Raw genomic sequence first — 50161 nt, 5'->3', positions numbered from 1 at the left:
TGGTGCGCGGGGTGCGGGGGGTGGGGCGCCGGGGGGGGGGGCGGGGGAGGGGGCTGGGTTAGTTGCGGTTGACGTAGGCGGCGAGGCCGCCTAGTTCCTCGCTGGCCAGGAAGACGGAACGGACGGTGAGCAGGGCCTCTTCGACGTGCTCGGTGCAACTCCAGGCGGAGTCGCCCCAGGAGTCGGCGAGCTTCAACTCGGCCGGCCGGGAACAGGGGTTCATGGCACCGCCGAGCTGGCAGTGGTCGGGGTGCGGCGCCTGGCGGTGGGCCGAGGCGGCGTCGCGTACGCGGGTGGAAAGGTCGGCGCGGGCCGCGTTCGCCCGTGCGTCGGCCGCGGCGGCACGTTCCCGCTCCGCGCGTACGGCGAGGATCGCGGCCAGGCGCAGGTCCAACTGCTTCGCGACCAGGGCGGCGAGCTTCGTCAGCACCGCGATCTGGTTCCCGGTGACCTGCCGGCGTTTGCGGTCGATCACGTTCACCGTGCCCAGCCGGAAACCGTCGGCGGTGATGATCGGTGCCGCCGCGTAGAACCGCAGCGACAGCTCGCCCTTCACCAACGGGTGGTCGGCCGTACGCGGATCCAGCGCGGCGTCGTTGACGACGTACGGGCCGTCGGCGAGGAAGGCCGAGGCGCACAGGCCGGATTCGATGCCGACCTCGGTGACCCCGTCGAAACCCCTGGCGGCGGCGAGCCAGACCCGGTCGGCGTCGACGATGGTGACGCTGGCGATCGGGGTGCCGCAGACCATCGCGGCCAGCTCCGCGATCTCGTCGAACGCGCCGTCAGGGGGCGCGTCGAGGATCTCGTAACGACGTACGGCCGCCAGTCGGGCGGTTTCGTCGTCCGGCGATCGCACGGAAGGTTCGAGGGGCAATGGTGTACCGCTTTCTGGCTCGGGGGCACGGACGGAAAGCCTGTCGACGGCTTTCCCTGATTCCTGCACGTTCCGCACCGGCCAGGGATGGGAACGACGAATGACCAGATAGATGACGATCTGTCACTGCCGACCCCGAGGTTATACCCTCCGGAACGGGTCAGCACGCCGGGCGGCGGCACTAATCCGGAGGGTCACCGGCCGCTCACCCCGACCCCGTCGGCCGCCCGCCGGTCGGGGTCGTACCCCGGTTGACGTGCATCCGGCTGCGCCGCCCCGGACGTACGCCCCACGCCGCGTCCGCCGTCAACGCCAGCCCGAGCAGCACCCACCACCCGCTGACCTCGCCGCGCAGCCAACCGGCCACCACGAGCACGAGAATCGGTACGAACACCAGCAGTCGTAACCCGCTGAGCAGGCGCCGCCACCGCGGTCGGGGATGGTAGAGATCCTCGCGCGGCGGCTTGGACGAATACTCCCGTACGGAGTGGACGACGGCGGCGGCGAAGCCCAGGCGCTCGGTGCGTACCGCACCGGGCACGGTGGTGGCCCAGTCCGCCAACTCCTCGGCGGTGCGGCCGATGACGTCGACCGGCAAGCCGAGCAGGTCCCCCAGTTCGGTGAGCGCCGCCATCGGCGCCAAGTCCGTACGTCGCAGCATTCCGGTTACGGTCAGTGCCTGCTCCGGTACGCCGAACTCCTCGGCGAGCTGCCGGGCGGCGCGCGCGGTCCCCTCCGGTGTCACCGGTGCCGTAGCGCCCCACTCGTGCGCACCGGCCACCCGGTTGGCACGGGTCAGCACGAATCCCGCGGTCCGCTCCGACCACCAGTACGCCAGCGTCGCCCAACGCCGGTCGCCGAGCACCTCCGCCGCCAACGCCAGGTTGGCCCGTTCGCCCCGACCGTCCCAGAGGTGCAGGCTCCGCTTCCCGTCGATCGGCACCGTCCACGCCGACTGGGTGGTCAGCGGGGCGTCGGCCGCGGCGACCACCGCGGACGCGTACACCAGGACCACGCCGACCTCCGGCTGTGCCGGCGCCGCCCCGGTCACGGTGACCGGGGCGGACCCGGCGGGGGTCAGCAGTTCCAGCGGCAGCCCGACGGCGCGGCAGGCGTCGGCGAGCCGGTCCCCCGGCTGGTACCCGGTCGACGGGCTGGTCAGCGCCCGATGCAGTACGGCGGCGCCGTCGGGCAGCCCGAACAGGGTGACAACCGACAGCGCGTCCGGCTCGGTGCAGGTGGTGTCGAGCGGCCCCACCGAACCCCCGTCCGGCCCGTACGCGAACAGCCTCAGCCCACCGCTGTCGTCGAGCCGCAGCAGGCAGGCCGGTGTACGGGCGGCGACGCTGAGCGCACCGAGGTCCACCCCGCCCGTGCCGTCGGTCACGTCGAGCCGGGTCCAGCCGTCCGCCTCGCCCAGCACCGGCACCGGCACCGAGCCGGCGAACGCAGCCAGCCGGTACGCGGTCGCCCGGACCGCGCCGATCGTCTCGCCGGTTTCCGCTGCCGTCCCGGTCATCTCAGGACCGGGCCAGCAGCCGGCCGAGCAGGCCCCGTTGTGTCGCGTCGACCCGTTCGGCCTCGTAGAGCCCGGGTTCGTCGCCGACGAGCAGGGACCGCCCGACCGCCACGTCCGGCAGGTCGAACACCCGGCAGACCTGCCGCAGCAGGTCCGCGACCAGCGGTCGCGGGCGGCCCGGCACCGGGTCGTTGCGGATCAGCGCCAGCTCGCTCCCCTGTTCCGGGCGGCCGTACGCGGTGGCGATCTCACCACAGTAGACATCCCACGCCTTGCGGTCGGAGAGGTACTCGGCCGGATCCTCCGGCGGCTGCCAGTCCGCCGCCCACTGCAGGCTCTGCTGCCCGGCATCCGGGGACAGCATCGTCGCCTCCGCCAGTGACTCGTTCGCCAGCAGCATCCACGCCGGCACACCCGTACGCCGGACGAGGTCGGCGGCGGGTCTGGCGAGCCGGCGACTGCTGGACCTGGACCCGCGCGGGGAGTCGAACAAAACGATGGTGCCGAGCGGATCGGGTGCGACGAAACCACCGACCTGGCCCGCGTGTACCGCGTCGCGTACCTGGGCCAGGGGTGCCTTCGTCACGACCGCGTACGTTCCCACTGCCGGTCTCCCGTCATCGGTCTTGGCTGCGGAAGCTACCCCAGCGCGGTCGATCGGTCTATGCCCCGGCGAGTGTCGTGTCGGACTCCCGGAGTTGCGGGACTAATCCGTCGCCGTTCTCGACTCGATTGAGTACAGTGCCAGCCCGAATGAGGGTGAGGAGAACCGTGGAGCCGATCGGGAAGAACAGTGGGCGACGCACCGGACAGGTGCTGATCTTCGACGCCGACGACACGCTCTGGGAAAACAACATCCTTTTCGAGCGGGTGATCGACGACTTTCTCGAATGGGTGGCGCACCCGACCCTGGACCGGGTCGAGATCCGCGCGATCCTCGACGACATCGAGCGGGCGAACGTGGTGACCCACGGGTACGGCAGCGCGATCTTCCTGCACAGTCTCGGCGAGTGCCTGAGCCGTCTGCGCGAGCGACCCGCCACCGAGGCGGAACGGCGACAGATCGAGGAACTGGCGGTGGCGCTGGTGGAGCGCCGGGTCGAACTCGTACCCGGGGTGGCCGACACGCTGACCGAACTGGGCCGGCGGCACGACCTGCTGCTGCTGACCAAGGGCGACACCGACGAGCAGCAGCGCAAGATCGACGCTTCCGGGTTGGGTCACCACTTCCGGCGTACGCACATCGTGGCGGAGAAGAACGTCGAGGTGTACCGCCAGGTCACGGCCGAACACGGGCTGCTGCCGGCGAGCACGTGGATGATCGGCAACTCCCCGAAGTCGGACATCCTGCCGGCGCGGGCGGCGGGCATGAACGCCGTCTACATCCCGAACGCGTACCCGTGGGCGCTGGACCAGGCCGACCTCGATCCCGACGACGACCTGGTGCTCACCCTGTCGACCTTCCCCGACCTGCTCGACCACTTCTGACTAGCGAGTACGTCGGCGTGGACGATTGCGATTTTCGCAACAGGCCACCTATCCTTGGGCCCATGGGTCTGACCCGGGAGACGTTGGCCGCGCGGGTGCGTGCCGCGGTGGCGGCGAGCGGGCGCCACCAGCGGGAGATCGCCGCGGCAATAGACCTCGATCCCACCGCTCTCAGCAAAGCGATCTCAGGACGTCGCGACTTCAAATCATTGGAGATCGCGCTACTCGCGGAGGAACTGGGGCTCCGCACCGATGATCTCCTGGCGGACGAGGACGTACAGCCACGGCCACCCGCTGCCGTTGCCGCCCGCATGCAGGTCGGCGCGAACCCGGCGGTCGAGCAGGCCCTTCGGTACACGGAGGAACTGCTCGACCTCGACGCACTCCTCACCGAACTTGGCCAACCGACGAAACCGTCGACGGTCGCCTGGCCGACCGCGAACGCCTCACTGAGTCCCGCCGTACAGGGGAAGACCCTCGCTGGGGCACTCCGCAAGCGGCTCGGTCTGGACCATCAGGATCTGCCCTACGATCTCGACGACCTGGCAGCGCTCCTGGAACACTCGTTGGCCGTCGACATCGCCTTCCGGCCCCTGCCGGACGGGCTCGACGGCCTGGCGGTCAGTTCGGGGGACTTCCGACTCGCGGTCGTCTCCAGCGGGATCTTCGCGACCCGCCAGCGTTTCACGCTAGCCCACGAAATCGGCCATCTGCTCGCCGGGGACGCCGACGAACTCACAGTCGACGAGGACGTACTCGGCGGGAACACGGACCAGGAAAGGCGCGCGAACGCGTTCGCCGCCGCGTTCCTGCTACCGGAGCGTGCCCTCAAGGCCGCAGTACCGAGCGGGAAGCTGACAGAGCCGGAAGTCGCCGAACTCCTCGGCCGTTTCGGAGTGAGCCGGGACGCGCTAGCGATCGAGCTGCACCGGTTACGTCTCGTGTCCACCGAGGAACACGACCGGATTCGTACGATGGCGTCGGCCCGGCTGACCTCGCGGCCCGGCCGCACAACCGACCTCCAGGCACGAGACCGTACCCGTGTTCCCGGCACTCTCCTGGAACGTGCCACAACGGCTTATGCCTCGGGAGAACTGGGTGTTCGGCCGCTGGCCCAGCTCCTAGGCAAGCATCCCGACCGCCTACTCGACGAACTGACCCCACCGCGCGAGTCCGCCGACGGCGAGGCGGCCGTTCACCTGTGAATCCGCCGGCCGCAGTTTTCTTCGACACCTGCACCCTGCGCAACTTCGCCGTGGTCGGCCGGTTGGATCTCCTGGAGAAACTGTTTGCAGGGCGGGCCGCCTGGACGGACGGTACGCAACACGAGGTCCGTCGGTCGGTTCGGGAAGCCCCGACGATGGCGCCCCTGCTCGGTGCCGCATGGCTTGGCACCCCCGTGGTGGTCGGCGACCTGCCACCGGCCGCACAGCAGGTCGACCGGCTCCGGCGCGCGATCGGCGGTAGCGGCATCCGAGGTGTCGAACACCTGGGCGAGGCACAGATCATCCATCACCTGCTGACGACCGGGGGCGGGACCATCGCCACCGATGACCGCTCCGCGGCCGACTACGCGGCCCGTAAGGGCCTCATCTCCCTCGACTCGAACGATATTCTTGCCGACTGCTTCGAGGCCGGTCTCGTCGGCTGTCCGGAGGCGTATGAAATCCTGGTAGCGATGGCGGCGGCCGGACGAGGCGTCCGGCTACCGAGCAGCCACCAACACGTCTGTCCGGGCTGAACGCCAAGCTGCGGCCGCCTCCTGCCCACGCCGACGCTATCCCCTGGGCGGCAGGCTGTGTGCGCCCGGCAGGGGGCCGTTGAGCCGGATCTCGAAGCCGACCACCACCGCGAGTACGGCCGCGGCCAGTCCGGTGGAGGCCAGCGGCGCGAGTCCGACCATGGCCGGGGCGGCGACGACCAGCACCACCAGTCCGACCAGGCGGGGTGTGGCCGCGCGGGTGAACACCTGCCGCCCCAGCAGCGCGTGCCCGGCGAGGAAGAGCGCCGGCCCACCCAGGATGGCCGCGACCCAGGAGGCCGGGGCCGAGCCGGTCGGATGCATGATCACCAGCTCGTCGGCGACGGTGATGCCCACCACCCCCATGACCATGATCAGGTGGGCCAGGGCCGCTTCCTTGCTTCGCGGGCGCGGCTCGTTCGGGTCGGCGGGCTCGTTCGCGCCGGGGAACGCCGGGCCGAGCTTCTCCCTGGTCCGGTGGAAGTAGATCCAGTACAGCGACACGGTGATGCAGAAGGACAGCGTGAACGCCGTACCCCGGTGCAGGCTGAAGTCGCTGTCGTGGAAGGTACGACCGGTGATGGCGACGGTCTCGCCGAGCGCGATGATCACGAAGAGCCGGTAGCGCTCGGCCATGTGCTCGTCGGCCAGGTTCCATTCCGCCGAGTTCGTACGCCCCAACCCCGGCACCGGCCAGCCGGCGAGCGCGGCCGCGTAGTCGATCGCCAGCGCCAGGCTCCACAGCGCCAACCGGCCGGAGTCCTCCACCATCGCCCCGGCGAACCAGGGCACCGCCGACGCCGCGAACCAGACCGCTCCCCGCAGCGGTCTGCGGCCCAGGTGATGATGCCGCAGCGCGAAGGCGAGGATCGAACTACGGCCGAGGTTGATCGCCACGTACGCGATCGCGAACAGCAGCCCGCGCTGCTCGAACGCCTCCGGTACGGCGGTCGAGCTGACCAGGACGCCGAACATGGTGGCGGTGATCAGGAACTGCAGCCGGATCAGCCGCGAGTCGAGGGTGTCGGTCAGCAGGTTGGTGTACGACCAGACCCACCAGACGGCCATCAGCAGGATCAGGGTCTGGAAGGCGCCCACCCAGTCCAGGCTGTCTATCAGCGTCTGGGAAAGCCGGAACAGGGTGAAGACGAACACCAGGTCGAAGAAGAGCTCGATGTAGGTGACGCCCTTCGGCTGACCCAGGTCACGGAGCAGGTCGGACCGCTGATCCGTGTCCATCCGCCCTCGTCCCGCCCCGCCCGCCCGGACCGCCCGGCTGTCGGTCCAGTCGTACCACGGGGTGGATGGGTCTACCGGCGGTTGCCGGGAACCTCCACCGGCCCGCCGCCCGGTCCAGTGGTCGGGCCACCGAGCGGCCGGGCAGGGCTCCGTGTCGACCCAGAAGCGGGCGACAACCAGGGGCCCTGCCCGGAGAAGCTCAGCGCAGGGCGGCGCGGGCGGCCACGGCGGTGTCGGGGTGGTCGCTGAAGACACCGTCGAGGCCGAGGCTGAAGAACAGCTCGTACTCGGACGTGATGTCGCCGCGGGCGTTGGGGTCGGCGCCGAGGCGGAAGTCGGTCGGGAGGAACTGGTTCTCCGCGCGGAAGGTCCAGGCGTGCACGTCCAGGCCGACCCGGTGCGCGTCACGTACGACGTTGGTGGGGGCGAGCAGCTTGCCGCTGGCGTCGCGGGGCACGAGCAGGTTCTTGGTCGCGCCGATCCCGTCCGCGTACGTGCTGATCCACTTCAGGTTCTCCGGCTTGACCAGGTCCAGGTACGTACGCGGGTCACCGGCCACGGTGAAGTCGTACGGGCGCCCGGTGGCGTCGAGCAGCTGGGCCAGCCGTACGTCGGTCAGCTTGCTCAGCTTGCGCAGGTTCGCGGTCTCGAAGGACTGGATGAACACCGCGTCCTTGCGGCTGGTCAGCCCGTTGCGCTTGAGCACCCGGACCAGCGGCTCCTCCAGCGCCAGCCCGATCGACTGGAAGTAGGTCGGGTGCTTGGTTTCCGGGTAGATGCCGATGGTGCGGCCGACCCGCCGGCTCTCCGACTTGGCGAGGTCGATGACCTCCTGCAGGGTCGGGATCTCCAGGGTGCCGTCGAAGGCGGTGTTGGTCGGCCGGACCTGCGGCAGCCGCTCCTTGGCCCGCAGCGTCTTCAGCTCGGCCAGGGTGAAGTCCTCGGTGAACCAGCCGGTGACCGCGATCCCGTCGATGGTCTTGGTGGCCTTGCGGCCGGCGAACTCCGGGTGGTCGGCCACGTTCGTGGTGCCGGAGATCTCGTTCTCGTGCCGAGCGACCAGCACTCCGTCGCGGGTGGAGACCAGGTCGGGCTCGATGAAGTCGGCGCCGAGCCGGATCGCCAACCGGTACGACTCCAGAGTGTGCTCGGGCCGGTAACCGCTGGCCCCGCGGTGGGCGATCACCAGCGGCTTCGCGTCGCGGGACTTGTCCGCGTGCCGCGCGTCCGACTCGTCGCTGTCGCGGGCGGCGAACGACGAGGTGGGGATCGCCACCACCGTCGCCAGCATGACGCCGGCCAGGCCGAGGATGGAAAGGGTACGTCGCACCGCAGGTCTCCTGACGTGGGTTCGGGTGGAACCCGATCCAACAGTCGACGGACGACGGTCAGGAGGTCAGTGGCTGACCGAAAGATGAACAACTATGCCGTCGCGGCAGATGACCTGCGGCACCGGTCAGGCGGTGGCGAGGAGTTGGTCCACCGGGGCGTACTCGTCGGTGAGCACGATGGCGTCGTCGATGAAATCGTCCAGGTTGGCGCCGTCGAGCACGGTGACCGGTTCCTCGGTCTCGCCCAGCCGGTTGCGCATCGCCTCGATCGGCAGCGGGGTGTCGGCGGCGACGATCAGGAAGTTGGCGCCCCGGGCGCCGGTGATCGCGGTCGGCGGCGCGACCAGTGCCACGTGGGTGAACTCGGCCTTGACCGTGGCCAGTTCGGCGCGGATGAAACGCAGCGGCGGGTAGTCGATGACGTTCTGCACGTACAGGCCGCCGGGGCGGACCACACGCCGGATGTCGGCCGCCATCTCCCGGGTGGCCAGGTGCCAGGGCACCACCAGGTGGCCGAAGGCGTCACCGACGACCAGGTCGGCGCTGTCGTCGGGCAGTTCACCGACCAGCATCCGGGCGTCGCCGACCACCGCCCGCAGTTCCGGGCCCGGCCGTACGCCCAACTCGCGGCGGCCCAGCTCGACCAGTTCACCGTCGATTTCGAACACCGTGTTGACGGTTCCCGGTCGGGTCGCGGTCAGGTACGTCGGGATGGTGAACCCGCCGCCGCCGAGGTGCACCGCGTCCAGCCGCTGCCCGGCCGGCGCGAACACGTCCGCCACCGCACCGATCCACTGGGTGTACGCGAACTCCAGGTGCTTCGGGTCGGACAGGTCGACGTACGAGTGCCAGGCCGAGTTGAGCACCAGCAGCCGGCCGTCGGGGTTCTCGGCATCGGCTTCGACGCTGGCGCAGTGGTACGCGGTCTCCACGTCGCACGGGTTCGGCGACACCGTGGCCAGTCCCGCCCCGACCAGTCCGAGCAACGCCACCGCCGCCTTCACCCGGGGCCGTCCCGGCACCGAGGTCCGGTCCTGCCGCCACAGGTACCACCCGAGCCAGAGGCCGGTCAGTCCGAGCAGGAGCGCGAGCCCGACCATGATGACGGTGCTCGGCAGGGCCGCGACCAGCACGAATCCGGTGCCGAGGGTGGCCGTGATGCCGCCCAGGGTGCCGATGCTGGACAGCCGCCCGACCACCTGTCCGGTCCGGCGCAGATCGCTGAGCTGCAATTTCACCACCAGCGGCGTGACCGCGGCGAGCAGTGCGGCGGGCAGGAAGACCGCCAGCGCGGTCAGCAGCAGGATGCCGGCGGTGGCACCGCCGCGCAGCACCTCACCGGCGTACCGGACCACGGGCAGGGTGATCGCGGTGGTGATGCCGGCGAGGACCAGGGCCGGGGCGAGCAGCGTACGCGGGTCGCGCCGGTCGGCCAGCCAGCCGCCGAGCCACGCCCCGTACGCGATGGCGCCGAGCGCCACCCCGATCACCGAGCTGGTGACCTGGAGCGTGACTCCGAGGTACGGGCCGACCAGGCGCAGGGACACGGTTTCCAGTACGAGCACCGCGCCGCTGGCGAGGAAGACGAGGGTCGCGGCGAGCCCGTTCGGCAGCGCACGCGGCCCGGCCGCTTCGGTCACGGGTGGGCTCGTCGGCGTCACGGGCATGTTCACGCTCGCCTGAGCCGGTACGTTCGCAGGTGTTGTCTCCATCGGAGCGATCGTACGCAGGCCAGCGGCGCTTCGATGTCAAACCATCGAGAGATGAACATGGTTCGTGTGGTCGCCGGCCGGGCTGCCGCCGCCGCTGTAGGACCTCCAGCCGGTGCCGGGCATCCAGATCTGCCGGTACCAGATCACGTAGAGCACGCCGAGGGAGCTTGCGTTCTTGACGTAGTACGCGGCCAGGTTGTTGCCGTACGTGCGGTCGCCACCGGTCGCGTCGGCGTCCTTGAAGCCGCTGGTCGCGGAGGCGAAGTCGCAGGCGCGTCCCTTGGGGTGTTCACCGCCGCCGCTGGGGCGGTGGCAGGAGACGTAGCGCTTGTAGCCGGCAGCCTGCGCCTGGTTCATGGCGTGCAGGGTGCGCGGGGTGATGCAACCGGTGGTGGTCGGGTCGTTGATGGTGCACGACTCCTTCGGCCAGGAGCCGTCGGAGTTCTTCGGCGCCGGCTTGGCCGCGGGCGAGTTGGCGGCGACAAAACCGGTGCTGGACTTGCCGCCGACCGCGGCAAGCGCCCGTTCGGCGTCGGTCTTGCGCTTGGCGATGACGGCGAGCTGCTTCTGCTGCTCGCGTACCTCGTTGTCGATCGCGGCCTTGGCCCGGGTCGCCTCCTCGCGCGCCTCGGTGAGCGCCCGGAGCTGCTTGTCGTCGCGCTGGGCCATCACCTCCAGGCCGGCGGCCCGCTCCAGGAACGCCTCCGGCGAGGCGCTGTTGAGCAGGGTGGCGACGGCACTGAGCCGGCCGAGCCGGTAGGACTCCACGGCCACCTCGGCGACCACCGCGTTCAGCTCGGTCAGCCGGACCTCGACCTTGGCCAGTTCTGCGGTGAGCGCCGCCTGACGCTTGACCGAATTGTCGAGTTTGGCCTTGGCCTCGATGTGTCCCTTGGAGACGGCTTCCAGCGTGTCGCGCAGGTTCTTGCTGCCGCCCTCGTCACCGGGGCTGCTGGGCGCGAGCGCGAGCGGTCCGTAACCGAGGGACTGGGCGGCGGGCGCCGCGGCGGCGGGGGTTCCCGTAGCGACCACCACGGCGGCGAGCAGTGCCGCGAGCGTTCCCGACGCACGGCGCCGGATTCTGGCCGTCCTGCGAGGCACGAAAGCCGTTCCTTCCGTCGGCCGCCTACCCCCGGTTACCTGGTAGCTCTTTCGGCGGCGGCCACCGCCGGCACCGGATGCGGCGCCTCCGGGCGGGAGACCGGAGGTCACACTACCGGACCACGGCCGCGCTGTCGGCCCTGCGCGTCTACCACATTGCATCGTCGTCGGTGAGTGAAACACGTCATTCACTCTGTGTATCAGTGGTCACACCGAAGCGTTCCGATCAGACGACGGGAACGAGCGTTTCCCGTACCGTCTGCCAGATCCGTTCGTCGGCGGCGACAAGCAAACCGAACCGGTCGTCGGCCGGGTCGTACGGCGTCCCGTCGAGGCGTCGCGCCACCCCGCCCGCCTCCCGAAGCAGCATCACCCCGGGCGCGTGGTCCCAGGGCAGGGTGCGCCAGAAGAGTGCGAACTGCTGGACCCCGGTCACGATGTCCGCGTACTCTCGGCCGGCGCAGTGCTGGCCGGGCAGGACCGTACCGAGCCGGTGTGCGCCGGCCTCGACCGAGGCCCGCCAGGCCGGGGGCAGGAACCGGGTCATCACCGCGCCGCGCAGCGCCGTCGCCGGCTGGTCGACCGCCGGCCGCACCGCCACCCCGTCGAGGTACGTCCCCCGCCCCGCCTCGGCGGTCAGCAGCCGGTCCGAGATCGGGTCGAGGATCCAACTCGCCCGGATCACGCCCGCCTCCAGCAGCGCCACCATCACCGCGAACGGCTCCCGGCCGGCGGCGTAGTTGGCCGTACCGTCGATCGGGTCGACCAGCCAGACCGGGGTCGTACCGTGCAGGTGGTCCAGCAGCGCCGGCTCGGCGGCGACGCCCTCCTCGCCGACCACGACGGAGCCGGGCAGCAGCTTGAGCAGTTCCCCGGCGAGGATCAGCTCGGCCCGCCGGTCGGCGACCGTGACCAGCTCACCGGGGGCCTTCTCGGACACGTCGTCCCGCCCCAGGTGGCCGAAGAGCGGCAGCACGACGTCAGCCGCGACGGCCCTGAGCAACGCCCCCACTTCTTCGATCATGGTGTCAGCCCCGCGGCGGGAGCTTCACCACGCTGACGAAGAACTCGTCGATCTGCCGGACCACCGTGATGAACCGCTCGAAGTCGACCGGCTTGGTCACGTACGCGTTCGCGTGCAGCTGGTAGCTGCGCAGGATGTCCTCGTCAGCCTGGGAGGTGGTCAGCACCACCACCGGGATCCGGCAGAGCTGCTCGTCGTTCTTGATCTCGCGCAGTACCTCGCGGCCGTCGCGGCGGGGCAGGTTGAGGTCGAGCAGGATCAGGTCCGGCAGCGTGACGTCCGCGTACTGGCCCTCGCGCCGCAGGTAGGCGAGCGCCTCAGCGCCGTCCGAGACCACGGTCAGCCGGTTGCGCAGCTTGTGCTCCTCGAACGCCTCCTGCGTCATGAGCACGTCGCCGGGGTCGTCCTCGACCAGGAGGACCTCTATCGGACTCTTGCCGTCCGGCGGTGCCGTCATGCCACGATCTCCTTCATCTCACCGGTCTTCGGTTCGTCCGATCCACCGGCCGCCGGGTCGTCCGGCCCACTCGAATTCTTGCTGTTCTCGTCGGAGCCCCGCCGTCCGGCCGGGTCCGCGGCGGCGTCCGGCCGCTCGTCCGGGCCACCCGACTGCTCCGGTACGGCCGGCGCGGCGGCCAACTCCGTCGGCTCGGCCTGCACGGTCACCGGCAGGGTGAACCGGATCACGGTCCCCTCGGTGACGTCGAGATCCACCCAGATCCGCCCGCCGTGGTATTCGACGATCTTCTTCACGATCGCCAGCCCGATCCCGGTGCCCGGGTACGCGTCCTTCGAGTGCAACCGCTGGAAGATCACGAAGATCTTGTCGACGAACTCGGCCTCGATCCCGATGCCGTTGTCCTCGCAGCTGATCTCCCACTCGTCGTCGACCCGGCGGGCCGAGATCCGTACCTTCGGCGGGACGTCCGGGCGGCGGAACTTGAACGAGTTGCTGACCAGGTTGGCCAGCAGGTTCGTCAGCAGCGGTTCCTCGCCCAGCACCACCGGCAGCTCGGACCAGGTCAGCTCGCCACCGGCGTACTGGCGGGCTGCCTCGGTCTGCCCGGCGACGTCGCCCATCACCTGGTTCAGGTCCACCTCGACGAAACCCGTGGTGAGCCGGCCGATCCGGGAGAAGGCGAGCAGGTCGTTGATCAGCCGCTGCATCCGCTGGGCACCGTCGACCGCGAACGCGATGTACTGGTCGGCGCGCTCGTCGAGCTGGCCGGCGTACCGGCGCTGCAAGAGCTGGCAGAAGCTCGCCACCTTGCGCAGCGGCTCCTGCAGGTCGTGCGAGGCGACGTACGCGAACTGCTCCAGGTCACGGTTGGACCGGACCAGTTCCTCCGCCTGCTTCTGCAACTGGCTGTTGACCCACTCGATCCGGGTACGCGCCTCGCGTACCTCGTCCAGGTCTGCGGCGATCTTGCGGCGCATCGCGTCCACGTCGGCGGCGAGCAGGGCCAACTCGGGTGGGCCGGTCTGCTCGATGTCGCGCTGGTAGTCGCCCTGGGCGACCGCGCGCACCTGCTCGGCCAGGCGGGTCACCGGACCGATGACCGTACGGTTCAGCGACACCAGCAGCGCCACCCCGGCGATGATCACCACCACCGCGGCCAGGATCAGCAGCAGGACCAGGGTGTTACCGGTCTTGCGCGCCTTGACGGCGACCTCGTTGCGCAGGTCGAGGACCAGGTCCTGCAACCGCTCGGTCGAGGCCCGCAGGGTGTCGAACTGCTGCCGTCCCTGCTCGTTGACCAGTGCCTGCCCGGCGGTCGGGCCGCCGCTGGCGGTCGCGTTCACGATCGGCAGGGCCACGTCCGTCCGCCACTGCGCCGCCTGGTCCCGGACCACGTGCAACTGCCGGCGGATCTCCGGCTGGTCGTCGAGCAGCGCGTCCATCCGGGCGATCAGGACGCCCTCCTGCTGCAGCCCGTTCTCGTACGGCCCCAGGTCCGCCCGGTCACCGCTGACCGCGTAGCCGCGTACGGCGGTTTCCTGGTTGACCAGCGCGGTCGGCAGCGACTCAGCGTCCGTACGCAGCGGGCCGGTCTTGGTCAGCAGGGTGTCCAGGTGACCACGGTTCGCGTTGGCCACCAGTGCCTCGCCGACGGCGAGCAGGGCCAGCACCGAACCCACCACCACGCAGAGCGCGGTGACCCGGCGGCGCAGGCTCCAGCCGAACGGGCGAGCCCCTGACCGTGTGGTTGTCATCCCCATCTCCATCACCGACCACCGCCCCGGCTGACCAGCAGCATCGCCACGTCGTCGGCGAACGGACCACCGTTGAGCCCCTCGGCCCGGCTGACCAGCCAACTGGGCAGATCGGCCAGCGGCACATCCCGCGCGGCCGGGTCGGCGACCAGTTCGCGGAGCCCAGGTACGTCGAGCCGGTCCGGCCCCTCGCCGACCCGCCCCTCGATCAATCCGTCGGTGTAGAGCAGCAAGGACCAGTCCTCGGTGTCGAAAGCCAGATCGAAAGCGATCGGCGGGCGGGGGCGTACCCCGAGCAGCAAGCTGCCGGGCACCTGGACCGGTGCGACGCGCCCACCGGAGAGCAACAGCGGGGGCGGATGCCCGGCGAGCCGGAAGGTGGCCCGGTTCGCGGCCAGGTCGAGCCGTACGGTGGCCACCGTCGCGAAGATCTCCCGGAGCCGGCGCTCACTCATCAGCACCTGTTCCAGCGCGGGCAGCACCTCGTCGTCCGGCACCCGGGCGAGCACCAGGGCCCGCCAGGCGACCCGGAGTTCGACGCCGAGCGCCGCCTCGTCCACCCCGTGCCCGCAGACGTCGCCGACGATCAGGTCGACCCGGTCCGGGGTGGTCTGCACCACGTCGTAGAAGTCGCCGCCGATCAGCGCGGCGTGCCGGCCGGGCCGGTAGAAGGTGTGCACCTCGACCTGGTCGGTGTCCATCAACGGCTGCGGCAGCAGGCCGCGCTCCAGCCGGGCCGACTCCGCCTGACGCAGCTCCACCTCGCGCAGCCGCCGGGCGTTCTCGTCGGCCCGCTTGCGCTCGACCGCGTAGCGCAGTGCCCGGGACAGCAGCACCCCGTCGACCTGACCCTTGACCAGGTAGTCCTGGGCGCCCTCGGCCACCGCGTCGACGCCGAGCCGCTCGTCCTGCCGGCCGGTGAGTACGCAGACCGCCGCGCCGGTGGACATGGCGAGCACCTGGCGGAGCCCGTCCAGGCCCTCCGCGTCCGGCAGGCCGAGATCGAGCAGTACGCAGTCGACGCCGGAGATCTGCTGCTTGGCCTGGTTGAGGCTCGTCGCCACCAGCAGGTCGATCGCCGACTGGGTCTCGGCGAGCAGTTCACCGACCAGGAAGGCGTCGCCCTCGTCGTCCTCGACCAGCAGCACCCGCAGCCGCTCGCCAGCGGGCAGGTTGGGGTGCCGGCTGAACCCGCCGTGCGGGTAGGTCCGTTGGGGCACCACGGAGGAACCGGTCATGCTGGTACTCCGTACCGCCGCGGACCGGCCCCGGATCGGGGGTCCTCGATACTGATCTCCGGCTCCTTCGCGGTCAACCTGCTGATCCTGTACCACCCAACGCTGCCACACAACACGGGGAACGCGGTCACCCGCGCCGGCTGCCCGATCATCGGACCGGCCCGTCGGTCGCGCTCCCACCGGATGACAGCCGCGCCGCACGGGCGGCGATCACCTCGCCGAGCACCCCGTGCAGCCGACCGCAGTCGACACAGTGCAGGTTGTCGTCCAGCCGCCGACCGCCACACTGCCCGCAGCGGCCCCGGTCACCCGGATCACGGTAGCCGGCCAGGGCGGCGCCGAGCGCCCGGACCAGGTGCGGGGTGAGCGGGAAACGCTCGACGGCGTGGCGGTGCCGCAGCTCGATCGAAGCCACCGGGACGCCCGACGGGTCGGGGTCGTACGGCGACACCCGCTCGACGAACTGCCGCAGCAGGTCGATCGGATCAGGCTCATGCACCGCAGTCATACCTCCACGCTATGCGACAACCGGTCCCCGCCGGCAGTCGCCCACCAGGGCCCGGGAGCGGGCAGGATGAGGCCACCCCTACGCACCGGTAACAATATTCACCGAGGCCCAGGAAGACCCCCCTTCCCCCAGGAGAAACACGTGGCCACATCCGTTGAGTCACCACTCGAACACGCACCGCCCCCAGCTGTGCGGCGTACCCGGCGCGGGCTGACCGCAGCCGCCGCGCTGGCCGTACTGGTCGCCATCGGCGCCGCCGCACTGCTCGACCTGCGTACCCCCGCGCCGGTCGACACCGACGCCCCGGCCGGGCAGTTCAGCGCCGGCCGGGCCGCCGAACACGTGGAGGTCGTCGCCGCGCGTACGCATGTCGCCGGCAGCCCCGCGAACGAGCAGGTCCGGGCCTACCTCGAAGGCACCCTGCGCGACCTCGGCCTGTCCACCGAGGTGCAGGACACGGTGGCCGAGGAGGCCGGTCAGCTCAGCGGCGCGGCCGGCGGCGCCACCCTGGCCCGGGTGCGCAACGTGGTGGCCCGCATCCCCGGCACCGACCCGACCGGGCGGGTCTTCCTGGTCGCCCACTACGACTCGGTCCAGTCCGGGCCGGGCGGCAACGACGACGCGGTCGGCACCTCGGCCATCCTGGAGGTGGCCCGCGCCCTGAGCACCGGTCCCCGCCCGCGCAACGACATCGTGTTCGTACTCACCGACGCCGAGGAGGCGTGCCTCTGCGGCGCGTCCGCGTTCGCCTCCAGCCACCCGCTCGCCGCCGACGGCGGGGTGGTGCTCAACCTGGAGGCGCGCGGCAGCACCGGTCCGGTGATCATGTTCGAGACCTCGCCGGACAACGCCGGCCTGGTCGGCGTCTTCGGTCGGGCCGCACCGCACGCGGTGGGCACCTCGTTCGCCGTCGAGGTCTACCGGCTGCTGCCCAACGACACCGACTTCACCGCCTTCCTCGACCACGGCTTCACCGGGCTGAACTCGGCCTACCTGGACGGCGGGGCGATCTACCACACCCCGCTGGACACCCCGGCCCACGTCGACCGGGGCAGCCTGCAACAACACGGGGACAACGCGCTCGCGCTGGCCCGCGAGTTCGGAGCCACCGACCTGGCCGACCTGCGCGCCGGCAACGACGCCACCTACTTCCCGGTGCCCGGCACCCTGGTCCGCTACCCCGGCTGGTTGACCTGGCCGCTGGCCCTGCTCGCGGTCGTCGCGGTGGGACTGCTCGGCTGGTCCACCCGGCGCCGGGGACACGCCTCCTGGTCCCGGATCAGCGCCGGCTTCGGGCTGGCCCTGCTGCCGATCGTGATCGCACCCGTGCTGGCGCAACTGCTCTGGCTGGCCATCACCACCATCCGCCCCGGCTACGCCGAACTGCTCGACCCGTACCGGCCGCTGTGGTACCGGCTGGCGGTGCTGGCGCTGGCCGCCGCCGTACTGCTCGGCTGGTACGCGCTGCTGCGTCGCCGGATCGGGGCGGCGGCACTGGCCGTCGGCGGGCTCGGCTGGCTGGCCGTACTCGGGGTGCTGCTCGCCGTGCTCACTCCGGGTGGGGCGTACCTGGCGACCCTGCCCGCGCTGGCCGGCGCGGCCGGTGGGCTGGTGGCGCTCGCCGTACGGCCGAGCAGCCGGTGGGCGGTGGTCGCGGTGACGGCCGGCGCGGCCGTCGGGGTGCTGATCCTGCTGCCGACGGTGATGCTGCTCTTCCCCGCGCTGGGCATGGGGATGGGCGGGGTCGCGGCGCTGTTCGCCGTGCTGCTCGGCCTCGGCGCCCTCCCGGTCCTCGACCTGATCCACCCCGCCCTCCCCGCCCAGCCGCCCGGCGCAGCCCCGCCCGGCGCAGCCCCGCCCGGAACAGCCCCGCCCGGAACAGCCCCGCCCGGAACAGCCCCGCCCGGAACATCCCCGTCCGGAGCAGAGCCGACCGGAACAGAGCCGGCGGTTCCCGGGGGCACGCCCTCGGTGCGTCGGGGTGCTGCGGTGCCCGCGCTCGCGGCGGCGCTGGCCGCGCTGGTGCTCGCCGGCATCGGTCTGGCGGTCGACCGGTTCGACGCCGAGCATCCGGTACCGACCCACCTGATGTACGCCCTCGACACCAACACCGGTACGGCCCGATGGCTCAGCCACGAGACCGACCCGCAGCCCTGGACCGCCCGGTACGTCGACGCCCCCGAGTCGACCGGGTCGGACTTCCCGGGGCTCGGCGACGACGACATGCTCGCCGGTCCGGCGCAGGCGGCACCCCTGCCCGCCCCGGCCCTGACCGTGCTCGCCGACCAGACCGACGGTGACCGGCGCACCCTGCGGCTGCGGCTGACCCCGCAACGGCAGGTACGCCTGGCCACCCTGCACGTGGCCGCGTCCACCGCGACGGTGGTACGGGCGACGGTGGCGGGACGGGACGTACCCGTGGCCGCGGTGACCGACGGTGAACCGTGGTCGTTCGGGCTGGTCTTCCACGCCCCGCCGACCGACGGGATCGAGATCGAACTGGTGCTCTCGCCACGCGGCGGGCCGGTGTCACTGCGGGCGATGGACGCCAGCGACGACCTGTCCGGGCTGCCCGGCTTCCAGCCCCGCCCGGCAGACGTGGGTGTGGTCGGCTCGCACACCTCGGAGATGCTCGCCGTCGCGCACACCTACTCCTACTGAGCGGTGGGCAAGCTCCTACTGAGCGGTGGGCAAGGGGCCCTTGTCGTCCGGAAAGCGGTGACAAGGGCCCCTTGCCCTGGGCAGGGTCAGTCGCCGCTGTCCTGGTCGGCGACGAAGGCCGCGATCCAGGCCAGCGGGGCGTTCCAGTTGATGGTCAGCTCGTTCGTCGACCAGGATTCGATGTCGTCGATATAGCAGAACTGCGGCGCGCAGCCGCGCAGTTTCTGCTGCGCCACCGGGTCCTGGATGGCCGAGTTCGGCCCACCGGAGAGCGTGCCGCGAGGCGGGTTCGGCAGGTCCGGGTTGAGCTGGTTGGCGTACCAGCGGCTGTGCTGGTTGTGCGCGGCCACCTCGCCGTAGCCGGTGACGTACGACTGGTTCAGCGCGTTGCGGCCGAACAGGTAGTCCATCGTCTCCAGCACCCCGTCGCGGTAGCGGTCCCGACCGGTCAGGTCGAAGGCGGTCGCCAGCACGATCGCGTTGTTGATGATCAGGTTGTTTGAGCCCCAGTCCCACAGGTTGTCGGCCGGCGCGTACGGCACCCCGTACGGATGGGCCTCGATCGTGGCCAGGTAGCGGTCGGCGCCCTGGACCACCGAGGCGCGTACCCGGTTGCGGTCCGGCAGCGCGCTGGGCAGCGTGGCCAGGTCGAGCCGGCCGAGCTGGGCGGTGTTGCCCCAGTCGAAGCCCCGCTCCCGCCAGATGTCACCGGTGTGGTGCGGCGAGGCGAGCACCGCGTCGCGGTATTCGCGCGCCCCGGTGGTGAGGAACAGTTCGGCGGCGGCCCAGTAGAACTCGTCGCTGACGTCGTTGTCGTTGTAGGCGCCGCCACCGTTGCCGTCGGCCGGGTCGGCGTAGATCGCCGGGTTCGCCCGGGCCGCGGCCCACGCGGTTTTTGCCGCGCGCAGGTTGCGGTCGGCGAACCCCCGGTCGTACGGGCGGAAGACGCGCGCCGCCTGTGCCGAGGTGGCGGCCAGGTTGAGCGTGGCGGCGGTGGTGGGCGGGTGCAGTTCGCGGCGCTTGTCGTCGAGGTGGGGCAGCAGCGGCAGCCCGGTCCACGAATCGTCGTGGATCTTGTGGTGGGCCATGCCGGCCTTCGGCTTGCCGGCCGGCACCTGCATGCTGAGCAGGAACTCCTGTTCCCAGCGGGCCTCGTCGAGGATGTCCGGCACCCGGTTGCCGCTCTCCGGCAGGTCGAGGGTCCGGTCGCCGAGCTGCCACGGCTGCGCGGTGTCGGCTCGGCGGGAGCGTTCGTACTCGCTCATCAGCTGGTGCACGGAGATGCCGCCGTTGACCACGTACTTGCCGTGGTCGCCGGCGTCGTACCAGCCGCCGGAGACGTCCAGTGTGTAGTCACAGACGCCCGGTTGGCACGGTACGGCGGTGTCGCCCTGGTTCGGCGCGATGCCGACGTGTCCGGCCGGGCGGCCGTAGCCGGGGCGGAGCCGGTCGAGGATCTCCACTCCGCTGCGCTGGGTGTAGTAGAACTTCAGCGCGTCGGTACGCAGCCGCTCGTAGAAGTCGGTGCCGAGGTCGAACGGCCGGCTGGTCTCACCGTCGACGACCAACGTGTAGCCGGTGCCGCTGGCGGTGTAGCGACTGAAGTCGATCGAGTGCACCCGTTGCCCGGAGGAGGCGTCCAGCCCGCGCGGCGTGGTGCGGCCGCTGGCCACCACCCGGCCGGTGCGGTTGCGCAGCGACCAGGGCAGCGCGGCGGTGGCCTCGGTGACCACGGTCGCGTTCTTCGGTCCCTTGGGCAGGTAGCCCACCTGGTTGACCCGTACCCGCGGGCCGGTTTCCGGTACGTAGACGTCGGGGACGGCGCCACCGCGCAGCGAGACGTCGTCCAGGCAGACCGTCCACGGCTCGACGCTGCCGCCGAGTTGGAAGGCGACCTGCGCGTTGGGCAGGTCGAGCGGGGAGGTGAAGGTGTAGCGGTAGTCGTTGCCGGAGACGCTCAGCTCGGGATTGGCGGAAAGGTACTGGGTGTACGGGTCGACCGGCAGTTGCACCAGCGCCTTGCCGACCTTGCCCGGTGTGGCGCTGCCGAAGAACCGGAACTCGTACGTCTCGCCCGCGACGAGCGGGACGTTGTCCTGGCCGATGATGACGTCCCAGGGGTTCACCGTGCCACCGGGTACGGCGGCGCAGAGCCGTCCGGTGCTGCTGTCCAGGGTGAGGTTGCCGGTCCCCCACCAGGGGGCGTGGCCGCCGTCGAAGCTGCCGTTGACGATTTGCTCCGGACCGGGCTCGGCAACTTCCGCGTACGCGGCGGGGCCGTTCAGTGCGGTGCTGGCCAGCGCGGCCACGGTGAGGATCGCGAGCGGTGCGGCGCGACGGGTGGGTGGTCGGTTTCGCACGGGGGTCCTTTCGGTGGAGGACGCGGTCCCGCCGGGCGCGGCTTCACCGCCGTGTACGGGTCACGGCACTCAATGTCATGGAAGCGCTCCCAGGGCTACGGCGATATTGACAGTGCGTTTCAAGCATGTCAATGTCTCGACGTCCGGGGCAAGCAAAAGCGGCCAACTCGTACGAGTTGGCCGCTTTTCCGCAACAGTCCTATTTCCACCTGAAGTGCACGAAAACCCGGCCGAAGTTGTTCGAGTCCTTCTCCACCCGGTGGTAGATCTGCTTGATCTCCTTCTGGTCGAGAAAGCGCAGCACCCGCTTCTTGAGCTGACCCGACCCCTTACCGGGGATGATCTCGACGAGGGTGGCCTTCTTGGCCACCGCCTCGTCGATGATCCCGCGCAGCGCGCGGTCGATGTCGTGGCCGCGGTTGAAGATGTCGTGCAGATCGAGCTTGAGCTTCATCGCACGCCCGCCTTCATCGCCCGCCCGCCTTCGTCGTCGCCCATCCGACCGATCGGCCGGATGGGCACCCATCGTAGGCAGGCCAGCTCAGCGGGCACCGCCGACCTTGGTCTCCACCCGGCGCAACGCGGTCTGGTAGTCGTCGTTCTCCGAGTGCATCGCCGCCGCGATCCGCAGGTGCCGCAGCGCCTCCGGTGCCCGCCCGACCCGCTCCAGGGTCCGGCCGAGCACGTGGTGCGCGTAGTGGTCACTCGGGTCGCGGTCGACCAGCACCCGCAACTGCTCCTCGGCCCGGCCCAACTGCGCCGACTGGAAGTACGCACGAGCGAGCAGCTGACGTACGGATGCGTTCGTGGGCTCGGCCTCGACGATCGGCTCCAGCAGGCGGGCCGCCCCGCTCGGATCCCCGGTCTCGAAGAACATGGTCGCCCGCCGGTACTCAGCCAGAAGATCCACTAGACCAACCCCCTCGTCCCGTACCAACCAGTCCCCACTGACGCTGACACAACACCGGACGAATCGCGACTGTTCCCGCTGCCGCTGTTCCCCGAGCCCCGCCCGCCCCGGATCAGCCGGCCGAGATCGACCAGGCCCGGACACCGCCGAGGATGCCGGCCGTATTCGGTACGACCACCACGTCATCGCCCATCCGGGCGAGTTGCTCCGGGCGGATCAGGCGCGAGTTGCCGCCGCCGAGATAGAGCCGGTCCCAGTGGAAGACCGGGCGCAGACCCTCGACGACCCCGCGTACCCGGCGGGACCAGAACCCGTCGCCCAGCCGGCGGCGTTCGTGCTCGCCGATGTAGGTGTCGTAGCTCATCCCCCAGCGCACCGGCGCCTGGGACAGCTCCAGGTGCGGGGCGAGCGCCCCGCCGTCGAACAGCGCGCAGCCCAGCCCGGTGCCGAGGGTGAGGACAAGCTCCGAGCCGGTCCCGGCGACCACCCCGGCGCCGTGCACCTCCGCGTCGTTGAGCACCAGCACGGGCAGGCCGAACGCGTCGGTGAGCGCGGTACGGGCGTCGAAGCCGGACCACTCGGCGATCAGTTCCGGGTCCGGTTTGGTACGGGGGCCGGCGCGGGTGACGTAGTGCGGGGTCGCCACCACCACGCCGTGGCGCAGCATGCCCGGCATGCCGACGGTGACCCGGTCCGCGCCCGGCAGTTGGCCGCCGAGATCCACCAGGGTCTTGACAAAAAGCGAGGGCGGCAACGGGTACGGGGTCGGCACCCGGATCGGCCGGGCCCGCATCGTCCCCGCCTCGTCCAGCACCGACGCCTTCAGCCCGCCGCCACCGCAGTCGATCGCGAGAGTGGTCGCCACCGGCCCAGTCTGCCCCGCCACCACCCCGGGCCGCCTCCCGGCCGGCCGGATGGCCCGGCCCGACCCGCCGACAGAGGGTTCCCCGGCCGGATATCCCCGGCGTTCATGGCGGGCGGCCGGATAACATCGGCGGTCTCATGAGTGCCACGCTGATCGCCAAGGACCTGACCGCCGGACACGGGGACCGTGTCCTGTTCACCGGGCTGGACCTGGTCGTCGCCCCCGGGGACGTGATCGGGCTGGTCGGGGTGAACGGCGCCGGCAAGTCGACGCTGCTGCGTACCCTCGCCGGGCTCCAGCCGCCGGAACAGGGCACGGTGCAGCTCAACCCGCCCGGCGCCAACGTCGGGCACCTGCCGCAGGAGCCGGAACGTCGACCGGGCGAGGCCGTCCGGGACTTCCTGGCCCGGCGTACCGGGGTCACCGCGGCGCAGGCCGCCCTGGACGAGGCCACCGAGGCGCTCACCGTCGGAGCGCCGGGTGCCGACGACGCGTACGGGACCGCGCTGGAACGCTGGCTCGCGCTCGGCGGCGCGGACCTCGACGAGCGCGCCGAGCAGGTGGCCGCCGAACTCGGGCTCACCGTCGACCTGGACGCCCCGATGACCACCCTCTCCGGTGGCCAGGCGGCCCGCGCCGGCATGGCCTCGCTGCTGCTCAGCCGCTACGACATCTTCCTGCTCGACGAGCCGACCAACGATCTCGACCTGGCCGGTCTGGACCGGCTGGAACGGTTCGTCACCGGGCTGCGGGCCGGCACCGTGCTGGTCAGTCACGACCGGGAGTTCCTCACCCGGACCGTCACCGCCGTACTGGAGCTGGACCTGGTCCAGCAGCAGGTGCGGCTCTTCGGCGGCGGTTACGCCGCGTACCTGGAGGAGCGGGAGGTGGCCCGCCGGCACGCCCGCGCCGACTACGAGGAGTACGCCGACACCCGTGCCGGTCTGGAGGCGCGGGCGCGTACCCAGCGGGCGTGGATGGAGAAGGGCGTACGCAACGCCCGCCGCAAGGCCCCGGACAACGACAAGATCGCCAAGCACATGCGGGGCGAGACGAGCGAGAAGCAGGCGGCGAAGGCTCGGCAGACCGAGAAGCTGATCGAACGCCTGGAGGTGGTCGAGGAGCCCCGCAAGGAGTGGGAGCTGCGGATGGAGATCGCCGCCGCACCCCGCGCCGGTACGGTCGTCGCCGCCTTGCGCAGCGCGGTGGTCGACCGGGGCGGCTTCACCCTCGGGCCGGTCGACCTCCAGATCGGCTGGGCGGAGAAGGTGGCGATCACCGGGGCGAACGGTGCCGGCAAGTCCACCCTGCTCGGCGCCCTGCTGGGGCGACTGCCGCTGACCACCGGACACGCCTCCCTCGGCCCGGGGGTGGTGGTCGGCGAGGTCGACCAGGCCCGTGGACTCTTCCTCGGCGACCAGCCGCTGGTGGACGCGTTCGGCGCCGCCGTACCCGAGTTGGCGCCGGCCGACGTACGGACCCTGCTGGCGAAGTTCGGGCTGCGTGCCGCGCACGTACTGCGCCCGGCGGCGACGCTGTCCCCCGGTGAGCGGACCCGGGCGGCACTCGCCCTGCTCCAGGCGCGCGGGGTGAACCTGCTGGTGCTGGACGAGCCGACCAACCACCTCGACCTCACCGCGATCGAGCAGCTCGAATCGGCGCTGGACGCGTACCCGGGCACGTTGTTGCTGGTCACGCACGACCGCCGGATGTTGGAGGCGGTCCGGACCACCCGGCACATCGAGGTCGACGCCGGCCGGGTCACCGAGCGCTGACCGCCCCGGCGGGTCGCCGCCGCCTTCCCCTTGCCGACCGGCCGAGATAGACGACAATGAGCCCATGGTCCAGTTCGAGTACGCCTTGCTCGTACGGCGCCGGCAGGCCCGGCTAGAGGACACCGGTTGGGAACTGATCTACACCTGGTACGGCCCGGACGGCTCGATGCTGGACGTCTCCGCGTACGGGGAGACCGCGCTGGAGCATCTGAACCGGGCCGGCCTGCAGGGCTGGGACCTGGTCGCGGTCACCGACGACAGCTCGATGGAGGGGACCGCCGAGCTGCACCGGTACCACCTGAAACGGGTGCTGCCGGCGGCACCTCCCCGGCAGCGGATCCGGGCCACCCGACTCGGCCGCCGCCCCTCGCCCCGCTGACGCCGACATGGCGGAGCCGCGCCGGGAACTGCTCCGGCGCGGCGCGCATGGGTGTGCCGTTCCTGGGTAGGCCGGGCCGGGAGGTGGGCCCATGGTCTCGTTGGCGCGTACGGCGTCCTCCGGCGAGCGGCTCCGCGAGATCGACGGATTCCTCGCCGAGGCCTGCGCCGATCTGGCCGAGCACGATGCCCGGCTGCGCGGGGTGGCGGTCGACGTCCGCTTCGACCGGGGCGTGGCACACCTGACCGGCGAAGTCGCCGACCTGGCGCAGCTCCGCCTGGTCCGGCAGTTGATCGGGCGGTTCGACGGGGTGCTCGCGGTCTGGTCCCGGATCCGGGTCGCCGGCCGGGAGCCGGTCGTGATGGACCTGGGCTGCGGCGCGGCGAAGCAGTACCCGGAGAACCTCGGCCTTGACCTGCGCCGGGCGGACGGGGTGGACGCCCAGGCGGACCTGTCCGGTGCGCTGCCGCTCGCCGACAACTCGGTCGACGTGATCTTCACGGTGCACATCCTGGAGCACCTGATCGACTTCCTGTCCCTGGTCGACGAGTGCCACCGGGTGCTCCGGCCGGGCGGCACGCTGCACATCATGAGCCCCTGGTGGGGGCATGTGAACGCGGTCGCCGACCCGACCCACGTACGGCTGTTGGACGTACAGACGATCAAGGGGATCTGCTCCCGCCCGCCGGGCACCCCGCGCTGGTACCCGCTGCACGCCGGCTGCGACGGCGCGTCGATCTTCGCCGACATGACCCCGCTGGAGCCGGGCGACCCGGAGCCGACGAGCAGCCACCTGGCCCGCTTCTTCGACTGACCGACTCCCCCGGTCCCGGCTCGTGCCGGCCGTGAGACGCTGGTCGGACCAGGTAGTCCGTACCGCATCGCAAGAGGGGACGTACGCGGCCATGCCGAAGCTGCACGTCATCATCGCCAGCACCCGCCCCGGCCGGATCGGCCTGCCGGTCGGCGAGTGGTTCTTCGACCGCGCGGTCAAGCACGGCGCCTTCGACGTGGAACTGATCGACCTGGCCGAGTGGAACCTGCCGATGATGGACGAGCCGAACCATCCCCGGATGCGCCAGTACGAGGGCCAGCACGCGCTGGACTGGAGCGCGAAGATCGACGCCGGGGACGCGTACGTCCTGGTGATGCCGGAGTACAACTACGGCTACACCGCGCCGCTGAAGAACGCCATCGACTACCTGCACAACGAGTGGCAGTACAAGCCGATCGGCCTGGTCAGCTACGGCGGGGTCGCGGCCGGCACCCGGGCACAGCAGCAGCTCAAGCCGGTGCTGCTGTCGCTGAAGATGGTGCCGCTGAACGAGTCGGTGATGATCCCGTACGTCGGCGCGCTGCGCAGCGAGGACGGGACCGCAATCGAGCCGACCGAGCAGATGGAGAACCAGGCGACCGCGCTGCTCGACGAGCTGGCCCGCTGGGCGCTGGCGCTCAAGCCGATGCGCGAGACGCCCTCGGCCTGAGCCGAACCCTCACCCGTAGTGCTCCCCGTAGGCGCGACGGAGCAGGTCGAAGGCGTGGTCGGCGGCGGCCACGGCGTCGCCGTACTGCTGGTCGGCGGAGCGACCGTCGACCAGCTGGCGCCAGTTCTCCCGGGCCAGCACCCGTTGTACGGCGATGAGCTGCCCGGCGGCGAGCCGGGCGGTGATCCCACTCGGCTCCACCGCGCCGCGGTGTTCGTCGAGCGCCTCGGCCAACGCCTGCTCGTCGCGCTCGGTGTACTGCAGCCGTGCCGCCCGCAGACTCGGCGTCGCGAAGATCATCCGGTGGTACGCGAGCACCTGGGGATGGTCGTTGAGCCCGGTGACCGGGTCGCGGTCCCGTAGCCCGTCGAGGAAGTGTTGGTGTAGCGCGGCCAGCGGGCCCTGTCCCGTCGCGCGTTGCCTGACCACGGTCGCCGCCTCGTCGCGGTGGTCCGCGATCCGGTGCAGGGCCAACTCTTCCTTGCTGGCGAAGTACTTGAACAGGGTCGGCTTGGAGACCTCGGCCGCCGCCGCGATGTCCGCCACCGAAACCTGGTCGAAGCCACGGTCGAGGAAGAGCGTGATCGCCGCCGCCGAGATGGCCTGGTGCGTCCGTTCCCGTTTGCGCTCGCGCAGTCCACCCGGCTCGTTCACGGGTCCAGGATAGCGCCCCCTAACCGAGTCAAGAACTTAACCAAGTTGTATTCTTTACCAAGTTAAGTTTTGCTCGGAGCGAGGAGGCATCATGGTTGCCGGTCTACCGGGGCAGAAGATCGAAACGGTTGCCGGCCTGCCGGAGCGCACGGTCGAGACGGTTGCCGACCTGTCGGACCGGGCGGTCGGAACCGGGCAGTCGCTCGACGTCGAGCTGGCACGGGAGCAGGCCTACCTGGCCGAGTCCCGGGCGGCGCTGAGCCGGATGCTCGACACCGCCCGCCACCGGGTGGCCACGGGTGCGGCGATCGCCGGTGACCGCTACACCGCCGAAACCCTGGGACGAATGCTGCGCAGCCACGCCAAGGCGCTGGCCGAGGAACCCGACAGCCCGCTCTACTTCGGCCGGCTCGACTTCGACGACACCCCGGCGGCCGGCGACCACCGGGACGAGCGCTACTACATCGGCCGCCGCCACATCACCGACCCGGCCGGCCTGCCCCGGGTCCTCGACTGGCGGGCGCCGGTGTCCCGCGCGTTCTACCGCGCCAGCCGCCGGGAACCCGAGGGAGTCGCGGTACGCCGCCGCTTCGGCTGGACCCGGCTGCCGAACGGCCCCGCCCAGCTCACCGGCTTCGAGGACGAACCACTCACGACAAGCGCGGTCGAGCAGCCGGTGAACGGGCTGAGTCGACTGGTCACCGCCGAGATCGAACGTCCACGGATCGGGCCGATGCGCGACATCGTCGCCACCATCCAGCCCGAGCAGGACACCCTGGTCCGCGCCGAACTGCACGAATCGGTCTGCGTACAGGGTGCGCCGGGGACCGGGAAGACGGCGGTCGGGCTGCACCGGGCGGCGTACCTGCTCTACACCTATCCCCGGCAGCTCAAACGCACGGGCGTACTCGTCCTCGGGCCCAACCGGGCCTTCCTGCACTACATCTCCGAGGTCCTGCCGGCCCTCGGCGAGGTCGACATCGCCCAGTACACCGTGGACCAACTCGTCGACCGCCACCCGGTCCAGGCCGTCGACACACCCGAGGCCGCGGCGGTGAAACACGACGTACGGATGGCAGAGGTGCTGCGCCGCGCCCTGTACTCCCGGATCCGTACGCCGGACGAGGCGCTGGTCGTACCGGACGGTTCGTACCGTTGGCGGGTGCCGGTCGAGGCGCTACGCCGGCTCCTGCACGAGGTGCGACAGGCGGACCTGCCGTACGGGCTGGGTCGGGAACGGCTGCGTGCCCGGATCGTCGGCCGGCTGCAACGGCACGCCGAAACCCGGGAAGCGCCCGGCCCCGCCTGGGTACGCCGGATGAGCCGCTGCCGCCAGGTCAACGAACTGCTCGCCGAAATCTGGCCGGCCGTACGCCCGGAGGAACTCGTGGCCGAACTGCTCGGCGATCCGGACGCGCTCGCGCTCGCGGCGGACGGCGTACTCGACGCGCGGGAGCGGACGGCGATCGGCTGGACCGTGCCGCGTACGGCAAAACGGGCCCGCTGGTCCGCCGCCGACCTCCTCCTCGTCGATGAGGTCGCCGGCCTGATCGAACGCCCACCCGGCTACGGGCACATCGTCGTCGACGAGGCACAGGACCTCTCCCCGATGCAGTGCCGCGCGGTCGCCCGGCGCAGCTCGAACGGCAGCCTCACCGTGCTCGGTGACCTGGCCCAGGCCACCAGCGACTGGGCCACCCGGTCCTGGGACGAACAAATGGCCCACCTCGGCAAACCGGACGCGTCGATCGTGCCGTTGACCATCGGATTCCGGGTGCCGGCGAGCGTGGTCGAGCTGAGCAACCGGCTGCTGGCGACGCTGGCGGTCGACGTACCGCCGACCCGGTCGCTGCGCCTCGACGGCGAGTTGCGCGTGAGCCCGGTGGTCGACGTACGTCCGGCCACGGTCGCGGCGGTGACCGCCGCCCTGCGCCAGCCGGGCTCGATCGCCGTCGTCTGCGCCGACCAGCAGGCACCGGCCCTGACCACCGCGCTGCACGACGCGGGCATCGCAAGCGCGACCATCGACCGGCCCGACGTCGGCGCGGCACGGGTCACCGTGCTGCCCGCGACACTGGCCAAGGGACTGGAGTACGACCACGTCATCGTGGTCGAGCCGGCCGAGATCGTGGACGCCGAAGTACGCGGTGCACACCGCCTCTACGTCGTCCTCACCCGCGCGGTGTCCCGTTTGGACATCCTGCACACCCGCCCGCTTCCGGCCGCGCTGGTCGGCTGAACCGCCCGCCCTACCGGCGACCGTGCAGTCGACTCTCCACCATCAGGGCGGTCGCACAGAGCAGGTCTTCGCCGAACGCGGGGCCGATCAGTTGCAGGCTGGGCGGTACGACCTCTCCCGGGACCAGCGCCGGAACGGGCATCGTGAGCGCGGGCAAGCCGGCGAGGTTGACGGGTGCGGTCAGCGCGGTGAGCGGGAAGCCGGCGAACTCGGTCGACAACGGTGGCGGCGCGACCAGCGTCGGCAACACCAGCAGCTCGACCTCGGTCAGGGCGGCAGCCAGCTCCGCCTGCCAGGCCCGCTGAACGGATCTCGCCTCGGCCAACCGCTCGCCGCTCGTCGCCCGACCCGCGCGCAGGCCGCCGTTGGCGAACTCGCTCACCCCGTCGACATCGAGCAGCGCCCGGTGGACCTGCCAGAATTCGCCGACGACGATGGTGTCGAAGGCCTCGTGGCTGGCATTCCACCCGTCCAGTCGTAGGTCCAGGACGGTGAACCCGGCGGCGGCGAGCGCGATGTCGACGGCCTCCTCCACGCCGGGGTCCACGCCGTCGATCCTCAGCCGCCCGACGGTCCGGGCGGACTTGGCGGCAACGGTCCAGGTCGGTTCGAGCAGTCGCATCCCGGTGACCACACCGGCCACGTCCCGGGCGAGCGGGCCGATGGTGTCGAGGCTGGGTGCGAGTGGCCACACCCCGTCGGTCGGTATCCGCCCCCAGGTCGTCTTGAGCCCGACGATCCCGCAGCAGGCGGCCGGGATGCGTACCGATCCGCCGGTGTCCGTACCCAGGGCGACGTCGGCCTCGGCGGACGCGACCGCCACCGCGCTGCCGCTGGACGAACCACCCGGGATCCGATCCGACGCGAGCGGGTTCACCGGGGTGCCGAACGTGGCGTTGTCGCCGACCGGGCTGAGGCAGAGTTCGGTCAGGTTGGTCTTCCCCACGATCTGCGCGTCGGCGGCCCGTACACCGGTCAGGCAGGCGGCATCGGTGACGGCCGGGGTGGCCCGGTCCCGTACGGCCGCGCAACCCGCGGTGGTGACCGTGCCGGCCACGTCGATGGCATCCTTGACCGCCACGCGTACGGCTCCGGCAGACGGCTCGAAACGCTCGATCCAGGTCGTCACCGGTGGAACGTACGGCGTGCCACCGCCGCCGAGCCAACCGTTTTGCGCCCGGCGGCACCCGGTGAGCGTGCCCAGTCGGCCTCCGGACAGGTACCCGGTCAGAACGAGCAGTTGACGAGGTCGCACTCCGGGTTGAGGCGGACGTCGTACCTGGCCGCGACACCGTCGCGGATGTGCGCGGCGAACTTCATCACGTCGGCCGTCGTGGCACCGCCCCGGTTGGTCAGCGCGAGCGCGTGGCGGCTGGACAGGGCGACGGTCCCGTTGCCCCAGTCCTGGCCGTAACCGGGCGGGAAACCGGCGTGCTGGATCAGCCAGGCCGCGGAGAGCTTCGTGCCCTTGATGTCCGGATGGCTCGGGCACTCGGCGGCACGCTTGGGCACCTCGGTCAGCACCGGGTTGATGAAGAAGGAACCGACGCTCCAGGTGTCGTGGTCGTCGGGGTTCAGCACCATTCCCCGGTCGCGGCGCTGGGCGATCACGGCCTCGCGTACGTCGGCCGGGGCCGCCGTACCGCCGACCTCGATGCCGAGCCGCTCGGCGACCTGGGGGAAGGTGACCGGGTTCGACTGGCTGTCGCGCCGCAGGCGCAGCGTCACGTCGAGCACCACCCAGCGGTCGCTGTGCTTGAAGACAGACTGCCGGTGGCTGCCGAACCCGCACTGCTCGGGCAGCCAACGCTCGACCAGGTCCGTCTCCCGGTCGTAGACGGTGAGTGATTCGAGTACGTCCGAGGTGAGGGTGCCGTACGCTCCCACGTTCTGGACCGGCGTACCGCCGACCGAGCCCGGAATCCCGGACAGCGCCTCGATGCCCGCGAGCCCCTCCGCGACCACCGTCCTGACGAGCTGGTCCCATTCAACCCCGGCGGCGGCGGTGACCCGATCCCCGTCGATGTCGAGTTCGGTCGACGCCATCTTGATCACGGTGTCGGGCCATCCCACGTCGCCGACGACGAGGTTGGACCCGCCGCCCATCACCAGCAGCGGATCTCCCGCGTTGTCCTCGGCGCGCAGCAGCTCGATGGCGTGCGGGATGCTCGTGGCGACGTGCAGCCGCCCTACCGGGCCGCCGATCCGCATCGTGGTCAGGTCAGCAAACGTGGTGGTCACGACTGCATAGCTTACCGAGCGCCCGAGTACGGGTACCGGCCATCGGCCGCCTGCGTCCCCGGCCGGCCGACGCTCTCGATCATGCTTCGGGCAAGGTTCGTCCGGGTGGATTCGGGAACCCGGCAAACTCGGACAGTGCGGCACTATCGGTAGCGATGGCTCCGAAACTGCGCCCCTGGTCGTACTGCCTGGTTGACCGCAGCCGGTTCGTCCCGGCCCGCTCGCCCGTGCCGGACGGGCACTGGCGGGTGGTGGGGGACGGATCGGTGCACGGGTGGGGGATGCTGGGACCGTGCAGATCACAACCCTCGGCCCGCTAGCCGTCGACGGCCAGCCGGTTCGGGGCGAGCGGCTCGCGGCGGTGGTCCGCGAGCTCGTCGGCGCACGCGGGCGGGCGGTGTCCGTCGCGGCGCTGGTCAACGCCGTCTGGGACGGCCTGCCACCGGACGACACCACCGGGGCCGTACAGGCGCTCGTGTCCCGGGTACGCCGCCTCGGGCTGCCCGTGGTCGCCGTACCGGGGGGATACCGGGTTCCGTCCGAGCAGGTCGACGTCGACGCCGTCGAAGCCCGTGCACTGGTCGAGCGGGCGCGGGCCGTACTGCGCACGGGTGACGCGGGCGCCGCACGTAGCTGCGCCGACCAGGCCAGGGCGCTGTTTCCCGAGGTCCCGGAGCTGGTCACCGCCGAGAGCACCAGGCTGTTCGCCGATGTGGCGACGCTGCGCGCCCAGGCGGCACTAGCCGGTGCCGGGCCGTTCGACGAGGCCGACCTGCGCCGGCTCGTCGCGCACACCCCACCGGACGAGCCGTCGGCCGCGCTGCTCGTACGCGTACTGGCCGCGCAGGGCCGCGACGCGGAGGCGCTGGAGGTGGTCGAGCAGCTCCGCACGGAACTGGCCGACCGGTACGGCACCGACCCGTCGCCGGTGATCACGCAGGTCCACCTGGCCCTGTTGCGCGGCGAACTCGCCACCCCGGCCGTCGTGGAAGCACCCCGTCGGACGGCCACGATCGCCCTGCCCGCCGCGTGGCGCCGGTCGGCGACCGCCCTCGTCGGCCGGGACGGGGACGTGGCCGCGGTGAGCGCGGCCCTCGTCGACGCGCCCCTGGTGACGATCGTCGCGACCGGCGGCGCGGGCAAGACCCGGCTCGCCGCCGAGGTCGCCCGGCGTACCGCGGCCAGCGGGCAGGCCGTACGCGTGCTCGAACTCGCCGGTCTGCGCTCGCCCGACGAGGTGCTGCCCACGGTGCTGGCCGCCTTCGGCGGCGCCGACACCTCGGCGACCGGGGCCAACCTCGGCCTGGACCGGCGGGTGCTGAGCCCGGAGGAACGGCTGCGCATGATCGCGCCGGACCTCGACGGGCTCGTGGTGCTGGACAACTGCGAGCATGTCCTCGACGCCGTGGCCACCGTGGTCACGGACCTGCTCGCGGTCGCCTCACCCGAGGTCGCGGTGCTCGCCACCAGCCGCGCCCCGCTGGGCCTGGTCGGCGAGCTGGTCCACCGGCTGAAGGCGTTGCCGGACGCGGACGCGCTCGGGCTGGTCCAGACGCGCGCCCGAGCCGGCGGGGCGGTGCCGACCTGGGACACCGAACGCACACTCGCGCTGTGTCACCGCCTCGACAACCTGCCGCTGGCACTCGAACTCGCCGCCGCCCGGCTGCGGCACATGCCGATCGACGACGTACTCGCCGGCCTGAGCGACAGGTTCGCGCTGCTCGACGACGCGCTGCGGGGGCTCCCGGATCGGCACGCCAGCCTGTGGGCGATGGTCGACTGGAGCCGGGAACTGCTCGCCCCCGGCGACCGTGAGCTGCTGCAACGCCTCGCCGTCATCCCGGCACCCTTCACCGCCGACCTCGCCGCCGCGGTCATGGCAACCCCGGACGTACGGCGTGGGCTGGCGACCCTGGTCGAACAGTCCCTGCTGACGCTGGTCGAGGGCGACGGGCCGCCCCGGTACCGGATGCTCGAAACCGTCCGCGAGTACGGCGAAGCCCGCCTCGACGCGGCCGGCGACCGGGAACCGGCGATGGCCGGACTGGTCGGGTGGGCCCGGGAGCAGGCCGTCACGCTCGCCGCACACTTCACCGGCAAGGGCCAGCTCGACGCGTTCGCGCGGTGCGCGGCCGAACAGGACAACCTCGTCGCGGGCCTGCGATGGGCGCTCGGCCACGGCGACGAACCCGCGGCGATCGACATCGCCACCGCACTGTTCCACCTCTGGACGGTGCGTGGCCTGCACCTTGAGGTCACCGGCTGGGGCCGCACCCTGCTGCACGCCGACGAGCCGGAACTGCGGTCCAATTCGGCGATCCTGAGCGGCCGCGTCACCGGCAGGCCGCTGCCGAACGCCGACCGACTCGCCTGGGCGTGCCTGCTGCTCGGGATCAACGCCGGTATCGCCGGACCGATTCGGCTGGCCGTACTCGCCCGGCGGGCGCTGCGGACCGTGTTCGCCGAACGGCCCGACGAGGTTTCGTCGCGGCACACCGTACTGGCGTCGGCGTTGCCCGGGTTCGACAAGTTCGATCCGGAGGAGAGCGCCAAGGGCGCCGCCGAGATGATCGCCCACCCCGACCCGTACGTGCAGGGGCTGGGACTGTTCGCCCGCGCCGCCGTACGGGAAAACTGGGGCATGTCCGATGAGTCGGTCGCCGACGCCAAGCGGGCGTACCGCCTGTTCGAGCTGGCCGGTGACCACTGGGGCATGGCGATGGCCGCGCAGGCGGCCGGGCATCTGGTCAACTCCTGCGACGGCACACAGGCCACCGAGTGGCTGACCCGCAGCGTCCGGCACATGGACCTGGTCGGCGCCACGCAGGACGCCCGGTCGATCCGGGTGATGCTGGACGCCCAGCTCGCCCTGGGCGGCGACCCGGAGGCCGAGCAGCGCCTGCACGAGACCGCGGGGTCCGGTCAGGCCGAGGAGATGGACGTCGCGCAGGCCACCCTCGGGTTGGCCCACCTCGCCTGGCAGCGTCAGCGGTACGACGAGGCACTCACCTACGCCCACCTGGTGACCCGGAGCGTGGCCAGATCCGCCAACCCGCTGCCGGCGCAGGCGTGCGTCGTACTCCGGGTAGCGGTCGCGGTCCTCCGCCTCAGGATGGCCGAGGTGTGGCCGACCCCGGGAGACGATCCCGTCGCCCACACGGTCGCGTTGCTGACGCTCGCCCGGGACGAGGCGCTGGGCAGCCACGACTATCCGGTGATCGGGGCATGGGCGCTGGGCGGGGCCGAGCTCGCCGCGTACCGGGGCGATCCGGCGACCGCGAGTGAGCTGTGGGCGCTGGGGACCCGGATCGGCGGCAACGTCAGTCGCATGTTCCCGCCCGGAGACGGCGAACGGCTCACCGCCGCCCCCGGTGACGAGGAGCAGCGTGAGCCGTTGCTGGCCGCATGGCGCGAGCGGCCGATCGCCGCGACCGGCGCCCGCATCCGCGAACTGATGGCCGACCTGCTCGCGTAGCTCAGACCTTCTTGCTCAGACCGTCTTTGCTCAGACCTTCTTGCCCAGACCGTCTTTGCTCAGACCTTCTTGCGGTATGCCCGCAGCGCCAGCGGCATGAACACCACCACGAACCCGGCGCACCAGGCGAGGGTCCACCACACGTGCGAGCCGACCGGGGTGCCGAGGAACAGCCCACGTACCGACGCCACCAGGTGGGTCATCGGGTTGACGTCGACGAACGCCTGCATCCACCCTGGCAGGGTGTTGGCGTCGACGAACACGTTGGAGGCGAAGCTCAGCGGCATGATCAGGGCGAACATCAGACCCTGTACGGCACCGGGTGTGCGTACCTTCATCGAGACGTACACCGGCAGCCAGCTCAGGCAGAGCGCGAACAGCACCGCGAGCAGGCAACCCGCGATCGCACTCAACGGGCCGGAGTCGATCCGGAAGCCGAGCAGGTAGCCGATCGCGAGCGTCGAGATCGTGACGATCACGTACCGGACGACGTCACCGAGGACCGCACCGACAAGCGGTGCCGAGCGCGGGATCGGCAACGAACGGAACCGGTCGAAAATGCCCTTCGCGATGTCGGTGTTGAGGTTGACGCCGATCGCGATCGCACCGGTCGCGATCGTCTGCGCCAGAATGCCGGGCAGCAGGAACTGCAGGTAGTCGTGGGTCGATCCGGCGACCGCCCCGCCGAAAATGTAGACGAAGATAATGAGGAACAGCACCGGCTGCAGCGTGACGTCGATGAGCGCCTCGGGCGTACGCCAGGTTTTGATCAGGCTGCGTTTGGCGAGTGCCAGCGAGTGGCGGACGAGCCGGAACGGGCGCGGATTCGGGGCCACCGCCGACAGCGCGCCGCTCGTCGTCGGACGTGTACCGACCATGGTGCTCATGCCACGACCTCCTTGGTCTTCGTGCTGCCGCCGGTGTTCGTGGGGTCGCCGGTCCTCGTGCTGCCGTTCGTCTTCGTGCTGCCGTCGGTCTTCGCGGGGTCGTCGGTCCTAGTGGTGTCGTCCTCGGAGGCGGTGCGGCCGGTGAGGGTGAAGAAGACCTCGTCCAGGCTCGGCAGGTGCAGGGACAGTTCGGTGACGGCGATGCCTGCAGTGGCGAACCGCGCGACACTCTCGGTCAGGGCCGCATCGTCGGCGACCGGCACCGCCAGCACACCCTTGCGGATCTCGTCGGCCTGCGCACCCGACGACACCTCGGACAGAATCGACGCGGTCCGGGCCAGGTTCGCCGGATCCGACGGACGCACCTCGAGCGTCTGACCACCGACCACCCGCTTGAGCCCCTCCGGTGTGTCGTACGCGATCACCCGGCCGTGGTCGATCACCGTGATCGCATCCGCGAGCGCGTCCGCCTCCTCCAGGTACTGCGTGGTGAGCAGCACGGTCGCGCCGTTCGTGACCAGCGACCGGACCACGTCCCACATGTCCTCGCGCTTGGCCGGGTCGAGTCCCGTCGTCGGCTCGTCCAGGAAAATCACGTCCGGGGAGCCGACCAGGCTCGCAGCCAGGTCCAGCCGCCGCCGCATGCCACCGGAATAGGTCTTCGCCTGCCGGTTGGCCGCCTCGGTGAGATCGAACCATTCGAGCAGTTCGGCGGCCCGCCGACGGGACCCGGCGCGACCCAGTTCGAGCAGCGTGCCGAACAGTTCCAGGTTCTGCCGGCCGGTCAGGTCCTCGTCGACGGAGGCGTACTGGCCGGTCAGACCGATCGCCTGCCGGACCCGCCCCGCGTCGCGTACGACGTCGAAGCCACTGATCCTGGCGGTGCCGGCGTCCGGGGTCAGGAGCGTGGAGAGGATCCGTACCGCGGTGGTCTTGCCGGCGCCGTTCGGTCCGAGCACCCCCAGCACCGTCCCCCGCGGTACGGCAAGATCGACGCCTTGTAGCGCCTTCGTCTTCCCGAATTGCTTGACGAGGCCCTCTGCCTCGATCACCAGATCTGCTGTCATGTCATACAGCGTGCGGGGCCTGCCTGACACCGCCCCGACACGACGCCGACACCGGCACTGACACGCAGATCTTTGCTGCTTCCCGAGTCGGACCGGCCATCGGCTGCAGGTCCGTCCGCTCTTGAGGCGACCCATTGAGGTCGTCGACAGCCTGACATGAGGATGCGGGGCTAGCTCGTGTCGTCACGTCGGCAAGCGAGGGAACAAACGTTCTTCCCGCACGACGCATGGAGCCCATCTCTCTCCCTGTTGGGCGACACTAGGTCCCGCTTACACCCGTTTTGTGACCCGAGATCGCGTTGATCGTGGTGAGTGAGATTCCCACTCACGTCCTCTCGCGTGCATACTTGCGCAAAGCAGGGAGGCCCTCCTGCGCCAACAGGAAGGCCCCAAAGTCCTGCCGACCTGCCGCGCGTAACGGAAGGATGAGGACGTAGTGAGCACTCTAACGCCCGATGATCCAGACGCCGAGGAGCGCCAGCGCCATCAGCCGGATCTGTCAGTGATGCGTCTGACGTTCCTCACCGCAGGCGGGGCATTGGGTGTGGTCGTACTGCTGACGGCCCTGGGCGGCTGGGGAGGTACGGCAAACGCCGGCCTCGCAACGGTCGGCGCGATCGTCACGGCCGCGTTCGGCGTAGCCGCGCTCTACATCGGACGACGCTGACCAGTCAGCCCACTCGACCATGGCCGAGTGAGCGAGCCTCGCTCGCGAGCCTGTCGTCGCAGCAGCGACGCTAGACGGGTCATGTCCGGTTCGTAGAAAATGCGGTCGTCAGGGAGGGCGGCACGGATGCGCCCTCAGCCTTGTCAACCCAACATCGCCCGTTCCCACCGCTGGCGCGGCTGTTCGCCAGCGGTGGGGCAACGTGGTGGCGGCATCGACGTACTCCCGAGTTTTGGGAGGCGCGCACGGTGGCGCCACCCCGGCGCAGGTCGCCTCACCGTTAACCGGTGGCCATAAGGCCTGCGGCAGGCGGCGGTATCGCCCTGGTTGAACGCAGGTGTTCCGACCACCGAGGTCGCGGACCGGGCCGTCAGTCGGTCGACGTGCTATTGAGGGTGTGCACGAGGTGCATCGACGGCCACGATCCTCATCTGGCGGCTGCTGTATCCCAAGGACGGCGGGCTACTGCCCTGGGACTGGCGTACATGAAGCAGACGTTGGCCGCGTTCGAAACAGCGTCGGAGGGACCTTCGGTCAGTTCGGATCTTGGTTACGGCACACGCTTCTGACCTGGGAGAACAGCTTCAAGATTAGTCCATGAATAGTCCCGTGGATGGCGACAAACGGCGGCCTCGGACGGCAGTTGTCAGCACGTCACGGATCATCCACGCCGACACGTACCCGCTGGCCAAACGACGTTTTTGCTGATCTTCGAGGTGCCCCCGGCAGGATTCGAACCTGCGACACACGGTTTAGGAAACCGATGCTCTATCCCCTGAGCTACGAGGGCGCGAGGCTACAGGGTACCTAGCAGCGGCGGCCGGCGGGCGACAGGGACCCTCAGAATCTGTCATCGCTGGCAGCGCCACCTGCGGATCACGCACGGAGCCACCAACGGTGGGCCAGGCCCCGCCCGGACACCGGCGGGCAGGACCACGCAGTGTCGTCCACGGAGCGTCACCACCCGCAGAGCACACATCGGGCATGGGCGTGAAGATCATCTACCGCGCCACCGCGGTCACCGAAGGTGCGGCGGGCGCGAGGAACAGCGCCAGTCGTGATGCGTGCGGCAACGGCGCACCCCGCACGTACGTGAGGGTGCATCTACTCGGTGCCACCTGATCGAGACCAGGACTCTCGCGTGTTCGCGAGTACGACGTCAGCCAGGAAGTTGTCGGCGGCTCTGGCGATCTTCTACCGTTCACCCGTGGCGTTCGAACTGCTCGGTGTTGACGCCGTGGACTGGTCGAGTATGCGGGTTGGCTCAGGAAGCCCACTGGAGATCCCGCACCTGCTGCAGCGGATCAGCAACCCAACCGACGAGCATGATCTTCACTTGGCCGTGGGCCGGCTGCACAGCATCGTGATCCATGAGCACTCGGTCTCGGTCGTTGAGTGCTCAGAGCACGTCATCCCATTTTTGATCGCATTGTGCCGTTGCCCGCGTCGTTCGGTCGCTGCCCATGCGCTTCAGCTCATGACCGAACTCGCCGACTGTGACCCGTTCTGGGTCGAAGCCGAGCATGGAAATCATGGGCTTGCCGCTCGCGTGGGCGCAGCCCTGAGGGCTGGCCTTCCAGAGTACGGAAACCTGCTACTCAATGATGATCCGCTGGCCAGGCAGGCGGTGCTCGTACTGCTCTTTCGCCTGGAGTACGCGCCAGAGTGGCTACACCGCACCGTCACGGATGTGCTCGCCGTGGATGACCAACGCGGCGTGCTCGACCTAGCCCGCGCGCTGCTCATCAACCCGGCCTACCACTACGAGGGCTTCGAGCTGATTGAGGCAGCCCTGGCCAAACGCCGCTGACGAGTACCAGGCGTACCTCGACGGTGACGAATAGGAGTACCACGGCGGCTTCTTCGACGTCAGCCCGATCGTCCTCGAGGTGCTGTACGACGACGACTGGTACATGGTGGTCGACAGCCACCACGGGCGCATCAAGGTCAAGTACGAGGAAATCTTTGACTGATACGGGTGGCACCGCGCCCGCATGTCCGACTACTCACCAGACGTTAGGGCTTTCGTCCGAGCGTTCAGGCTAAAGTGCTATGTGTTGTGACGGTCATGGACGTCGAGTCGCGTACGGCTCACGGGCACGATTCACACGCCTCCGGCCGTCGCGTTGCGTAGCGAGCGCTTCGCGGCAGATGTGAGCGCTTCATCGTCGACGCCAGCGCCCCTGCGGGGCCAGCAGGTCGCCCCCGGCCAGGTGCGGCGAGCACCCTGGCTGAATCGAGGAGCAGCACGGAGGGAAACGAGTTGCCGTCGTACTGGGGTTTTCGGTACGAGCTGGAGCTACCAACGAGGACTCGGTCGCCGACGCGGCTCGGGAGTTGGCCGGGCTTCAACACCGACTGATCCGGGTAGTACCCCGCCCCCCTGATCTGGGCGGTACCCCGTGGCCCGCGGTGGGCGCTCTCGTCGCTGGCGGTGTACCCGAGACGGACCATGAAGCACTGCGACCGTTCCTGTGCTGGGAGACGATCCGCATCAAGGGGCTGGCCCGGTCCTATGACGGACTGTGCTGGGGCGGGGAGCGCGGTAAAGCGGACGACCTACAGCGCAGGTTTCCCCGAACCGCACTGCTCCACGAGGATCCGGGAGCGGAGGTGACGCTGCCTGAACCACTGCCGGTGGATCCGATGCCCGCCGAGTTCGGCCCACGGTGGGCGAGTATGCCGCTCGGCGTCCACGACGATGTCGTCACGGCCGTCGCCGGGGTGGCGCGTCGAATGTTCGGCGGGCAGGAGGACGTGCCCGATGCGGTCGCGTGGTTGCTGGATGAGCCAGTTCCCGTCGAGGCAGATGAAACCACGCGAGAGTTTGTCGACGAACTGATGGAGTTGGTGAATAACGTGGACCAGCTGGATTCACATCCCGACCATGACACCACGGCCCTCATTCCGTTCGCGGCGTCCCTGGCCCGCGAGGAAGCGTTACCGGCGGGAGTCCGGGTGTCCGTGCTAGGCACTCTGCTTGAGTACGCGGTGCCGCACGAGGACGTGCTCGTAGACGCTCTCGGGCATCCGCCAGGCGTACGGTACCGCTCTCGCCGAGAAGTCGTGACCGCCGAAGTCCTCCGGTGGAATGGCTTCGAAGTATGGCCAGAAGTCGAACGGCATCGTCTCGTCCGGGTCGACTCTGATCGGTTGTAACGCGACCGTGGCTTTGTAGTCGTCTTCTGTGAGCTTCGGCATCCGATCAGGATGGCAAGCCAGGACCCATTGATGCGAGCAGGGCTCATCGGCTGCATCTTCGCTCATCAGTGAGCCGGAGCGCGCAACGGCCACGGCCAGGCGGCTGTCGAGGGCACTCACGTCGATATCCCAGGATGTCGGGAGGGCATCACGGGACGGCGAACAACGATCGTGACGGCGGCCGTCTGCCTGCGCGCCCGGTCGGCGGCATGAGCGTGCTCGTGGGGGGAAGGCCCGGCATGGTGAGATGACGACTGTGGTGCTCCGCGAAGTCGACGGCTGGCCGGTGGGCGAGAATCTTGAGGACCTCGCCGAGTACGCGACGGCGCAGGGCGCTGAGGGTTACAACGTGCATGAGGTACGGCTGTGCAGGTGCACGACGTGTGGCGGACATGTCTTCGGGGTTCATGGAGATCTCGAAGAACGTGCGGTGAAGCGCATCTGTCGTGGCTGCGGTTCGGAGTGCTTCATCGCGGACAGCGGCGAGTACTGGCATGACGCCAGCCCCGGCGTCATGGTATGTGAGTGCGACGGTGACGGCGACGAAGAGGACTTCAACATTGCGGTGGGTTGCTCCCTCTATGTCGATGGAGTGGGAATCCGAGCGATCGCCATCACGAGCCGCTGTATCGCGTGCGGGCGGCTCGGCTACTGGGTCGACTGGATGATCCGCAGCGGCGAAATGCACCTGCTAGATCTCGCGTAGATCTTTCTCTTACGATCAAGGGCATCCGCAGCGCGCTTATGCCGACGCCATCACGAGATACGCCGCCTGACCTTTGATCATCCGGATCTGAATCTGAGGATGACGAAGGACATCGTGGTGTTCACCCTTGCCGCCCGAACCTGACCACCTGGCTCACCGGCCTACAGATCGACGAAACCACCATCTACAGCTACGAGTCCCACGTCCGCAAACACCTCATCCCCCACCTCGGCCACATCCCCCTCGACAAACTCCGCCCCACCACATCAAGGCCATGTTCGCCGCCATCGAGCAACACGGCGCCGAGATCCGCACCGCCAAGGCAAGCCCCGGCCCCCAAGTCCGGGCCACCGTACGCGGAATCTGCTTTGCCGGCCCCTCCACCCGCCAACGCATCCACGCCACCCTCCGCAAAGCCATCAACGACGCCCTCGCCGAAGAGATCATCGTCGGCGTCACCAACCCCGCCACCCTCGTCAAAACCCGAGGCGACCGACCACTACCCATCGTCTGGGAACCCGAACGCGTCCAACACTGGAAAGCCCCCGGCCAGGTACCCGGCCCCGTCATGGTCTGGACCGACGAACTCCTCGCCCAATTCCTCGACCACGCCGCCGAACACGACCCCGACCTACACCCACTACTCCACTTCATGGCCTACCGCGGGCCCAGACGCGGCGAAGCATGCGGCCTCCGACACTCCGAAGTCCGCCTCGACAAACGAGAAGTCACCATCAGCAACCAACTAACCGGCCACGGCCGGGAAGTCAGGCAGAAGCCGCCCAAGAGCAAAGCCCGCAACCGCGACCTCACCATCGACGCCGACACCGCCGCCGTCCTCACCGCCTACCGCGCCCGCCGCGCCACCCAACGCCTCGCCACCGGACCCACCTGGCCAGACACCGGACTCTTCTTCGTACGCCCCAACGGACACCCCTGGCGCCCCCACCTCATCACCCAACGCTTCCGCAAACTCGTACAACGAGCCGGACTACCACCCATCCGCCTCCACGACCTCCGCCAGGGCGCCGCCACCATCGCCCTCGACGCCGGCATCGACGTCAAAGTCGTCTCCGAACAACTCGGACACACCACCACCACACTCACCCGCGACGCCTACCAAAGCGTCACCAAAGAACTCCACCACGACGCAGTCGCCGAAAGAATCAAGAGAAAGCGCCGCAAAAGCGCCTGAAGAGGCATTTGGGCCTACGTGGATCTCTACAGATATGACCGCTGTGCTCTCTGGTCCCGACGCCGCCTCTCCCTCCGCTCGAAAGCCTTGCCTCGAGTCCCGACCGGAGCGCCATGCGTCTGTAATGGGCCCGCTTGAGGCGGTCTACCACGTGGGCCAACTCATCCGGAGGCAACAGCCCGTCCGGGTCCAACGCTGCCCGTCTGTGCGGCCGCCACCGATGGTCCATGGAGATCCTAACCGCGCTACAGCAGGGGCAACCCATGACCTTTACCGACCGGCTGCATACCATCAGCCCTGCGCCCATTTCAAAATCGCGAAATGAGGCACTGCGGCGCCTGCAGGAGCACGGCCTCGTCGCCACGTCGAGAGCGGCGAGGGCAGCCGCAGGGCCTTGGCCCAAGCCGGCGAGGAACTACAGCCGGTGCTCATGTCGTTCATGGCCGACCTAGGCAGTGGCTCGAGACCTACGGCGACGAGACCAGCCAACTCGCTGCCAACAACCGCAGCCGCCCCTGAGCGGCATCGAGAACGCGAGAGCTCGGCCGTGGTGGGCGACTCGGCGGGGCCCTCTTGCTCGTCAGTCCCGAATTCACCGGTGCGCTGGTGAGCGCGGCGCTGCCAAGGGCTGCACGGCTGCTGGCGCCAGCCAGTCCAGCCGGCAGTGCCACCACTGGCTCGGCAGAGGACGCTTCCGAGACGTCGGGAACGGCTTGCCAACTGTCGGTGCGAGCCTCAGCCCGGCCTTAGCCCGTTGGTAGGCGTGCAGCAGGAGCGCCACGTCCTCACCTGCCGGTGGCGCAGCAAGGATCAGCGAAGCGACATGTTCTTTGCGGTTCGTTCGCCGGTCTCCTCAGCGAGCGTTACGACATCGTCAAGTCGATCGTTGATCGGAGCCAGCAACGAAAGGCCGATTCGCTTCTCGGGGCATTCAGGCAGTGGGGTGTCGGCCCTAATTCGTCGCCGCGTGGTCATGTACCTACTCCGGACACCGAGGTAGTCTATCGCCAAGACGCGCGTTCAAAACATCTCTATTACATTCCGACTCGGCAATGTACGATCACGCATCCGGCGAATGGGCCGGCAGGAGGTGGCGTTACTGATGGTTATGCAACTCGACAGCGGTCCGGTCGTTCGGCCTCGGCTCGTGAACCCCGCCAACTTCCTCTTCGCAACCCGCGACACTGGCTACAAGACGACCGGCCTGGCGGTTGCGGAACTGATCGACAACTCCCTGCAGGCTGGAGCGCGACGGGTCGCGGTGGAGGTTGCTGCCGCACGCAGCACCGACCGGCAGATCGAGATCATGGTTGTAGACGACGGCGAGGGCATGGATGCTGAGACGCTAGCGGAGGCCCTGACGTTCGGCGGGACAAGCCGGTTCAACGACCGGACGTCGCTGGGGCGCTACGGCATGGGGCTACCGAACGGTGCGCTCAGCCGAAGCCGGCGCGTCGAGGTCTACACGTGGCGACCTGATGTCGGCGTCCTCTGGTCGAGGCTAGACATCGACGAACTGGTCGACGCTGGCGATGCTGCGCTGCCTCCTGTCGAACGCATCGACCGGCCGGCGTTTGTGCCCAACACCGGCTCCGGTACGGTGGTGCGGTTGACCCGCTGCGACAGGGTGGAATACAAGCGTTCGTCCACACTCACCCGGAGGCTCAGGGACGATCTAGGACGAATATACAGACACTTCCTTGCCAACGGCGTCAGTCTGCAGGTGAACGGGCAACTCGTGGCAGCAAACGATCCTCTCTGCCTCCAACCCGGATCGAAGATCACCGGTGGTAGGCAGTTTGGCGACGATCTCCTCTACGAGATACCGGTAGGTTCCGCCAGCGGCACCATATCGGTTACTTTTAGTGAGCTCCCGATCGATCGCTGGCACGCGTTGTCGACGGAGGAGAAGCGGATTATGGGCGTTACAGCCGGTCCTCCGGTCTCCATCGTCCGCGCCGGCCGTGAGATCGATCGCGGGTGGTTCTTCATGGGCGGTAAACGTCGCGAGAACTACGACGACTGGTGGCGGTGTGAAATCAAATTTGACCCAGTCCTCGACGAACTGTTTGGGATCACCCACGCCAAGCAGGCAATCTCTCCGCGACCAGAACTGCTGGATATCATCTCACCGGATCTGGAGACGATCGCTCGCGCATTGAACGGTCGTGTCCGAAACCGGTTCATGCTCGTCAAGGCGGCGGAGCCGCTGAGCGCGGCGGAACAGCAGGCGGCGCGCGCTGAGGCGTCACTGCCATCCTTACCACGCGGGCGCCGGCCCATCCCTGACGAACTCAAGGATCTGGTGGATGGCCTGAGCCGACACGAGGCGCCGTACCAGATTGTAGCCGCGGAGTTACCCACGATGGGCGCATATGAAATCGTCGTGCGGGATCGACAGATCATCGTGCTACTCAACACAAAGCATCCCTGGTATCGCGATCTATATGGGCCGCTCGCGATGAGCGAACTAGGCAGAGACCATGATCTTGCTCGTCAAGTTGCTCTCACTCTTCTGGCCTCCGCCCGCGCTGAAGCCACGCTACGGCGAGTTGCTGAGCGAGGGCATGCCCAGAGGCTGCGCCAGGCGTGGGCCGACGTACTCGCCACCTTCATGAATGCCTAGCATGATCGAGATGTGGTACCCACTCCCCTGCCCGCCAGGCTGTCAACCCGCAGAGCGGCAGGCCTTCGTGGCGCTTGGTCGCGCCCTGGCAAACGACGATGCTTCGGCACGTCAGGCGGCACACGAACGATGCCTCGCCAATGACAACGCCGCGCTCACGGCCGCTACCCACGTGTTGATTGATCTTGTCGGTCAAGGCTGGGGTGTACGGGTCGATGACCACGAGGTGGTCATCGCCCCGCCGCTCGGAGTCGCTGATCCGGTCGAGGAGAAGAATCGAGTCCGGCGACAGGAACTTATAAAGCGCGATGAGCAGTTAGCCATCCCGTCGGTGCGTCGCTTCATCGCCGCTATGGAGAAACCCCGGGAGTTCGAAGGCAAATTTGTATCGATCTTCAGCCTCATGAGAGATGGCAAGGAACTTTCAACGGCTCTTCAGAACCTCAGCAGTGACGGCAACGCGGATGTCGACCAGTTGCGTACGGTGATCGATCCATACGTGCAGGTAGTGTCCAGTGAGCGCTGTGTGCACACCGGATTCAGACTGATGGACATATGGCGGTACTTCCGTCATACGTGGTCTAATCAGTACACCAGCACTCCCGGGCGTACGATGATGATTCTGGTTCGGGACCGCGCAGCCGAATTTCACCCAGTCATCGGGATCGCCGCGCTCGGTAGCGCTGTCGTACAACTAGCCGAGCGGGATGACTGGATCGGCTGGCAGCCGGCGGTATTCCTTGAGAACCTGCGTGCGGCCCCGACTCTGCGGATGGCTCGCTGGATTACCGCCCGGCTGCAGACAGCGCTGGACGAACTGTATGTCGATGACTTGGTCAAGGATGGCCTGTACTGGCCGACGCTGTGGGACAACCCCGCCGCCGAAGCAATCGACCGATTGCTGAAGGAGGCGGAGACTCGCCGCCGGGACCATCACCGGTTCGTCAAACCGACGGATTTCAAAAAAGTTCAGGACCCCGACGACGTCGAGGGCTGGCGTCGGCGCGCCGAGTCCGACCTCTTCCGCAGCAAGCGATGCCTGGCACTGGCCGACCTGCTTAGCGCTCGACAAGAGCTCGCGCCCTACCTTTACCCGAAGGCGAGCCGCACCGCGCTGTCTGACGCGCTCGACAACCCGAAGGCCCGGCGCGCGATCATGTCCGTACTGCGGCGGGCAAAATCTGATGCAGTCGGAACCGAAATCGCCGATCTCACCGTATGCGGCGCCGTCGCTCCGTACAACACGCTGCTAGGGGGCAAGCTCGTCAGCATGCTGGCGGTCAGCCCCACGGCCGTGAAGGCATACCACCGGCGTTATTCGACCTACGCCAGTGAAATCGCGTCTTCGATGGCCGGTCGACCGATCCGTCGGCGGTCAAACCTCGTTTTCGTCGGAACGACCTCGCTCTACGGCTCGGGCGCAAGCCAGTACAACCGAATCCGGATCCCGCCCGAGGTTCTCGGCGGGCCCTCCCCTATCGAGTTCCGCCAGCTCGGCCGGTCGAGGTCGTTTGGCACCTCGCACCTATCGGCGGATTCGGTGCGAGCGTTGGTGCGTCTTGCGGAGCAGACCGCTCGCGGCGCACGGGTCAACAGCATCTTTGGCGAAGGGGTGAACCCCAAGTTCCGCAAGGTCCGTCACGGCTTCGACCTCCTGCAGTGGCCGTCGGACACCCTGCTGCAGCATGGGCGTCAACGCATCATCTACGGCATCAGCTTGGTGGACAACCTTCTGCCCTACCTACTCGGTAGCGACGCGGAGCCGAGCTACAAGTTCCGCCGTCGTAAGAGCACCGCGGACGTGGACGCCATCTCCGCATGGTGGATGCGTCGGTGGTGCCACCCACGCAGCAAGTCGCCAGCGGTGCTGGAGGCGGTCACGGCGCACCGCCTAACCAGACCGGTCAGGCACGGTGCACGCGTCACACTGCCCGATTTGCCACTTGCCGCCGGTGAGCATGAGCAGCTGGAGCTGTACTAAGTTTCACGATTTTCGTCTTGCCGACGCCAACGTCTCTAGCCCTTCTCGAGGGCTGCCAGTGTGGCTGCTGGCTTAGCCCAGCGTCCCAACGCACGGCGCACAGCAAAGCGGGAGCGGCCGACGACAGCAGCCGCTTCGGTGACGGTCAGGCCCTCCACCACCAGACGGAGGACGTGCCGCAACCAACTGGGAGCTTCGGCTTCAAGGCCATTCATGATCATCTCGCTGACGACTTGTCCCAGCGCTACGTCCTCCGCGACGGCCACGGAAGGGCGGTCCTCGACCAGAACTTGCCGAGACGTCATGGCCCCCGCCTCTTTCACATGGCTGTTGGGTTCCGGCGAGACATGGGCGCGGGTCCGTGTTCCTGGTGGCGCGTACTGGGCAAGCACGTCGCGAGCGGCCAACCTGGTCATGGCCCTCAGATAGCCCCATACGCCGTCACACCGGGTGCGATCAAAATGGCCGGCCGGACGGGTCAGGAGCAGCAGGTAAAGCTGTTGTTCAACCTCCTCGGCAAGATCAAGGCGGGCCAAACGAACATCGGAGCGTTGAGCAATGCGCCGTATACGCGGACCGAAGCGCTTGGGCAGATCGATCCGAGCACCCGGGTCGCCAGCGAGGAATCCTTCGATCAACTGCTCGTCATCATGCACAGGAGTAGCGCGATCTAAAACCTTCACAGGGGAACCTCCACAAGCCAGCAAGCAACGGCGCAATCGGTTAGAGCGTTGGCCGTTGCAGGTGACTCGGGGGTCGTGGCGGCTCGTGACCGCGCCCTACACCAGCCTCGTACTTCAAAGAGTGTAGACCTCCCCAGGCCGGAAGCCGGCCTGGAGAGGTGGGGTCCTATCGAGACGGTCGCTCGTCCTCGCCACCGAGGACATCGACGGCGTCGTCCGGCTCCTCGCCCGAGGACATCCGCCGAGCCAGGTCCCGCAACGCCGTGTCGAGGAACGGGCTCCACGTGTGCTTGCGCTGAGCCGAGAACCACAGTTCCATGTCAGGGTCCTCGACAGTCAACTCCGTTCGGGCCAAGGCAATCAGAAGCAGATCCAGTGCCGCCCGTGGCCTTTTGCCAGTCGCCGACTTAAGCAGGTCCGCGTAGAAAACCTCATAAAAGGGGTGTCGGCGGTTGACGTTAACTTGGATTTGCGCACCATTCCAGGACGGCTCATAGAACGGTCCATGCTCCTGGTCCACGAACACCAACCGGTTGCGGCGCCGCTTCGTCTCTTGGTCTAGTGCCCGGCGGGCCTCATCCACTGGTGCGCCGCTCTGCCCCGCACGCTGCTCCGCCTCTCGTTGTGCGGCCTCTCGTGCAGCCGGCAGGTGACGTTCTGGGACTTTCGGGCGTTTACCCAAGGCGACGTCAGCGGCCTCAGCCGCATGTTCGGCGTCAGTCGGTACACCAGCGTCCTCAGGAGTTACAGCCTCATTCTCTTTCTTCTCCCGGGACTTCGTCTGCCAGGCCTGCTCACGCCGAACGAGATCGTCTACTTTCTCCTGGGCCAGCACACGCCAGAAGTCTTCGATCGGCCTGACGCCCTGCTTGTCGTTCGTGATGCCGAAGACATCGTCCAATTCTGGACCAAATCGAACCTCAACCCCCCAGTGGTAGGCGTACGCCTGGAGCAGGGGCCAATCGCCAAGCCCGCTGGCCACGTCCTGCACAGAACGAGGAAACACGTCAACCGTCTGCAACTCGCGGCCCGCTCGGACAAACGACATTCCCCGATGCGACTTGCGGATGTCGAACCGACGGTTGGCGTCGGTCGTCGGCCCAGAGCGGCTCTTCCTCCCAACAGCGAAGCCGACCGGCAACCGGCCGATTCGAACTTGAATCGTACTAATAACCGGACCGTCTCCGATTTCGTCGATTTCGCCCTGGTCGGTGAGCCGGGTCAGGCGAAACTCACCGGTCCCGGCGTCGGCCGCATATTTCACCGGAATAGTGAGATCCTCGACCAAGTTGGCGCCACCTTCCTCCGGCGGAAGATACAGTCTCGTCCCCGGCATCAAGAAGAGCGGGTCAGCCGCTTCAACCATCACCCCTTCCACGCAGATCGCTGCGAACCGATCCGTGACGTTGTGGCCATCGCGGTGCAGCAAGTAACGGTAGGTGACGCCGAAGTCGTCGAGGAGGTGTTCCTTCAGGTGGGCCGGCGACCGGTAGGTCAAGCGATCGGGCGCACACCAAACAACGACCGTACCATGATCGAGGCTGGTATCGGATTTCTTCAGGTGGCGCTGCACGAAGCCGGGCAACTCGGCTTCCCTGGCCTCGGCCACAGACTGCATCCCGAACGGGTCTAGATCATTAATGTCAAGGTAGACCATGGTGAAGCGTTCGTTGGCCGCAGTGCGGGTGTAGACCTCAACGCGCCTTGTCTGGTTGATCGAGGCGTTGGGCAACCCAAAGCCGAACCTGCCAATAAAAGATGGATCATCGAAGTGGCTTCCGCCGCCCCAGGAGAGCGCATACCGGGCCATCTCTGGGACCATTCCTGAGCCGTTGTCAATGAAAGCCACGGCACTGACGTAGCGCCTTCCGCTACCACCTCGGCCAGCGTCAAAAATGACATCAATATTACTTGCTCCCGCTTCGATCGCATTATCGACGATCTCGCGAGCCGCAGCCGCGGTGTCCTTGTACCCGCTGCGCCGTTGCGACTCGACGGCTTGACGGGCATTAAACAACGGAAAAGCATAGTGCTCCGGCAGCAACGCCAGATACTTTTGCTGGCGCTCCACCTCAGACAGCAAGGCATCAGGTTGCATGGGGGACTCCTCGAT

40 protein-coding genes, 1 tRNA gene and 1 pseudogene are annotated in these 50161 nt (G+C 69.1%); 18 read left to right on the top strand and 24 right to left on the bottom strand.

Annotated features, from left to right (window positions below; translation table 11 throughout):
• Positions 1-58: 58 nt before the first annotated feature.
• From AB0J90_RS30005 to AB0J90_RS29995, 3 genes are all read right to left on the bottom strand, one after another.
• Complete coding sequence (locus tag AB0J90_RS30005) at positions 59-859, bottom strand: GAF domain-containing protein (protein WP_363601553.1); 801 nt, start codon at positions 857-859, stop codon at positions 59-61.
• Between the two features lie 223 nt (positions 860-1082).
• Positions 1083-2396 carry a hypothetical protein gene (locus AB0J90_RS30000; RefSeq protein ID WP_363601551.1) on the bottom strand — a complete coding sequence of 438 codons (1314 nt, stop codon included), beginning with the start codon at positions 2394-2396 and terminating at the stop codon, positions 1083-1085.
• Position 2397: 1 nt separating this feature from the next.
• On the bottom strand, positions 2398-2982 hold the full coding sequence (locus AB0J90_RS29995; protein WP_363601549.1) for a hypothetical protein: 585 nt from the start codon (positions 2980-2982) through the stop codon (positions 2398-2400).
• Between the two features lie 227 nt (positions 2983-3209).
• Between AB0J90_RS29995 and AB0J90_RS29990 the strand changes: the two genes are divergently transcribed.
• From AB0J90_RS29990 to AB0J90_RS29980, 3 genes are all read left to right on the top strand, one after another.
• Positions 3210-3884: an HAD family hydrolase gene (locus AB0J90_RS29990; protein WP_363601559.1), complete on the top strand. Its 675-nt coding sequence runs from the start codon at positions 3210-3212 to the stop codon at positions 3882-3884.
• A 62-nt stretch (positions 3885-3946) separates the two neighbouring features.
• Entirely contained in the window at positions 3947-5089 is a 1143-nt protein-coding gene (locus AB0J90_RS29985; RefSeq protein ID WP_363601547.1) for an ImmA/IrrE family metallo-endopeptidase, read from the top strand.
• A 155-nt stretch (positions 5090-5244) separates the two neighbouring features.
• Positions 5245-5625, top strand: a complete 381-nt coding sequence (locus tag AB0J90_RS29980; protein ID WP_363601545.1) for a hypothetical protein — start codon at positions 5245-5247, stop codon at positions 5623-5625.
• 36 nt (positions 5626-5661) lie between these two features.
• Here AB0J90_RS29980 and AB0J90_RS29975 read toward each other — a convergent pair whose 3' ends face one another.
• The 9 genes from AB0J90_RS29975 to AB0J90_RS29935 form a co-directional block, all read right to left on the bottom strand.
• Complete coding sequence (locus AB0J90_RS29975; RefSeq protein WP_363601543.1) at positions 5662-6864, bottom strand: low temperature requirement protein A; 1203 nt, start codon at positions 6862-6864, stop codon at positions 5662-5664.
• A 199-nt stretch (positions 6865-7063) separates the two neighbouring features.
• Positions 7064-8194, bottom strand: a complete 1131-nt coding sequence (locus tag AB0J90_RS29970) for a glycerophosphodiester phosphodiesterase (protein WP_363601541.1) — start codon at positions 8192-8194, stop codon at positions 7064-7066.
• Positions 8195-8320: 126 nt separating this feature from the next.
• Entirely contained in the window at positions 8321-9862 is a 1542-nt protein-coding gene (locus AB0J90_RS29965) for a fused MFS/spermidine synthase (protein ID WP_363601557.1), read from the bottom strand.
• 81 nt (positions 9863-9943) lie between these two features.
• Positions 9944-11008: a hypothetical protein gene (locus AB0J90_RS29960; RefSeq protein WP_363601539.1), complete on the bottom strand. Its 1065-nt coding sequence runs from the start codon at positions 11006-11008 to the stop codon at positions 9944-9946.
• A 226-nt stretch (positions 11009-11234) separates the two neighbouring features.
• Complete coding sequence (locus tag AB0J90_RS29955; RefSeq protein ID WP_363601537.1) at positions 11235-12032, bottom strand: inositol monophosphatase family protein; 798 nt, start codon at positions 12030-12032, stop codon at positions 11235-11237.
• Between the two features lie 4 nt (positions 12033-12036).
• On the bottom strand, positions 12037-12489 hold the full coding sequence (locus AB0J90_RS29950; RefSeq protein WP_363601535.1) for a response regulator: 453 nt from the start codon (positions 12487-12489) through the stop codon (positions 12037-12039).
• Positions 12486-14246: an ATP-binding protein gene (locus AB0J90_RS29945; protein ID WP_363601533.1), complete on the bottom strand. Its 1761-nt coding sequence runs from the start codon at positions 14244-14246 to the stop codon at positions 12486-12488. Before AB0J90_RS29945 ends, AB0J90_RS29950 begins: the two co-directional genes overlap by 4 nt.
• A gap of 11 nt (positions 14247-14257) precedes the next feature.
• Positions 14258-15484, bottom strand: coding sequence for a fused response regulator/phosphatase (locus AB0J90_RS29940; RefSeq protein ID WP_363601531.1), 1227 nt, complete (start codon positions 15482-15484; stop codon positions 14258-14260).
• 148 nt (positions 15485-15632) lie between these two features.
• Positions 15633-15992: a hypothetical protein gene (locus AB0J90_RS29935; protein ID WP_363601529.1), complete on the bottom strand. Its 360-nt coding sequence runs from the start codon at positions 15990-15992 to the stop codon at positions 15633-15635.
• Between the two features lie 141 nt (positions 15993-16133).
• Here AB0J90_RS29935 and AB0J90_RS29930 point away from each other — a divergent pair, with 141 nt between their 5' ends.
• A complete protein-coding gene (locus AB0J90_RS29930) occupies positions 16134-18653 on the top strand; it encodes a M28 family peptidase (RefSeq protein WP_363601527.1) in 2520 nt (839 codons plus the stop codon).
• An 86-nt stretch (positions 18654-18739) separates the two neighbouring features.
• Here AB0J90_RS29930 and AB0J90_RS29925 read toward each other — a convergent pair whose 3' ends face one another.
• The 4 genes from AB0J90_RS29925 to AB0J90_RS29910 all read right to left on the bottom strand — a co-directional run bounded on the left by AB0J90_RS29925 (position 18740) and on the right by AB0J90_RS29910 (position 22788).
• The gene (locus tag AB0J90_RS29925; protein ID WP_363601525.1) at positions 18740-21013 is read right to left on the bottom strand and encodes a glycoside hydrolase family 9 protein; all 2274 of its coding nucleotides are present in this window, start codon (positions 21011-21013) and stop codon (positions 18740-18742) included.
• Between the two features lie 199 nt (positions 21014-21212).
• Positions 21213-21467 carry a Smr/MutS family protein gene (locus tag AB0J90_RS29920; protein ID WP_121158332.1) on the bottom strand — a complete coding sequence of 85 codons (255 nt, stop codon included), beginning with the start codon at positions 21465-21467 and terminating at the stop codon, positions 21213-21215.
• 87 nt (positions 21468-21554) lie between these two features.
• Positions 21555-21923, bottom strand: a complete 369-nt coding sequence (locus AB0J90_RS29915) for a tetratricopeptide repeat protein (RefSeq protein ID WP_363601523.1) — start codon at positions 21921-21923, stop codon at positions 21555-21557.
• 112 nt (positions 21924-22035) lie between these two features.
• The gene (locus AB0J90_RS29910; protein WP_363601521.1) at positions 22036-22788 is read right to left on the bottom strand and encodes an ROK family protein; all 753 of its coding nucleotides are present in this window, start codon (positions 22786-22788) and stop codon (positions 22036-22038) included.
• A gap of 137 nt (positions 22789-22925) precedes the next feature.
• On the opposite strand from AB0J90_RS29910, the gene AB0J90_RS29905 reads away from it, so the two are divergent.
• The 4 genes from AB0J90_RS29905 to AB0J90_RS29890 all read left to right on the top strand — a co-directional run bounded on the left by AB0J90_RS29905 (position 22926) and on the right by AB0J90_RS29890 (position 26426).
• A complete protein-coding gene (locus tag AB0J90_RS29905; RefSeq protein ID WP_363601519.1) occupies positions 22926-24563 on the top strand; it encodes an ABC-F family ATP-binding cassette domain-containing protein in 1638 nt (545 codons plus the stop codon).
• A 64-nt stretch (positions 24564-24627) separates the two neighbouring features.
• Positions 24628-24942, top strand: a complete 315-nt coding sequence (locus tag AB0J90_RS29900; protein ID WP_326561201.1) for a hypothetical protein — start codon at positions 24628-24630, stop codon at positions 24940-24942.
• A 91-nt stretch (positions 24943-25033) separates the two neighbouring features.
• Positions 25034-25756: a methyltransferase domain-containing protein gene (locus AB0J90_RS29895; protein WP_363601517.1), complete on the top strand. Its 723-nt coding sequence runs from the start codon at positions 25034-25036 to the stop codon at positions 25754-25756.
• Positions 25757-25847: 91 nt separating this feature from the next.
• Positions 25848-26426 carry an NAD(P)H-dependent oxidoreductase gene (locus tag AB0J90_RS29890; protein WP_363601515.1) on the top strand — a complete coding sequence of 193 codons (579 nt, stop codon included), beginning with the start codon at positions 25848-25850 and terminating at the stop codon, positions 26424-26426.
• Positions 26427-26435: 9 nt separating this feature from the next.
• Here AB0J90_RS29890 and AB0J90_RS29885 read toward each other — a convergent pair whose 3' ends face one another.
• Complete coding sequence (locus AB0J90_RS29885) at positions 26436-27080, bottom strand: helix-turn-helix domain-containing protein (protein WP_363601513.1); 645 nt, start codon at positions 27078-27080, stop codon at positions 26436-26438.
• A 91-nt stretch (positions 27081-27171) separates the two neighbouring features.
• Here AB0J90_RS29885 and AB0J90_RS29880 point away from each other — a divergent pair, with 91 nt between their 5' ends.
• Positions 27172-29319 carry an AAA family ATPase gene (locus AB0J90_RS29880; RefSeq protein ID WP_363601512.1) on the top strand — a complete coding sequence of 716 codons (2148 nt, stop codon included), beginning with the start codon at positions 27172-27174 and terminating at the stop codon, positions 29317-29319.
• Between the two features lie 10 nt (positions 29320-29329).
• Here the strand turns inward: AB0J90_RS29880 and AB0J90_RS29875 are convergent, their stop codons facing one another.
• Positions 29330-30448, bottom strand: a complete 1119-nt coding sequence (locus AB0J90_RS29875; RefSeq protein WP_363601510.1) for an amidase — start codon at positions 30446-30448, stop codon at positions 29330-29332.
• Between the two features lie 98 nt (positions 30449-30546).
• A complete protein-coding gene (locus AB0J90_RS29870) occupies positions 30547-31560 on the bottom strand; it encodes a UDP-N-acetylmuramate dehydrogenase (protein WP_363601508.1) in 1014 nt (337 codons plus the stop codon).
• 292 nt (positions 31561-31852) lie between these two features.
• Between AB0J90_RS29870 and AB0J90_RS29865 the strand changes: the two genes are divergently transcribed.
• Positions 31853-35035 carry a BTAD domain-containing putative transcriptional regulator gene (locus tag AB0J90_RS29865; RefSeq protein ID WP_363601506.1) on the top strand — a complete coding sequence of 1061 codons (3183 nt, stop codon included), beginning with the start codon at positions 31853-31855 and terminating at the stop codon, positions 35033-35035.
• Positions 35036-35094: 59 nt separating this feature from the next.
• On the opposite strand, the gene AB0J90_RS29860 is transcribed toward AB0J90_RS29865, so the two are convergent.
• Both AB0J90_RS29860 and AB0J90_RS29855 read right to left on the bottom strand, forming a co-directional pair.
• Positions 35095-35922 (bottom strand): ABC transporter permease, encoded by an 828-nt coding sequence (locus tag AB0J90_RS29860; protein ID WP_363601504.1) that lies wholly within the window; start codon positions 35920-35922, stop codon positions 35095-35097.
• A complete protein-coding gene (locus AB0J90_RS29855; RefSeq protein WP_363601502.1) occupies positions 35919-36989 on the bottom strand; it encodes an ATP-binding cassette domain-containing protein in 1071 nt (356 codons plus the stop codon). Before AB0J90_RS29855 ends, AB0J90_RS29860 begins: the two co-directional genes overlap by 4 nt.
• Before the next feature lie 436 nt (positions 36990-37425).
• Between AB0J90_RS29855 and AB0J90_RS29850 the strand changes: the two genes are divergently transcribed.
• Positions 37426-37656, top strand: a complete 231-nt coding sequence (locus tag AB0J90_RS29850; RefSeq protein ID WP_363601500.1) for a hypothetical protein — start codon at positions 37426-37428, stop codon at positions 37654-37656.
• A gap of 717 nt (positions 37657-38373) precedes the next feature.
• Here AB0J90_RS29850 and AB0J90_RS29845 read toward each other — a convergent pair.
• A tRNA-Arg gene (locus AB0J90_RS29845) sits at positions 38374-38446 on the bottom strand.
• A gap of 417 nt (positions 38447-38863) precedes the next feature.
• Between AB0J90_RS29845 and AB0J90_RS29840 the strand changes: the two genes are divergently transcribed.
• The 7 genes and pseudogenes from AB0J90_RS29840 to AB0J90_RS29810 all read left to right on the top strand — a co-directional run bounded on the left by AB0J90_RS29840 (position 38864) and on the right by AB0J90_RS29810 (position 47365).
• A complete protein-coding gene (locus tag AB0J90_RS29840; RefSeq protein WP_363601498.1) occupies positions 38864-39466 on the top strand; it encodes a hypothetical protein in 603 nt (200 codons plus the stop codon).
• A gap of 602 nt (positions 39467-40068) precedes the next feature.
• A complete protein-coding gene (locus AB0J90_RS29835; protein WP_363601497.1) occupies positions 40069-40815 on the top strand; it encodes a hypothetical protein in 747 nt (248 codons plus the stop codon).
• A 289-nt stretch (positions 40816-41104) separates the two neighbouring features.
• On the top strand, positions 41105-41563 hold the full coding sequence (locus AB0J90_RS29830; RefSeq protein WP_363601495.1) for a hypothetical protein: 459 nt from the start codon (positions 41105-41107) through the stop codon (positions 41561-41563).
• 140 nt (positions 41564-41703) lie between these two features.
• Positions 41704-41781: pseudogene (locus AB0J90_RS29825) on the top strand (hypothetical protein); the annotation flags it as partial.
• Positions 41782-41837: 56 nt separating this feature from the next.
• Positions 41838-42758: a site-specific integrase gene (locus AB0J90_RS29820; RefSeq protein WP_363601493.1), complete on the top strand. Its 921-nt coding sequence runs from the start codon at positions 41838-41840 to the stop codon at positions 42756-42758.
• A gap of 1102 nt (positions 42759-43860) precedes the next feature.
• A complete protein-coding gene (locus AB0J90_RS29815; RefSeq protein WP_363601491.1) occupies positions 43861-45384 on the top strand; it encodes an ATP-binding protein in 1524 nt (507 codons plus the stop codon).
• A 1-nt stretch (position 45385) separates the two neighbouring features.
• Positions 45386-47365, top strand: a complete 1980-nt coding sequence (locus tag AB0J90_RS29810) for a Druantia anti-phage system protein DruA (RefSeq protein WP_363601489.1) — start codon at positions 45386-45388, stop codon at positions 47363-47365.
• 35 nt (positions 47366-47400) lie between these two features.
• On the opposite strand, the gene AB0J90_RS29805 is transcribed toward AB0J90_RS29810, so the two are convergent.
• Positions 47401-48048, bottom strand: coding sequence for a hypothetical protein (locus AB0J90_RS29805; RefSeq protein ID WP_363601487.1), 648 nt, complete (start codon positions 48046-48048; stop codon positions 47401-47403).
• Between the two features lie 166 nt (positions 48049-48214).
• Entirely contained in the window at positions 48215-50146 is a 1932-nt protein-coding gene (locus AB0J90_RS29800; protein ID WP_363601485.1) for an ATP-binding protein, read from the bottom strand.
• Between the last annotated feature and the right edge of the window lie 15 nt (positions 50147-50161).

The sequence above is a fragment of the Micromonospora sp. NPDC049523 genome, from assembly GCF_040676775.1.
GTDB lineage: Bacteria > Actinomycetota > Actinomycetes > Mycobacteriales > Micromonosporaceae > Micromonospora_G.
This window is presented reverse-complemented; position numbering and strand designations above follow the sequence as displayed.

What these genes read in the sequence shown, in the direction of transcription:
- AB0J90_RS30000 (WP_363601551.1), bottom strand. Translation starts at nt 2,396, where the DNA reads ATGACCGGGACGGCAGCGGAAACCGGCGAGACGATCGGCGCGGTCCGG.
- AB0J90_RS29905 (WP_363601519.1), top strand. Translation starts at nt 22,926, where the DNA reads ATGAGTGCCACGCTGATCGCCAAGGACCTGACCGCCGGACACGGGGAC.
- AB0J90_RS29980 (WP_363601545.1), top strand. Translation starts at nt 5,245, where the DNA reads ATGGCGCCCCTGCTCGGTGCCGCATGGCTTGGCACCCCCGTGGTGGTC.
- AB0J90_RS29975 (WP_363601543.1), bottom strand. Translation starts at nt 6,864, where the DNA reads ATGGACACGGATCAGCGGTCCGACCTGCTCCGTGACCTGGGTCAGCCG.
- AB0J90_RS29820 (WP_363601493.1), top strand. Translation starts at nt 41,838, where the DNA reads ATGTTCGCCGCCATCGAGCAACACGGCGCCGAGATCCGCACCGCCAAG.
- AB0J90_RS29830 (WP_363601495.1), top strand. Translation starts at nt 41,105, where the DNA reads ATGACGACTGTGGTGCTCCGCGAAGTCGACGGCTGGCCGGTGGGCGAG.
- AB0J90_RS29940 (WP_363601531.1), bottom strand. Translation starts at nt 15,484, where the DNA reads ATGACCGGTTCCTCCGTGGTGCCCCAACGGACCTACCCGCACGGCGGG.
- AB0J90_RS29855 (WP_363601502.1), bottom strand. Translation starts at nt 36,989, where the DNA reads ATGACAGCAGATCTGGTGATCGAGGCAGAGGGCCTCGTCAAGCAATTC.
- AB0J90_RS29890 (WP_363601515.1), top strand. Translation starts at nt 25,848, where the DNA reads ATGCCGAAGCTGCACGTCATCATCGCCAGCACCCGCCCCGGCCGGATC.
- AB0J90_RS29920 (WP_121158332.1), bottom strand. Translation starts at nt 21,467, where the DNA reads ATGAAGCTCAAGCTCGATCTGCACGACATCTTCAACCGCGGCCACGAC.
- AB0J90_RS29900 (WP_326561201.1), top strand. Translation starts at nt 24,628, where the DNA reads ATGGTCCAGTTCGAGTACGCCTTGCTCGTACGGCGCCGGCAGGCCCGG.
- AB0J90_RS29860 (WP_363601504.1), bottom strand. Translation starts at nt 35,922, where the DNA reads ATGAGCACCATGGTCGGTACACGTCCGACGACGAGCGGCGCGCTGTCG.
- AB0J90_RS29880 (WP_363601512.1), top strand. Translation starts at nt 27,172, where the DNA reads ATGGTTGCCGGTCTACCGGGGCAGAAGATCGAAACGGTTGCCGGCCTG.
- AB0J90_RS29955 (WP_363601537.1), bottom strand. Translation starts at nt 12,032, where the DNA reads ATGATCGAAGAAGTGGGGGCGTTGCTCAGGGCCGTCGCGGCTGACGTC.
- AB0J90_RS29895 (WP_363601517.1), top strand. Translation starts at nt 25,034, where the DNA reads ATGGTCTCGTTGGCGCGTACGGCGTCCTCCGGCGAGCGGCTCCGCGAG.
- AB0J90_RS29810 (WP_363601489.1), top strand. Translation starts at nt 45,386, where the DNA reads ATGATCGAGATGTGGTACCCACTCCCCTGCCCGCCAGGCTGTCAACCC.
- AB0J90_RS29815 (WP_363601491.1), top strand. Translation starts at nt 43,861, where the DNA reads ATGGTTATGCAACTCGACAGCGGTCCGGTCGTTCGGCCTCGGCTCGTG.
- AB0J90_RS29945 (WP_363601533.1), bottom strand. Translation starts at nt 14,246, where the DNA reads ATGACAACCACACGGTCAGGGGCTCGCCCGTTCGGCTGGAGCCTGCGC.
- AB0J90_RS29965 (WP_363601557.1), bottom strand. Translation starts at nt 9,862, where the DNA reads ATGCCCGTGACGCCGACGAGCCCACCCGTGACCGAAGCGGCCGGGCCG.
- AB0J90_RS29800 (WP_363601485.1), bottom strand. Translation starts at nt 50,146, where the DNA reads ATGCAACCTGATGCCTTGCTGTCTGAGGTGGAGCGCCAGCAAAAGTAT.
- AB0J90_RS29935 (WP_363601529.1), bottom strand. Translation starts at nt 15,992, where the DNA reads ATGACTGCGGTGCATGAGCCTGATCCGATCGACCTGCTGCGGCAGTTC.
- AB0J90_RS29950 (WP_363601535.1), bottom strand. Translation starts at nt 12,489, where the DNA reads ATGACGGCACCGCCGGACGGCAAGAGTCCGATAGAGGTCCTCCTGGTC.
- AB0J90_RS29985 (WP_363601547.1), top strand. Translation starts at nt 3,947, where the DNA reads ATGGGTCTGACCCGGGAGACGTTGGCCGCGCGGGTGCGTGCCGCGGTG.